This window comes from Aquitalea pelogenes (genome assembly GCF_001515305.1).
In the GTDB taxonomy this organism is placed as follows: Bacteria; Pseudomonadota; Gammaproteobacteria; order Burkholderiales; family Chromobacteriaceae; genus Aquitalea; species Aquitalea pelogenes.
Window position 1 is genome coordinate 57,383 of record NZ_LNQV01000010.1, and the last position, 48,580, is coordinate 105,962.

Here is a 48,580-nt window from a genome sequence, read left to right on the forward strand (position 1 = left end):
CAGGGCCTGCGGGTCGGAATATTCGTTGGCCATCACCGACACATAAGCTTCCAGCGCATGCGTCACCGCGTCGATGCCGCCAAAGGCAGTGAGCGACTTGGGCATGTCCATCACCAGATTGGCATCCACAATGGCCATGTGCGGGGTCAGCTCATAATCGGCAATCGGGTATTTCACCCCGGTTACTTCGTCGGTCACCACGGCAAACGGCGTGACTTCCGAGCCGGTGCCGGATGTGGTGGGCACCGCCACCAGCATGGCCTTGCCACCCAGCTTGGGGAACTGGTAAATGCGTTTGCGGATGTCCATGAAGCGCAGCGCCAGATCGGCAAAATGCACTTCTGGGTGTTCGTACATCACCCAGATGATCTTGGCCGCATCCATCGGCGAGCCGCCGCCCAGCGCCATGATCACGTCCGGCTGGAAGGCATGGGCCAGTTCGGCACCCTTGCGCACCACGGCCAGCGTGGGGTCGGCAGGCACATCGAAGAATACTTCCACTTCCAGGCCCATTTTTTTCAGCAGCCGCACCGGCTCATCCACAAAGCCGTGCTCCAGCAGGTAATGCCCGGTCACGATCAGGCAACGCTTTTTGTCCGCCAGGTCTTCCAATGCCACCGGCAGGCAGCCACGGCGGAAGTAAATGGACTTGGGCAGTTTGTGCCACAGCATGTTTTCCGCCCTCTTGGCCACGGTTTTCTTGTTGATCAGGTGTTTCGGGCCGACGTTTTCCGAGATGGAATTACCGCCCCAGGAACCGCAACCCAGCGTCAGCGACGGGGCCAGGCTGAAGTTGTACAAGTCGCCGATGCCGCCATGCGAGGACGGGGTGTTGATCAGGATGCGCGCGGTTTTCATCTTGTCGCCAAAATAGCGGATGCGCTCGCCTTGCAAGTCCTGATCGGTATACAGCGCCGAGGTGTGGCCGATACCACCCAGTGCCACCAGTGCAGCAGCCTTGTCGCAGGCATCGGCAAAATCGCGGGCGCGGTACATGGCCAGCGTGGGCGACAGCTTTTCGTGGGCGAAGGCTTCGTCATTGCTCAGATCACTCACTTCGCCAATCAGCACCTTGGTGTCCGCCGGTACGGTAATGCCGGCCATGGCGGCAATCTTCACGGCGCTCTGGCCGACAATCGCAGCATTCAGACTGCCACGGTTGAGGATGACACCCGCCACGGCGGCGGTTTGCTCTGCGCTGAGAATGTAACCGCCATGGCGCGAAAAACGTTCGCGCACGGCCTCGTAAATGCTGTCCACCACGATGACTGACTGCTCGGACGCACATACCACGCCGTTGTCGAAAGTCTTGGACATCAGGATGGAGGCCACGGCGCGCTTGATGTCGGCGGTTTCGTCGATTACCGCCGGGGTATTGCCTGCGCCCACGCCAATGGCGGGTTTGCCGGAGGAATACGCGGCCTTCACCATGCCGGGGCACCGGTGGCCAGGATCAGGTTGATGTCCGGGTGCTGCATCAGTGCGTTGGACAACTCGACGCTAGGCTCGTCTATCCAGCCGATGATGTCCTGCGGTGCACCAGCAGCCACGGCGGCTTCCAGTACCAGCCGTGCCGCTTCGCAAGTGGAACGCCGCGCCCGCGGATGGGGCGAGAAGATGATGGCATTGCGGGTTTTCAGCGCGATCAGCGCCTTGAAAATGGCCGTGGAGGTGGGGTTGGTGGTGGGCACGATGCCGCACAGGATGCCGATGGGTTCGGCAATGGTGATGGTGCCGAAGCTGTCGTCTTCCGACAGCACGCCGCAGGTCTTTTCATCCTTGTATTTGTTGTAGATGTACTCGGAGGCAAAGTGATTCTTGATCACCTTGTCTTCCATCACCCCCATGCCGGTTTCTTCCACCGCCATGCGTGCCAGCGGAATGCGCGCATCCGCCGCAGCCAGCGCCGCGCTGCGGAAAATCACATCCACCTGCTGTTGGGAGAATTCGGCAAAAACCGCCTGGGCCTGTTTGACACGCGCTACCAGCGCATCGAGTTGTTCCAATGAAGATACCGACATGACATGACTCCAATGACAAAAAAGAAATCTGCCCGGGCTGCATGACATTCAGTTGATCGCCGTATTTATCCGGCAGGCTTTGCCAAATAAAAACTGAATATACAGCCCTGCATGCTGTAATTAATCCACTACAACCATGCAAATAAAATTGTTAGACAAACAAGGCCAGTGCCTTTGTTTTACTGGAAAAATCATTATTAAAGGCAGATTACTCTTTTTATCTGTTCATCGTTTTGCGCCAGGCCAAGTAAACAAGTCGTCAGCAACAGAAAACAGGATGTCCAGGTAAATCATTCAAAGTCCGGTTCAGTCAGCCTGTAGTCTGTCACTTACAAAAACAGACTGAACAAAAAGAAAAACCGCCAGCGCGGATCGACGCGGTGGCGGTTCTGGTACAGGAAAAGTGCTGCGTTCAGCGCATGAAGCTGTATTTGAAATACTGGCCCTGCTTCATCAGTTCGCGGATCTTGCCCGGTTCGGTCTCGCCGTTCAGATTGGTGATGATCAGCTTGCCAGCCCCCTGGCGCAGATCGTTACGGAAATCGTAGAACGCCCCCAGGATGGCCAGATGCCCGGCTTCCACCTCGCCGGAAAACTTCAGGATGGCGCTTTCCACCTGGTTATTCACATTCAGTAGCGCGCCATCGGTAGGATCGATGCCTTGCGGAATGTTGATGGTGGCCAATTCCTTGCGGATGGCCGGTTCCAGCTTGCTGTAATCGGCCGAGGCTGCCTTGATGGCACCGCAGGCGGCATGGCCGACAAAAATCAGCAGCGGGGTATGCAGATGGCGCACCCCGTACTCCACCGAGCCCTCTGCCGTGGCCAGCTGGTTGCCGATGTCGCGCACCATGAACAGGTCGTTGACGGCGCTCTTGTCCATCACCTCGCTTTGCACCCGGGAATCGGAGCAGGTGACTACCGTGGCGCGCGGCGTCTGCTTGTCGGCAAAGGTCTTGAAATAGGCGGCATTGTGGTGCGCCATGTAGTCACTGTTGTCGTGCAGGATGGTCGTTACCGCGGCACGCACTTGCTGCACCTCGGAGCCATGGCCGTGTTCGTCATGGCTGCTCTCCTCCGGCTTGCGTTCCACCGCCTTGGGTTTGGCTTTGGCACGGCGCGGCTTGGCCGCACGCCTGGCCTCATGCACTACAGCGCCCGGGGCATGTACCTCGGGGCTCGGGCCCACTGGCGCTTTCAGCAGAGGTGCCGCCCCTTGCTTTACTTCAGGCTGCAGGGTTTCCGGCTCCTTGGGCTTGGCGCGCGCCGCCGCCATGGATGCAGCCAGCTTGCCCGGCAACACGATGGTCTTGGTCGGTGCTTCCGCTGCGGCCGATGCCGCCTGCTTGCCCGGCAAGACAATGGGCTTGCCGTGTTCGGCAGGTGCCGCAGCCTTTTCTTCGGCCTGCGCCACGGTTACCAGCAAACCACCCCCGAGTAGTATGACCGCCGCTTGCAGCGAACGGATCTGCCATGTCTTGTTCATCACGCCTTGCATCCTGTTATTGATATGGAGAAGCCATTCAGTCCGGAACGAGCCCCGGCCGGAGAGAACGGCTGATCGGCACGCTTCGCCGACAAACCTAGAGTTATTTATAGTGTCAGGCTGCTGGCAACGCCGCTTTTCCCTTGCGCAGGTGATGGCTGGCGATGGTACAGCACTTGTTATCTGTCATATCGACCGGTTTTTACCAAACTTAACATTCAGACTGCCTGGCCGAAGACCTTCCCTCGCCCAGCAACACCCCACCCAGCACCAGCAGGCAGGCCAGCCATTGCGCCGGAACCAGGGTTTCATCCAGCAGCCACCACGCCAGCAGGACGGTAAACAGCGGAATCAGATTGATAAAGGGCGATGCCCTCGACACCGGCATCTTGCTGACGGCCCAGGTATACAGGCCATATGCCCCCAGGGTGACGAACACCCCCAGGTACACCACCATCAGGCTGGGCCAGAGCGGAAAATGACTGGGCCAATGGCCCCAGGGGCTAAGCAGGGCCAGACCAAACCAGACGCTGCCCAGCACCGTCTGCATGCCGGTAATGGCCAGTGCCGAATAACGACGCGACAGGCGCTTGGCAATCAGCACATAGCCGGTGGCGCACAACATGGCGCAAAACTCCAGCGCATTGCCCAATACCGGGTTGGGTGCCTGGGCAGATACCTGGTTGTCCAGCGTCAGCCACAGCACCCCGGCAAAGGAAATGACCAGCCCCAGCCAGCCACGCGGGCTCATTTTTTCATGCAGGAACAACATGGCGCCCACCCCAGTGAGCAAGGGCAGCGTGGCAGTAATGACCGATGCCTGTGCCGCACTGGTATTCACCAGCGCCTGGGCTTCAAACAGAAAATACAGACAGGGCTCGGCCAGGCCCATGGCCAGCATCCAGCGCCAGTCGCCACGCTGGTAACGCCAGCGCTCTGCCCGCTGCCACAACAAGGGCAGAATGCAGCAACTGGCCAGCACCATGCGGGCGAACAGCACCGCCAGCGGGTCGAACACGACAAAGACGATTTTCAGCGCGATAAAGGCACTGGCCCAGAGCAGCATGGCGGCGCTGAGCGCAAAAGTGGGCAACATGAGCAATCCATTGCAAAAGGAAAACCACCGGTGCTGATCACCGGCGGCGCTCATTTTCCCACATCCGGCCTTAGCGCGTGACTTCGGGAAAGACTTCCAGCACCTTGCCAGTCAGGGGCTGGGTCAGGGCGCGCAGATAACTCCGGGCAATCTGCTCACGGCTCACCGGCATGAAACCGGCAAAGGCCCCGGCACCGCGCTCATCCCCCGCCACCACGCCAGGGCTGACCAGATTCACCCGCGCCTGTCCCCACAACTCCTGTGCCGCCGAGCGCACAAAGGCAGCCAGACCGGCATTGACCACACTGGCGCAACTACCTCCCAGAATATGCTCGCGCTCCAACAGGCCGGAAGTGAGCACGAATACCGCCCCCGCGTGCAGGTGGCGCGCACCGATCTGCACCAGACGCACCTGCCCCATCAGCTTGTCATGCAGGCCCGACTGCCAATCGTCCTCGCTCAGCTGTTGCAAGGGCTTGAACGGCACATGGCCGGCGGTCACCACCACGGCGTCCAGGTCCGGATGCGCCTGATACATGGCCTCGATGCTGGCCGGGTCGGTCATGTCCACCCGCACCTCAGCATCATGACGCCCGCCCACCAGCACCTCATGTTCTGTTGACAACAATGCCACCACGGCACTACCGATAACACCACGTCCACCAATAACCAGTACTTTCATTGCCTTGCCTTTCTTGATTGAGCATCGTTCTGAAAATCACGCCAATCAATCATACACAGGACAATTTCACAGATTAATCCCAATAAAACGACTTCAATGTTCAAAATTTGAAACAATACAGAATAAGCCTCTCTGACCGACGGTCTGTTAAGAAAATTCCTGGCACTGTTCAGGAAACTGGGCAGCCTTATGCTAATATCGTGAAAAACGCCGTCAAATACATCGCCCTTACCACGCACTGTTCTGCCATGAAAACAAATCCCACTCCATCGCCCGATGCCCTGCTGGCTTTTGATGCACTGGCGCGCAAAGGCAGTTTCACCGCCGCCGCCGATGACATCGGCTGCGCCAAAAGCCGCATCAGCCAGCTGGTGAAAGAGCTGGAACAGCAGCTTGGCACCGTGCTGGTGCTGCGCAACACCCGCCGCGTGGCACTGACCGAAACCGGCCGCCGTCTGGCCGAACACGCCCGCCAGTTGCGCGAGATGCTGGAAAAAGTGGGGCCGGATATCGAAGAAGCGCAGGGCCTGATCGAAGGCCCGCTGCGCATCAGCGCCACCGCCTCGTTTGCCCAGTACCTGCTGGCTCCCATGCTGTCCGAGCTGGCTGCCTGCCATCCGGATCTGGAACTGGAGCTGCGTGCGGAAAACCGCCTGCAAGACCCGATCAACGACGGCGTCGACTTCTGCATCCGCTCGCGCAATGTGCACGACGACCGCCTGGTGGCCAAGCCGCTGGGCTTTGTCTGGGAAGCGCCCTACGCCTCGCCCGAGTATCTGGCCAAGGCCCCGCCGCTGAACAGCCCGGACGACCTGTGCCGTCACCGCATCCTGCTCAACAGCCATCATGTCTATGGCCGGGAATGGCGGCTGGAAAAAGACGGCGAACTCAAATCCATCACCACCCGTCCCATGCTGGTGTGCGACCAGTACGCCTCGCTGATTTCCGGCCTGATTGCCGGCCACGGCGTGGCCCTGCTGCCGCACTATGTGGCCAGCCATTATCTGGAAAGCGGCCATCTGGTACGGGTACTGCCCGGCTGGCAAGGCGGCAGCTGGCCGGTGTACCTGGTATTCCCGTATCGCCAGCCACTGCCGAAAAAATACGAAGCCTTCATCCAGCATGTCACCCCGCGCCTGCGCGCCGTGCTGGAAGAGCGCCCGCTATACTCCGGCGACTGAAGCCGCGCACCTGCCCGGCGCTTGATCCAGACCAAAGCCAATGGCAGCCGCCTTTGGCACAATCGCGCGCAATACTGCAACGAGAATCAGGCGCAATGCGCCGCATGAGGGCCGTAATGGAACATCTGGATATCTTGATCGTCGGCGGGGGCATGGTGGGCAGCGCCCTGGCCTCTGCACTCAGTGGCAAGGGCCTGAAGCTGGCCGTACTGGAACAGACCGCGCCCACGGCGTTTGACCCGGCTCAGGCACCGGACCTGCGTGTATCAGCCATCAGCCCTGCATCAGCACAGTTGCTGGAACGCCTGGGCGCCTGGCCACGCATTCTCGCAATGCGCGCCGCTCCTTACCGCCGCATGCAGGTATGGGAAGACCAGGAACAGAACGGCACCCTGTTTGATGCCGCCGAAGCCGGTGTGGACGCACTGGGGCACATCGTGGAAAACCGCATCGTACAGCTGGCCACCACCGCCTGCCTGCAAGAAAAAGACGACATCCGCTATATTTGCCCGGCGCGCATTGCCAGCATTGTCTACTCGCCCAAGGCATCGCGCGTCACGCTGGAAGACGGCACCGTACTGGTCGCCCGCCTGCTGGTGGCCGCCGACGGTGCACGCTCCCAGGTGCGCGATGCAGCAGGCATCGGCATCACCAGTTGGGACTACCCCATGCATGCGCTGGTAGCCAGCTGCGAAATGGAATACGGCCAGCAGGACATCACCTGGCAACGCTTTACCGCCACCGGCCCGCAAGCCTTCCTGCCGCTCACCGGCCCGCATGCCTCTCTGGTGTGGTACAACACGCCCACCGAAGTGAAGCGCCTGCTGGCACTGAGCGACGAAGAACTGGTTTCCGCCTTCAGCGCCACCTTCCCGCAAAAGCTGGGCGGCATCCGCCAGCTGCTGGCACGCGGCTCCTTCGCCCTCACCCGTCGCCATGCGGCAACGTACGCCAAGGATGGCGTGGTGCTGGCCGGTGACGCCGCCCACACCATTCACCCGCTGGCCGGGCAAGGGGTCAACCTCGGTTTTCAGGATGTGGCCGAGCTGGCCGACATCATCAGCCGCGCCGTCAGCGAAGGCCGCGACTTTGCCGATATCAGCGTGCTCAAAGCCTACGAACGACGCCGCAAACCAGCCAATCTGGCCATGCAGACCGGCATGGACGCCTTCTGCTTCGGCTTTAGCAACAACATCCCGCCACTCAAGGCTGCCCGCAAGCTGGGGCTGAAACTGGCCGACAAGGCCGGCCCGCTCAAACGCGAAGTCATCCGCTACGCGCTGGGCTTGCCGCGCTAAGGCAGCAAGCTGCCAGCCAGACAAAAAGCCGGTGCAATACCGGCTTTTTGTTTGCAGCCCTCCCAGCACTGCCAATAAAAAACGGCCCTCGATAGGGCGTTTTTGCTTAACCGGCAGATGCAGGTTTAGGCGTTCAGTTCGCGAGCCAGGTACAGCCAGGTTTCCACCACGGTGTCCGGGTTGAGGGACACGGTTTCGATACCCTCTTCCACCAGCCACTTGGCAAAGTCCGGATGGTCGGACGGGCCCTGACCGCAGATGCCGACATACTTGCCAGCCTTGCGGCAAGCCTGGATGGCCATGTGCAGCATGGCTTTCACGGCTTCGTTACGCTCGTCGAAGGTGGCGGCAATCGGGCCACCGGAGTCGCGGTCCACGCCCAGGGTAAGCTGGGTCATGTCGTTGGAGCCGATGGAGAAGCCGTCGAAGAACTGCAGGAACTTGTCGGCCAGCACAGCGTTGGTCGGCAGTTCGCACATCATGATCAGACGCAGGCCGTTTTCGCCACGCTTCAGACCATTGGCAGCCAGGATTTCGACAACCTTCTCGGCTTCAGCCAGGGTACGGACGAACGGGATCATCACTTCCACGTTGACCAGACCCATCTCGTCGCGCACCTTCTTGATGGCGCGGCATTCCAGGTCGAAACAGTCACGGAAGGATTCAGCCACGTAGCGTGCAGCACCACGGAAACCGATCATCGGGTTTTCTTCGTGCGGTTCGTACAGCTGACCGCCGATCAGGTTGGCGTACTCGTTCGACTTGAAGTCGGACATGCGCACGATGACCTTTTTCGGGGTGAAGGCTGCGGCCAGGGTAGCAACACCCTCGGCAATCTTGTCCACGTAGAAGTCAACCGGGCTGGCATAACCGGAAATGCGATCGCTGATGGTCGCCTTCAGGTCGGCCGGCAGGGTGTCGAATTCCAGCAGGGCTTTGGGGTGAATACCGATCTGACGGTTGATCACGAATTCCATGCGGGCCAGACCCACACCTTCGTTCGGCAGCTGCGCGAAGTCGAAGGCCAGTTCCGGGTTACCCACGTTCATCATGATCTTGACCGGAGCAGCGGGCATCTTGTCCAGCTCGAGGTCGATGATTTCAACGTCCAGCAGGCCATCGTAGATGTTGCCGGTATCGCCTTCGGCGCAGGAAACAGTCACCTGCATGCCTTCGGACAGTACGTCGGTGGCATCGCCACAGCCCACAACAGCCGGAATACCCAGTTCACGCGCGATAATGGCAGCGTGACAGGTACGGCCACCGCGGTTGGTGACAATGGCAGCGGCACGCTTCATCACCGGTTCCCAGTCCGGGTCGGTCATGTCGGTTACCAGCACGTCGCCCGGCTTCACGCGGTCCATTTCGGACGCATCCTTGATGGTGCGCACGGTGCCCTGGCCAATCTTCTGACCAATGGCGCGGCCTTCGCACAGCACGGCGGACTTGCTGTTCAGACGGTAGCGGCGCAGGGTGTCCTTGCGGTCTTCCTGCGACTTCACGGTTTCCGGACGGGCTTGCAGGATGTACAGCTTGCCATCGCCACCATCACGGCCCCACTCGATGTCCATCGGGCGGCCATAATGTTTTTCGATGATCAGCGCGTATTCAGCCAGCTCGGCTACTTCAGCGTCGGTGATGGAGAATTGCTTGCGCAGTTCTGCCGGCACATCCACGGTCTTGACCGAGCGGCCAGCCTGGGAAGCATCGGTGAATTCCATCTTGATCAGCTTGGAACCCATGTTCTTGCGGAGCACAGCCGGACGACCTGCCTTCAGGGTCGGCTTGTGAACGTAGAATTCGTCAGGGTTGACGGCACCTTGCACCACGGTTTCGCCCAAGCCATAGGAAGCGGTGATGAACACCACGTCTTCAAAGCCGGATTCGGTGTCGATGGTGAACATCACACCAGCAGCGCCCGTGTCGGAACGCACCATGCGCTGTACACCGGCGGACAGGGCCACAACGTCGTGGGCAAAGCCTTTGTGTACGCGGTAGGAAATGGCGCGGTCGTTGTACAGGGAAGCAAAAACATGCTTCATGGCATCCTTGACGTTTTCAAGGCCACGAATGTTCAGGAAGGTTTCTTGCTGGCCTGCGAACGAGGCATCGGGAAGGTCTTCTGCGGTTGCGGAAGAACGGACTGCTACGGAAATATCTGCACCACCGGAATCGGCGACCATCTTGTCCCAGGCAGTCTTGATATCTTCATCAAGCTTGGCCGGGAAAGGAGTATCGATGATCCACTGGCGGATTTCCTTGCCAACGCGGGCCAACTCGGTCACGTCGTCGATGTCCAGTTTGGACAGCGCGGCGCTGATCTTGTCAGCCAGGCCATTGTGCTGGAGGAAATCACGGTAGGCATCCGCAGTAGTCGCAAAACCACCGGGGACTCGGACGCCCGAGCCTGCCAATTGACTGATCATTTCGCCCAGGGAGGCATTCTTGCCGCCTACCTGTTCAACGTCAGTCATGCGCAGTTTCTCGAACCAGATGACGTAGTTCTCTGCCATCACTTCACTTCCTGTATTGGATTGGACGGATAGAAAACCCGCATTCTAGCCGAATACCACCGCGTTTGCGTAGCCCATTTTGCGGCGCACAACACAAGGGTTTGCCCCATATCAATGCAAACAAGGCTGATGAATGGTCAATCCGGGGGTGTTTCTTTGCAGATTTGTGACTGCGATGTAGTGTGGCGACTACAACAAAAACCATGATGGTGGCGGATCAGGGCCAGATCATGGCAAAAACAGCATCAACACCGACCCGCTGCCTTGGCAGGGGCGTCGAGGGGTATAATCTGTCACAACTTTTTTCCCATTGCTTCCGAAACAGGTGCATCCATGCCACACCGTCGCTCCGCCTTTTTCATTTCTGACCGCACCGGCATCACCGCCGAATCGCTGGGCAACACCCTGCTGACCCAGTTTGATACGCTGGATTTCAAGCGCGAAGCCATCCCCTTCATCGATACGGTGGAAAAGGCCCAGGTCGTGGCCCACCACATTCGCGCCGTAGCTGAAGCGGACGACCTCAAGCCTCTGGTGTTCACCAGCATCGTCAACCCGGAAGTGCGCGAAGTGCTGCACATCGACAATGCGCTGGTGGTGGATTTCTTCGACACCTTCATTGGCGAACTGGAAGCCGAGCTGGGCCAGAAGGCCTCGCTCACCCTGGGCAAGGCGCATGGCGTGGGCAGCGAAGAGAAATACGACCACCGTATCGAGGCGGTGAACTTCTCGCTCAATCACGACGACGGCGTGAAGCTGAAAGACCTGGCCGAGGCCGATGTGATTCTGGTGGGCGTGTCCCGCTCCGGCAAAACCCCGACCTGCCTGTACCTGGCGCTGCAATACGGCATCAAGGCGGCCAACTACCCGCTCACCCCGGAAGACCTGGACAGCCCCACCCTGCCCAAGATGTTGCTGCCCTATCGCAACAAGATGTTCGGCCTCACCATCGACCCGGCCGCCTGCACCACATCCGTCAGGAACGTCGCCCGGATTCGCGCTACGCCAGCCTGGACAACTGCCATTTCGAGGTAAACGAGGCCGAGTCCATGTTCCGCTTCCACGGTGTGCCCTTCATCAGCACCACGCACAAGTCGATCGAGGAGATCGCCACCACCATCATGCACAAGGCCACGCTGACCCGTCGCTTCTAAGACACAAGCGGCCCACAAAACCCCTGTTGCTGCACGCCCAGCCCCGCAACACTGCTTTGTGCGCCGCCCGGAAAACCGTGGATAGCAAGCGGCTGCGGCCTTGTGGCAACACACGGCGTATTGCGCTTGACGCCTGCTGCTGCGCCGTGGTGTGATAGAAAACATGAACTCCCGCATCGCATTCGCATCCTTCAACTGGTGGTGGCGCCTCTCCTGAGGTGGCACCGGCGACTGCGCACGCATACAACCCGGAGGCTGCCGACAAGGCGGATCCGGGTTTTGTTTTGTCTACGTTCCGCCTTGTCGATGGTTTCCGTTACTTGATCAGCAACAGGAACACGACATGAAACCGAGCGACATCACTTCCCAGGACATCATTCTCACCGGCGACCGCACCACCGGGTCGCTGCACCTTGGCCATTACGTTGGCTCCTTGCGCAACCGCGTGTTGCTGCAAGACCGCTGCCAGCAATTCCTGCTGCTGGCCGACGCCCAGGCGCTGACCGACAATATGGGCAATTACCTGAAAGTGCGTGACAACGTGCTGCAAGTGGCGCTGGATTATCTGGCGGTGGGCATCGACCCGGCCAAGAGCACCATCTTCATCCAGAGCCTGGTGCCGGAGCTGACCGAGCTGGCGTCCTACTATCTCAACCTGGTGACGGTATCGCGGCTGGAACGCAACCCCACCATCAAGGATGAAATAAAACAACGCGGCTACGAGCGCGACATCCCCGCCGGTTTCCTCACCTACCCTGCCGCCCAGGCCGCCGACATCACCGCCTTCAAGGCCACCATCGTGCCGGTGGGCGAAGACCAGATTCCGATGATCGAACAGACCAATGAAATCGTGCGTCGCTTCAATGCCAGTGTGGAAAACCCGGTACTGGTGGAAGCCAAGGCGATGGTTCCGGAAGTAGGCGCCCGCCTGCCCGGCATCGACGGCAAGGCCAAGATGTCCAAATCGCTGGGCAACACCCTCACGCTGTCCGCCAGCGCCGATGAAATCCGCCAGGCAGTGAAGATGATGTACACCGACCCCAACCATCTGCGCGTATCCGACCCGGGCCAGGTGGAAGGCAATGTGGTGTTCAGCTATCTGGATGCCTTCCATCCCAATATCGAACTGGTAAAACGCCTGAAGGACCACTACCGTCTGGGCGGGCTGGGTGACAGCGTGATCAAGCAGCATCTGGAAGAATGCCTGCAGGAACTGCTGGCCCCCATCCGCCAGCGCCGCGAGGAATACGCCCGCGACCCGGCCGCCGTACTGGCCATGCTGAAGGAAGGCACGGCGCGCGCCCGTCAGGTGGCGGCTGTCACCCTGAGTGAGGTGAAGGCAGCCATGGGGCTGAACTACTACTGATCCGCCACCATCCACCATGGCAACACGCCACCCCGCTGCGGGTGGCCGCCAACAGGAGAAGCACCCATGGAATTTGTCTATCAATGCCAGAATCTGGATGAAGTGCGCACGCAAATCGACCGTATCGACCGTGCGCTGGTATCGCTGCTGGCCGAACGCGGCCTGTATGTGAAACAGGCCGCCCGCTTCAAGCACAGCAACGAGGAAGTGGAAGGCGGCAAGCGGGTGGATCAGGTGATGCGCCGGGTGGAAAAACTGGCGGGCGAACTGGGAGCAGACCCCAGACTGACTGCCGAGGTGTACCGCACCATGATCAGCCACTTCATTGCCAGCGAGCTGCAGGAATTCGCCAGCATGGGCAAACCGCTGCCCACGGCTTAGACTGTCAGCCTGTACTTATCCTTCAGGAAACGACCATGACGCTGCTGCGCCCCCTGCTGCTGGCTGCCAGCCTGTCCAGCCTGCTTCCCCTGGCCCATGCCGAAGAAGTCGGCAAGGTATCCACCACCTTCCGCCTGCTCAGCCCCAACGACAAGGTGGTGGTGGAGGCCTTCGACGACCCCTCGGTGGCCGGTGTGGCCTGTTATGTATCGCGTGCCCAGACCGGCGGCTACAGCGGTGCGGTAGGCCTGGCCAAGGACCCGTCGCGCTTTTCCGTCGCCTGCCGCCAGATTGGCAACATCAGCTTTGCCAAACCGCTGCCGAAACAGGAAGAAGTGTTCAAGGAAAGCGCGTCCTTCATCTTCAAGCATGTGCGGGTGGTGCGCATTGTCGATGCCAAACGCAATACCCTGGTGTATCTGACCTACTCCGACAAGCTGGTGGACGGCAGCCCGGACAATGCCGTCACCGCCGTACCGGTGAGCGGCCAGAACATTCCGCAGAAGTAAGCGGCGGTGTCGATGAACCACACACTGGACCGCCCCACCCTCACCCTGCAACTGGCTGGGCAGCTGTGGGACTTCCTGTCAGCAGGCCGCAGCCATCAACCCTGCGATGTGCTGGTGGTATGCGGTTCTTACGACCTGAGAGTGGCAGAGCATGCTGCGGCCCTGCTGCAACAGGGCATTGCCCCGTACATGCTGATCAGCGGCAATACCGGCAACTGGACCCGCGATTTGTGGAACAGGCCGGAGGCCGACGTGTTTGCCGAGCGCGTGCTATCCCTCGGCATCAAGCCACAGCAAATAGTGCTGGAGCCGCAGGCACGCAGCTTTGCCGAGAACCTGTCCTTTGCCCGCGCCCTCTGCCCGGATGCACGGCGCGTTACCTTTGTCACCAAGCCCAACTCCATCCGCCGCGTCACCCAGACCCAGCCGATACACTGGCCGGATATCGACTTCTCCGTCGATGCGCCGGACTTCGCCTTTCCCTGGGGCGTGTCCAATATGGTGGGGGTATTTGGCCTGATCGAAGAAATGGTGGGCGATGTACACCGCCTGCTGCGCTATCCGCGGCTGGGTTTTCAGCAGGCGCTGCCCATTCCGGACGCGGTGCTGGATGCCTGGCAACAACTGATTGCGCTGGGTTACAACCGCCATCTGCTGCGCGGCAGCGCGCTGGATGACCTGCCCGCACCACGCGGCCAGACAGCAGGATGATGCGTTACAGCTGCACACGCAGCCCGTCGTAGCCGACTTCCACCCCCGGTGGACACAGTGCCGACAAGGCATGGTATTCCAGCCGGTGAATCATGTGGATCAACACCGTGCGGCGGGCGCCGATACGCGCCGCCCACTCCAGCGACTGATGGAAACCCAGGTGCGAGGGGTAGCCGTCCATGTTCAGGCAATCCAGAAACAGCACATCCAGCCCTTGCAGCAGCGCCAGGCTCTCATCCGGGATATGCGACAGGTCGGTCAGCCAGGCAGCATTGCCAATGCGCCAGCCCAGGCAGGGCCAGCTGCCGTGTTGCAAGGGAATGGGGGTAATGGACAGGCCATCATGTTCGAACGGACCATCCACCACTTCCGGCAGCAACACCGGCTTGTCCCACACTTTTGAAGGTGGTTGCAACGCATAGCCAAAGCGGCTGGTGATGTTGTCCATGGTAAAGGCATTGCCGTACAGCACTACCGCGCCTTGCTTGACGTAGCAGAAGGCGCGCAGATCGTCGATGCCGTTGAGATGGTCGGCGTGCGGATGGGTGTACAACACGGCATCCACCTGACGGACGCCCTCGCGCAGCGCTGCTGGCGCAGGTCCGGCCCGGTGTCGATCAGCAGGCCGTGCTCGCCACAACGGATGTAAGCCGAGCAGCGTGTGCGGTGATTGCGCGGGTCGGTGGAGCTGCAGGTGGCACACTGGCAGCCAATGGCCGGGGTGCCGGAGCTGGAACCGCAACCCAGGATGGTGATTTCCATTTCGCCAACACGTGGGGCCGTCATCGTGTCAGGCCGCCTGCCCGGCTTGCGGGCGCTGGATCTTGCTGAACAGGCGATAGAAGTTGTCGCTGGTGGCGGCGGCAACTTCTTCGAAACTGATGCCGCGCAGTTCGGCGACATGCTCGGCCACATGCCGCACATAAGCCGGCTCGTTCAGTTTGCCACGGTAAGGCACCGGAGCCAGATAGGGCGAGTCGGTTTCCACCAGCATGCGCTCCAGCGGCATTTTCTGTGCCACTTCCTTGATTTGTGCAGCGTTCTTGAAGGTCACGATGCCGGAGAAGGAAATGTAAAAACCGATCTCCAGCGCAGCCTGCGCCACTTCCCAGTTTTCGGTGAAGCAGTGCATCACCCCGCCACATTGCTCGGCACCTTCTTCACGCAGGATGCGGATGGTGTCGGCAGCGGATTCACGGGTATGGATGATCAGCGGCAAACCTGCACGCTTTGCCGCGCGGATGTGGGTACGGAAACGCTGGTGCTGCCATTCCAGATCGCCCTTGCACCAGTGGTAGTCCAGCCCGGTTTCGCCAATGCCCACCACGCGCGGGTGAGCCGCATGGGCCAGCAGTTCTTCTTCACTGAATTCTTCTGCCTCCGGGTCATCCGGATGAATGCCGACAGTGGCGTACAGATTGTTATGGTTTTCCGCCAGTGCCAGCACTTCGGGATATTTGGGCCGCGACACACCGATTACCAGTGCCAGCTCGACACCGTTGTGCTGCATATTGCCCAGCACCTCGGGCAGACGGCTGGAGAGATCGGGAAAATTGATATGGCAGTGCGAATCGACAAGCATGGTGTGTGTTCTGGCTGGCAGTGCCGCCGGCGCTAGCCGGACGGCAGGGTTTACATGGTATGGGTGGGGCGGCTGGAATTGAGCACACCGCCCAGCAGGGTTTCAATCTTGGCCTTGGCCTGGTTGCCGGCATCGCCGTAGGCAAACTCCACACCAATGCCCTGCACACGGCTGTTGTTGGCCCCGGCCGGGGTAATCCACACCACCTTGGCCTGCACGGCAATTTTCTGCGGCTCATCCATCAGCGTCAGCAACAGGAAGACTTCTTCACCCAGTTTCATTTCCTTGTTGGTAGGAATGAAAATCCCCCCGGTTTTCAGGAAAGGCATGTAGGCCGCAAACAGGGCACTGCGCTCCTTGATGTGCAGCGACAGCACGCCGGGGCGTGCGGAATCGGGGCGAGGCGTATTGTCCATTGCGCATATCCGCTATTGATGATTGAAGCGCCGAGTTGTTCGGCAGCCTGTTGCATGGCAAGTACTTCCGGGGCAGACCATGTCAGCCTTGGCGGCCACCGGCAAAAATCTTCAGGTAATCCATCAGCAAGGCTTCCAGCTGCAGCCGGGTATTGAGCGTGTGCTGACCAAATGGAGCCAGCTGCTGCAAGGCATCCTGGCAGCGCATCAGGGCCACCGGGTCACAACGCTGTACCAGTGCCTGCAACACCTGCTGCTTGTCTGGATGATAGCGGACAATCCCCGCCAGACTCAAACCAGCCAGATCATGCAGCCATTTCATCAGCCAGCCCAGCGGAATGGCCAGGGGCAGCTTTTGCTTGTCCACCAGCTCGGCCAGGCTGAGGATGCTGGCGAATGTCGGTTGCCCCAGCCCGTCAATGAACTGGCTGCGCAACTTGGCCAGAACCGGGTCGTGGTCAAACAAGGGCGCGCCACCGTTATGTGCCAGTTCGGTCGCCGCATTTTCCACCCCTTGTTGCTGCAACCAGGCCAACGCCTGGGCTGGCGTGGGCGCAGACAACGGAAACTGGCGGCAACGGCTGCGAATGGTAGGCAACAGGCGCTGGGCAGCCTGTGCCACCAGCAGGAACAGTACATCCTGCGGCGGCTCTTCCAGGATTTTCAGCAAGGCATTGGCGGCTGCCGGGTTCAGGTTTTCTGCCGGTTCCACCACGATGATGCGTCGCCCGGCACGGTGGGCAGTGAGGTGGGCAAACTCGATGACTTCACGCACCGCTTCAATCTTGATCAAGGGTAGCTTGCGGCCGGGTTTGGCTTCCTTGCCCTCTTCTTCGTCATCGGTTTGCGGGGACAGGCGACGGAAGTCCGGATGGGTGCCGTGGGCAAACCAGCGGCAGGCCTCGCACTGGCCGCAGGGCTGATGGTCGGCTTGCAGTTGTTCGCACAGCAGCGACTGGGCCAGATGCAGGGCGAACTCCAGCTTGCCGGTGCCGGCCGGGCCGATGAACAGCCAGGCATTGGGCAGGCGGGCCCGTTCTGCGTTCAGGCGTTGCCAGTCCTGCTCTTGCCAGGGAAACAGCATCAGCGTTGCTCCAGCAAGGCGGCCAGATGACCGGCAATGTCCTGTTGCAACTGGGCAATGCTGCGGGTGGCATCCAGAATGCGAAAGCGGGAATCCGCGGCGGCACGCTGCAAGTAGGCATCACGCACGCGCTGGTGGAAGTCGGCCTTTTCCTGCTCGAAACGGTCCAGCTGGCGACTGCCGGCCATGCGCTGGCTGGCCACATCCAGCGGTACATCAAACAGCAGGGTGAGGTGAGGTTGCAGGCCTTGCTGTACCCAGTCTTCCAGCGCGGCAATGCGCTCGGTCGGCACGCCGCGTCCGCCACCCTGAAAGGCAAAGGTGGAATCGGTAAAGCGGTCGGACACCACCCAGCGGCCGGCCTGCAGCGCAGGACGGATCACACTGGACACCAGTTGCTGGCGCGAGGCAAACATCAGCAGGGTTTCGGCATCCAGTGACACCTCGGTATCCACCGCCAGCAGCAAGGCGCGGATTTGCTCGCCCAGCGGCGTGCCACCGGGCTCACGGGTAAATTCGGCTGCAATGCCATGTGTACTCAACCAGTCGCGGATAAAGCCCAGGTGGGTGCTTTTGCCGGCACCGTCTATGCCTTCCAGCGTGATGAAGCAGCCAGTCCGACTAGTCATTGGAGCCTTTCTTGAGAATGTATTTGCGCACCGCCTGATTATGCTCGTCCAGCGTGGCCGAGAAATAAGAGCTGCCATCACCCTTGGCCACAAAATAAAGGGCCGAGGAGTTGGCCGGATTGGCCGCTGCTTCCAGCGCGGCCTTGCCGGGCATGGCGATGGGCGTGGGCGTCAGGCCGTTGCGGGTATAGGTATTGTAGGGCGTGTCGCGGCGCAAGTCGGCCTTGCTGATATTGCCATGATAGGCGCTGCCCATGCCGTAAATGACCGAAGGGTCGGTCTGCAGGCGCATGCCCTTGTTCAGGCGATTGACAAACACCGCGGCCACCAGCGGACGGTCTGCGTCCAGCGAGGTTTCCTTTTCCACCAGGCTGGCCATGATCAGCAATTCATACGGCGTGTGATAAGGCAGATCGGCCTTGCGTGCCGACCAGGCGGCATCCAGCTTTTGCTGCATGGTGTTGTAGGCGCGGCGATAGAGTTCCAGATCACTGCTGCCGGGGGTGAACAGATAGGTGCTGGGGAAGAACAGGCCCTCGGCCTGCACGCCATCCAGCCCCAGTTGTTGCAGCAACTGGGCATCAGTCAAATCGCGCGCTTCGTGTTTGATGTCCGGATTGCGGTCAATCGCCTGACGGAACTGGCGGAAATTCCAGCCTTCAATCAAGGTCAGGCTGGCCTCATCCGGGTGGCCGTCGGCCAGGCGCTGCAGGATGTCCCACATCGATGCACTATCGCTGAACTGGTACAAACCGGCCTTGATCTTGCGGTCCATGCCCTGCATGCGGCCCAGCAGCATCATGATGTTGCGGTTGCGGATCACTCCTTCATCCGCCAGGCTGCGCGCCACCTGACCCAGCGTGCGATTGGGGCCGATGGTCAGCTTGTAGGGGGATTGCGGCAGGTCGACCGGAATGACCACCACCCAGCCCAGCCAGGCAACAGCGGTGAGCACGGCCAGCAACAGGATGCGAGGCCACAAGGCGGGGGATTTTCGTCTGGGTTTGGCAGGCACGGCAGATATCGACGACAAGGTGATTGGGCAAGGGTGTGATGATACCAGCAAGGGCCGTCGCTGGCATGCCACATGGGACGGATCGCCGTGTGCCTGCCATGGACCGGTTTTGCATGCGAGCCAGCAACACATTGTCATGACGGCTATAGTAAGCGCTGTGCCTGGCCGCCAATTAAGAGGGAACTCCCGGCCCGCCGCCTTCTCCCATGCTGCACACCACATACCGGAGACACCCGCAATGAAACCGTTTTTCCGCCTTGCCTGCGCCATCATCGCCCTGGGCCTCAGCCACCACGCCATGGCCGGGGAAAATCCGCAGCACCTGTTTGATCTGCCGCCGGAAGCCTTTCAGCCCAACCCGAAAGTGCCCGGCCAGATGATTTATCTCAAACCCGGCACCGATCTGAAACAGTACCACGCGGTCATTCTGGAACCGCTGTCCTTCCTGGAGCGGCAGAACGACGGCAATTGGCAACTCTTGGTCTCCGCCGAAAAAAACAAGATAGACAGCTTGTACCGCATGAGCATGGAAACGGCACTGCGCAAGGAGAAAATCCGGGTGGTTACCGAGCCGGGGCCGGGTGTGGCACGCCTGCGCCTGGCGGTGACCGGCTTCCAGCAGGACAAGCCGGGCCTGGCGGTCAGCGACATCCTGCCGATCAAGGCTGCGTTCAATCTGGCACGTTTTGCCACCGGCACCGACCCCTATCTGCTGAAGGTGTCCACCATGGGCCAACTGGAAGACTCGCAGGAGCACACCTTGCTGGCCGGCGGCGTCAATCTGATCGAGAACCCGGGCAGCAAGACCAGGGATGAAGCGATTACCGCGGATTTGCTGAAGAAGATGATCAAAAACTGGACGGCCAAGAACGCCAGCCAACTGGCACAGGCGCTGTCGCCCGCCAATTGAGGCTATCAGGAACAAATTCTGACAAGCGTTGTAACAATCCGTAATGGATAAGGCAGTAAAATCGGTTTATGTTACGCTGCACAAGCAGCAGAACATTCTGCTTGTTAACCGGGATGCTTCCCACTCAACCAAAAGGAAACTGCAATGCGCAAATTCGTGATGATGGCACTGTTGACCCTGGCCACCGCCAATGTTGCTCTGGCAGCCGATGCCAGCTGTGACGCCAAGCAGCCGAGAAGAAACTGGCTGGTGCCGCCAAGGCCAGCTTCCTGAAGAAATGTGAGAAGGACAGCAAGGCTGCTGCACCGCAAGCCATGTGCGAAGGCAAGGCCGCCGACAAGAAACTGGCTGGCGCCGCCAAGAACAGTTTTGTGAAGAAGTGCGTGAAAGACGCTGCTTCCGCAGCCAAGTAAGCATGCCGGCGGGCCGGACCGGCCCGCCATCCACTCCCCACTCCCCACTCCCCAGCTCCAGCTCCAGCTCCAGCTCCAGCTCCAGCTCCAGCTCCAGCTAAAAACTTGCCTCATCCGCTTATCCACGTCAAAATACATCGGATGATTGGATGAATAGAGACAAACCATGCCGCCACTGCACCAAGCCAGACGCTCGCTGGTAGACCTTGCCGTCGAAGATATCGGCCAGCGCCTTGCCGCCGGTCAATGGCCGGTCGACAGCCGCATCCCCACCGAACCGGAACTGGCAGCCTTGCTGGGCATCAGCCGCAACACCGTACGCGAGGCCGTGCGGGTATTACTGTATGCCGGCTTGCTGGAGGTGCGGCAGGGAGACGGTACCTATGTCCGGGCCACCACCAGCCCGGCCGAGGCCATGCGCGCCATCAGCCGGGCCAGCCTGCGCGAGCAGCTGGAAGTCCGCGCCCTGCTGGAAGAACATACCGCCCGCCTGGCCGCACAACGCGCCAGTCCACAGGATGTGGCACGCATCGCCCACCTGCTGACGGTACGCGGCGAGCAACAGCAGTATCCGGACGCCGCCGACTTCATCCACCGTGACCTGGACTTTCACCTGGCCATTGCCGAGGCCAGTGGCAATGCGGCACTGGCCGAGCTGTACCGCTATTTCACCCTGACGGTGCAGGACAGCATTCTGCGCACCATGCATGACGAAGCCCTGCCCGACCCCGACCTGGCCTCGCATCAGGCCATTGTCGATGCCATTGCCAATGGTGATGGCAAGGCCGCCGGTGCTGCCGCCGCCGCAGTCACCCGCCCCCTGCTACAGATACTGGACAGCCTGTTGCCGGTCAGCCCGGCCAGCACCACCCCACCGACAACTGCACGAGATTGAGCATGCCCCCTCCATTACCCAGCAACAGCAAGCTGTTGGCAGAAGAACTACTGATCGATGCCGAAATCGACGACGAGGGCGTGCAGCAACAAGCCCCTCCCGCCCGCACACGCGCCATGCTGGTGCTGGGCATGGTGCTGATCGGCATCAATCTGCGCCCTGCTCTTTCCAGCCTGGCTCCGGTGCTGGACCAGGTAAAGCACGACCTTGGCCTGACAGCCACCATGGCCAGCCTGCTCACCACCCTGCCGGTGCTGTGTCTGGGCCTGTTCGGCCCGCTGGCACCGCAACTGGCGCGCCGCTTTGGCAGTGAACGCAGCATTGCCGGCGCGCTGTTGCTGCTGAGCATCGGCATCCTGCTGCGCAGCCAGCTGGGTTATGTCGGCCTGCTGCTGGGTGCCTTGTTGTCCGGCGCGGCCATCGGTATTTGCGGTGTGCTGCTGCCTGGCATTGTCAAACGGGATTTTGCCGACCGGGCCGGGCTGATGACCGGGGTGTATACCATGGCCCTGTGTCTGGGTGCCGCGCTCGCAGCCGGTGCCACCGTGCCGCTGGATCAGCTGTTTGGCCACAGCTGGCAAGCGGCACTGGCGTTCTGGGCCACACCGGCCTTGCTGGCGTTGATTGCCTGGTGGCCACAGCTGTCAGGCCGGCAAGCACAGCATGCCGGCCACTGGCAGGTCAGCGGCTTGTGGCGCGATCCACTGGCCTGGCAAGTCACCGCCTATATGGGCTTGCAGTCTTCGCTGTCTTACATCGTGTTTGGCTGGATGCCGTCCATGCTGATCGAACGGGGCCTCTCGCCCTTGCAAGCCGGGCTGCTGATGTCACTGTCCATCATGACGCAGGTGCTTTCCTCGCTGGGCGTTCCCTTGCTGGCACAGCGCGGAGTCGACCAGCGCCTGCCGATTGCCTGCGTGATGAGTTTCACCCTGGCCGGGCTGCTGGGCATGCTGTATGCGCCGGTTGGCCAGCTTTGGGCGTGGGCGGTATTGCTGGGCATCGGTCAGGGCGGTGCCTTCAGCATGGCCCTGAGCCTGCTGGTATTGCGTGCGCCGGATGCACATGTGGCCGCCCATCTGTCCGGGATGGCCCAGGGCGTGGGCTATACCGTGGCCGCATGCGGCCCGCTGGCCGCCGGCATCATCCACGACATGGCAGGCAACTGGGCACCGGTGGGCTGGTTGTTTGGCGGCATTGCCGTGACAGCGCTCTGTTCCGGCGTGCTGGCAGGCAGAAAGAAAACGGTGAAGGCACAAGCCCGGCGTCTGGATTGAATCCGGACGCAGCGCTTGCCTGTCAGGCGTGCGGCCGGGCCACCACCCCATAACGCTGCCACAGCTCAGCCAGACTGTGCCGGCTCAGGGGTAAGGGGTGTTCCGCCAGTTGCAAGCTGGCCGGCAGGCGGGTAGTGTCGCCATCCCAACCGGCCAGGCCTGCAGCGGCGATGTCCGGCAGGTCGCGATCATCCACCACGGCCAGTTCTCCGGCGATTTCGATGAACAGCTGTCCGTCCTCGGTCATGAAAGCCTCGCGGGCCTGTACATCATCGTCACACGGCAGGGTTTGCCAGCGGCCATCCTGCAGACGTGCCACCAGCGGTGCGGCATCCAGGCTGACAAACACTTTTTGCGGCCCGTTCTGCACGTAGTAGCGGCCCTGGGCATCACGGCTGTAATTGCGGTTAAAAAAAGCCACCATGCCATCGTGGCTCAGCCTTTCCTCCCGTATCCACCACTGGCCGCGGGCATCCAGCCGCAACCAGCCGAATACCGCCGGGACATTGGGCCACTTGGCCATGGCAGCCAATACCTGGGAATCCATCTCCAAACTCCTTGCAGGCTTTCCTGCCTGCTTTGTCATGGCACGGCGTCGCCTGACGCCGCTCATACGGAACGCAATACCGCCAGTGGTGAAGTACGTGTCACCCGACCCACCAGGGGCCACCCTGCCAGCATGACCACCAGCATGCCACAGCCCATGCCCAAAGGCAGCAAGCCTGCATTGATGCTCCACGGCAGGTTGAACAACTTGCTGGCGGCAATTCCACCCACACCCATCGCCCCCAGTGCGGCCAGCAGGCCCGTGAAGGCCCCCAGCCAGGCCAGTTCGGCCAGAATCACCGCACGGACCTGACGGTCCGACGCGCCCAGTGCGCGCATCAGGGCAATATCGAACAGGCGCTCGTCACGGGTGGCAGCCAGTGCCGCCCACAACACCAGCACACCGGCCGCCAGCGCCAGCACAAACATGGCTTCGATGGCACGGGTCAGCTTGTCCACCATGGCCCGCACCTCATCCAGAATAGCGCTGACATCGATGATGCTGATATTGGGGAAGGCCGCAACCAGCCGGTTGGCAAAGTCTTCCTGTGCAGCATCCAGACGGAAGCTGCTGATCCAGCTGGCTGGCTGCTGTTGCAACAGGGATGGCGGGGCCAGCACGAAGAAATTCACCCGGAAACTGTCCCAGGCCACGCTGCGCAGGCTGGTGACCCTGGCGCGGTATGTCGTGCCGCCGATATCAAATGCCAGCGTGTCGCCCAGCCTGATGCCCAGTGTTCTGGCCAGACCCTGCTCCACGGAAAACTGCGGCCTGGCTTTTGCTTGCCACCACTGACCGGACAGGATTCGGTTGCCTTCCGGCAGCTCATCCCGCCAGGAAAGATTGAATTCACGCTCGGCCAGCCGCCTTGCCTGCTCGTCCTGCAGTGCCGAAGGCCGTACCGGCTTGTCATTGATGGCCAGCAGGCGGCCACGAATCATCGGCGACAAGGCCGGTGCCGGCAGGCCAGCCGTCACAAACTGCTGTTGCAGGGCGGCACGCTGGCCTTGCTGGATATTGATGACAAACTTGTTGGGCGCATCGGCAGGCACACTTTTTTGCCAGGCGGCAATCAGGTCGTCACGCACCACGGTAAGGGTGAGCAAGGCCATGATGCCCACCGCCAATGCCACGATCTGCACAATGGCCAGCCAGGGACGGCGCGCCAGGTTCGCCACCCCGTAACGCCAGCCCACCTGCCGCCCTGCGGGCAGGCGTCGCAGCAAGGACAACATGCCCCAGGCCAGCAGGCCGACACCGGCAAAAAAAGCCAGCATGCCACCCAGCAGCCAGGCAGCCAGTACCACATCGTCCATCTGCCATGCCGCCAGCAGCAACAACACCAGCACGGCCAGCAAGGGTGCCACCAGACTGCTGTGCAGCAGCGGGACGTCATTGCGCAGCACCGCCAGCGGCGATACCTGACGAATCGCCAGCAGCGGCGGCAGCGCGAGGCCAGCCAGTAACAGCAGCGATGCCGCAGGCCCCAGCAGCCAGCTTTGCCAGCCAGGGTTGGGCAGTACTTCACCAACAAAACGGCTGCTCAGCTGCATCAGGCCCAGCTGTACGGCAAAACCGGCCAGCGTGCCCAGCACACCACTGAGCAGGCCCAGTAACAGGAACAGGCAGACAAACAGGCCCAGCACCTCGGATGAGGTCAGCCCCATGCAGCGTAATACCGCGACCGGCTGCCAGTGCCGTGCCAGATAGCGCCGCACCGCCAGCGCCACGGCGGCGGCGGACAGGGCTACGGTCAGCATGGCGGTGAGGCCAAGAAAGCGTCGGGCCCGCTCCAGTGCGGTGCGGATTTCCGGGCGTGCTTCTTCCACGTTTTCCAGGCGGCTGCCAGCTGGCAAACGCGCCGCCAGCCATTGCCGCAGGTCGCTGATCTGACGGTCATCCCCGGCCAGCATCAGCCGCCAGCGCGCACGGCTGCCTTCCTGAATCAGCCCGGTGGCGGCCAGGTCGGCACTGTTGAACATCAGCCGTGGAACAAAATTGTACAAATCCATGGCGCCATCCGGCTCGCGCAGGATTTCGCCATCCAGTTGCAGCGCGATATTGCCGACATTGATGCGCTCACCCAGCTTCACCCCCAGCTTGCGCAGCAGGCGCGCATCAGCCCATACCATGCCTGCCGCCGGATGCAGCCTGCCCGTCTGCAACTGGCCGTCCACCCGGCGCACGGTCACTTCACCGCGCAGGGGATAGCTGTTGCTGACCGCCTTGTAAGTGGCCAGCGTAGCCTGGCCCTGGGCAAACACCATGGAGGGAAAGCTGATGTTATCGGCTACTTGCAGGCCGCGACGTTGTGCTTCCTGACGGATGGCAGCCGGTGCCGGCTGATTGCCATTAAGCACCAGGTCAGCCGCCAGCAGCTGGGTGGCCTGGGTGGTGAGCGCCCGCGCCACCCGGTCGGAAAAGAAGCTGACACTGGTCAGCGCAGTCACCGCCACCAACAGCGCGAGGGCCAGAATGCTCAGCTCGCCGGAGACGATTTCCCGCCGCACAAAGCGGGCAGCCAGCAACAGGCGGCTCCACCAGCTCATGCACGCGCTCCATTCAGACGGCCATCCACCAGACGGTAGATGGCATCGCAACGGCTGGCCAGCTCATTGTCGTGAGTCACCAGCACCAGCGAGGTATGCTGTTCGCTATTGAGCTGGAACAACAGGTCGATGATCTGGCGGCCGGTGGCGGCATCCAGATTCCCGGTCGGTTCGTCGGCAAACAGGATGCCCGGATGGATGGCAAAGGCACGCGCCAGCGCCACGCGCTGCTGCTCGCCACCGGACAGGTGCCTGGGGTAATGGCGCAGCCGGTGTGCCAGGCCGACATGGCCCAGCATCTGGCTGGCGGTGTCACGCGCATCCTTGTGCCCGGCCAGCTCCAGCGGCAGCATCACATTTTCCAGGGCGGTCAGTTGCGGCATCAGCTGGAAATTCTGGAACACGAACCCCACCTTGTCCCTGCGCAGCAAAGCGCGGCCATCCTCGCTCAGGCCGGACAGTGACTGGCCAAACAGGGAGACATCGCCCTGACTGGGCTGGTCCAGTCCGGCCAGCAAGGACAGCAAGGTGGATTTGCCAGAACCGGAAGCCCCGACAATGGCCACGCTCTCCCCCGCTTGTACGCTCAGGCTGGCCGCGTGCAGGATGTCCAGCGGCGCGCCGTTGAAAACAACTTGTTTGGCCAGATCCCGCGCCGACAATACCGCCTTGTCATGTATTGGAGTCATATGCTTTCTGCAAAATTGAAGCTGTGGTGCACGCTGTGCATCAGCCTGCTGGCCTTGCCGGTCAGCGCCGCCACCATTCTGGTGATGGGCGACAGCCTGTCGGCCGGTTACGGCCTGACACCGGGGCAAGGCTGGGTCAGCCTGTTACAACAGGATCTGGAGCCAAAGCACCGGATTATCAATGCCAGCATCTCGGGCGAAACCAGCGACGGGGGCCTTGCGCGGCTGCCTGATGCCTTGCGCCGTCACAAACCCGACATCGTGGTGCTGGAACTGGGTGCCAACGATGGCCTGCGTGGCTTGCCGCTGAACCGCATGGAAAACAACCTGCAGCAGATGGTAGACCTGTCGCGCAAGGCGGCGGCCCGGGTGGTGCTGGTGGGCATGGCCTTGCCAAGCAACTATGGCCCGCAATACACCGCAGAGTTCCGCGCGGTGTACGACCGTGTTGCCAAGCGCAATCAGCTGGCCTACGTTCCGCTGCTGGTAGCCGGCTTTGCCACCGACATCAGCAAATTCCAGCCGGATGGGCTGCACCCGGTAGCCAGCGTACAAGCTACCATGATGCACACCGTCAAGGCCAAGCTGCCCTTGAAATAAAACTTCAGGAAGAGTGGGAGAAACCCTGCAGCACAGGGGTGGCCAGCTCGCTGGCCATGCAGATGCGATTGCGGCCGCGATGCTTGGCGGCATAGAGCGCCATGTCGGCCTGTTGCAGGCTGTGGTTAACCGGGTCGCCAGGCTGACAGGCCACCACGCCGGCTGAAACGGTTTGCTGCCAGGAGGCCGGCAGCGCTTCCCAGCGCGAGGTCGACAGTTGCTGGCGAATGGCATCCAGCACGGTGGCCAGTTCCGCCGCCGGCTGCTGCGGTGCCAGCACGACAAACTCCTCTCCCCCGTAACGGTACAGCTGCATTCCGTCCGGCAGCAATTCACACACCTTGTGTACCAGTTGCTCCAGCACGGCATCGCCAGCCTGATGACCAAAAGTGTCATTCACCTGCTTGAAGTGGTCCAGGTCCAGAATGGACAACGACCAGCCCTGTCCGTTTTCCGCACTCTGGGCGGCATACAGGTCCAGTTGACGACGCAATGCCCGCTGATTGAAACAGCCGGTCAGCGCATCACACTCCAGCAAGCGCTCGCCCTCGGCCAGTGCGGTTTGCAATGCCAGGCGATTCTGTTCCAGGCTTTCGCGCTTCATGCTGGCCTGCACATGCATTTCCACCAGCTGCTCCATCATGCTTTGATTGGCATGTTTGAGTTGTACCGTCTCGAACAGGGTCTGGCGGAAGCCGCGCACAAAACGCCATTGCGACAACAGGTACAACACCACACCCAGCAGGGCGACCATCTCCAGCCGCTGTCCGTCATTGAGCAAGGAAAACACCGGGAAAGCCCAGAACGCGGCAAAAAACAGCACATGGATATCGCGACAGGCGGACATCATGATGCACAGCAAGGCAAAAATGCCGGACACCCACAGCAGCAGCAGCATTTCATAAGGCCGGTCCGGCTCGATGGGTGCCATGAACCAGATACAACTGCCCCACAACAGGCTGCTGGCCAGCAGGCAATCCCGGATGGCCGGATAGTACTGATACACCACCAGCGGATGGGTATCGTGCTGGCGGAAGCTGCGTACCACCAGAATCAGCCGCCATTCCACCAGCCAGAACAGCGCCATCCAGCACAGCATGCGCCACAGTGAGGCGTGTTCGTAGGCAATCCAGGCAAGCACGGGCGTGCTGCACACCGCAGGGCCGATGGAATGGTAGGCCGCATCGACAAAATAACGGGTCAGATCGGCCTCTTCACGCCAGTGCGGGCTTTCCTGTTGCAGATACGCCAGCCGCTTCATGCCAGCCCCCTGACCAGTTGCCGGGCCAGCGCCTCGGTCAGTACCTGATTGCGTCCTGCCCGCTTGGCGGCATACAGCAAGTCATCCGCCCGCTTGATCATCTGCGGCAAGTCCAGGCCCACCTGCCAGTGCATCAGTCCCATCGACACCGTCACCCCGCGCGAACCCAGCAAGCCGGACCAATCATGCCGGGCGATGTCCTCCCGGATGCTCTCCAGCCGCAACATGGCCGCCTCGAGGTTCATTCCTTCCAGCAGCAGCATGAATTCCTCGCCACCATAGCGGCCTAGGCTGTCGTTGCAGCGCATTTGCGCGCCAACCAGGCGACAAACCTGGCGCAGGACTTCATCCCCCACCAGATGCCCGTAACCATCATTGATGGATTTGAAATGATCCAGGTCCAGCATGGCCAAACAGAAGGGTTTGCCCGCTGCCGCCTCCACCAGGCGGTGCTCTGCCTGAATCATGATGGCGCGCCGGCTCAACACCCCGGTCAGCGGGTCATGCGCCACCAGGGTTTCCACGCGCGCCAGCGCAATATCCAGCTCGCGACCACGCTGCTCCAGCTGCTGGTTGTACTGGTCCAGCGTTTCCTGCTGGGCCGTCATGTCTTGCAGCAAACGGTTGTTCTCTTCGCGAACCGCATAGTTCTCGCGCAAATAACGATGCAAGGGCCAGGTCATGGTAATCAGCACGACGGTAAACAACAGCACAGACAAACCAGCCAGGTGCAGCACCGGGGAATCAGCCATCCACAAGCGCGGAAGCACGGTCAGCAACATCAGGCCGAGCACCATCAAGGGCAGGTAACGGATACCTGTCAGATAAGCGGCATATGACGCGGCAACTGCTGCCAGCCACAGCATGACCACGATCAGGTAGAGCGGATCCCCATCCGGCACCAGCCACCAGACGGCACTGCCCCACCAGATGCCGGCCAGGGTGGTCATCAGGACAAAACCGTGAAACTGACGAAGTGTCAGCCCAGCGCCAGTGGCAGCGTTCAAGTAATGCCTGATGGATTGGAGATAGAGACACTGCCAGCTGATCAGCACGCCCCACCAGAGCAGGATATTACGCAGGGGCGCATGCCAGGACAGGGCAAGTGCCAGCAAAGCTCCGCCCACCATGGAATAAGGCAGCGCAGCGCGAAAGCGCTTGATGATGTGCAACTGGACTGCTGCATCCTCTCCGGATGGAGACGTGCTCAAATTGGCCTCCGCTGTCTGTGCGATCTGTTAATAAGATATAGCAGATCACATGAAAAACCCCGCGCAATGGCGGGGTTCAGACAACAGGGCAGACCGGTCATGCCGGTCAGCAAGGCTGCTTACAGCTGGGCGGCGTTTTCAGCCAGGTAGGAAGCAACGCCTTCGGCGCTCGGCTTCATGCCCTTCTTGCCCTTGTTCCAGCCAGCCGGGCACACTTCGCCGTGTTCTTCGGTGAATTGCAGCGCGTCTACCATGCGGATCATTTCATCCACATTGCGGCCCAGCGGCAGGTTGTTGACAACCTGATGCTGTACCACGCCAGCCTTGTCGATCAGGAAGGAACCACGGAAGGCAACGCCACCGTCGGCTTCCACATCAAAGGCCTTGCACAGGTCGTGCTGGATGTCGGCCACCAGGGTGTAGCCAACTTCGCCGATGCCACCCTTTTCCACCGGGGTGTTGCGCCATGCAGCGTGGGTGAACTGGCTGTCGATGGACACGCCGATCACTTCCACATTGCGGGCCTTGAATTCAGCCAGACGGTGATCGAAAGCGATCAGCTCGGACGGGCAGACGAAGGTGAAGTCCAGCGGGTAGAAAAACACCACGGCGTATTTGCCGGCAGTGGCTTCCTGGAAGGAGTAGTTGTCAACGATCTGACCATCGCCCAGAACGGCGGAGAAGGTTTTTTCACCAGCGAAGAACGGTGCTTGCTTACCAACGAGTACGGCCATGCGGATCTCCTTGCGTTGTTGATATGACAGCGTCTGCGGTATCGGGCAATACGCAAACGCTGCGGAATGCGGGGGCTTTATAAATCAGGCGGCAGAGGACGAGCAAATTGTAAATCCATATCGTGTCGATAAAGTTTCACAATGAATACCGCCGAAAATGACTACCCATGACAGATGAGGTCAGCCATTGCCGGTTTCAAGCCTTGCTTTCCGGACAGCTTCTGCCTGACTGCTTGCAGCATGAAAAAACGACACCTGGGTGTCCGTTCTTGTGTGCTGCCATTGCCATCAGGCTCAGGCTGCCGGTTCGGCTTTCTGACGCAGACGCAGGTTCAGTTCGCGCAGCTGCTTGTCGTCCACCGCATTCGGTGCGTTGGTCAGCAGGCACTGGGCGCGCTGGGTCTTGGGGAAGGCAATCACGTCGCGGATGGACTCGGCTCCGGCCATCAGGGTAACCAGTCGGTCCAGACCAAAGGCCAGACCACCATGCGGCGGTGCGCCGAACTTCAGGTTGTCCAGCAGGAAGCCGAACTTGTTCTGCTGCTCTTCCGGGGTGATCTTCAGCGCAGCGAATACCTTTTCCTGCACATCGGCACGGTGAATACGCACCGAACCACCACCGATTTCCCAACCGTTCAGCACCATGTCATAGGCACGTGCCAGGCAAGCACCCGGATCGGTGTCCATCAGGTCTTCGTGACCCGGTTTCGGGCTGGTGAACGGATGGTGGCAGGCAGTCCAGCGGTCGGCTTCTTCGTCGTGTTCGAACATCGGGAAGTCCACCACCCACAGCGGACGCCATTCGCGTACGAAGTAACCACCCTTCTCGCCATGCTCGTGGCCAATCTTGATACGCAGCGCGCCAATGGCTTCGTTCACCACCTTGGCCTTGTCGGCACCAAAGAAGATGATGTCGCCGTTATCAGCACCGGTACGGGCGATGATTTCTTCCAGCGCAGCCACCGACAGGAACTTGACGATCGGGGATTGCAGGCCGCTGGTTTCGTCGTTGGTGATCTTGCTCTTGTCGTTGACCTTGATGTAAGCCAGGCCCTTGGCACCATAGATGCCGACAAACTGGGTGTATTCGTCGATTTCCTTGCGCGACAGGGCAGCACCACCCGGTACACGCAGGGCCACCACGCGGCCGTTCGGCAGATCAGCGGCACCGCGGAATACCTTGAATTCCTCGGTCTTCATCAGGTCGGTCAGCTCGGTGAACTTGAGCGACACGCGCAGGTCCGGCTTGTCCGAGCCGTAGTAGAACATGGCATCGTTGTAAGTCATGCGCGGGAACTTGCCCAGCTCGACATTCATCACGTCGCGGAAGATTTCCTGCGCCATGTTTTCGGTGATGTCCATGATCTCGTCCTCGTTCAGGAACGAGGTTTCGATATCGATCTGGGTGAATTCGGGCTGACGGTCAGCACGCAGGTCTTCGTCGCGGAAGCACTTGGTGATCTGGTAGTAGCGGTCGAAGCCGGCCACCATCAGCAGCTGCTTGAACAGCTGCGGCGATTGCGGCAGGGCAAAGAACTCGCCCGGATGCACGCGGGACGGCACCAGGTAGTCACGCGCACCTTCCGGTGTGGAGCGGGTCAGCATCGGCGTTTCGATATCGATGAAGCCCTGCTTGTCCAGGTGATTACGCACGCCCATGGCCACGCGGTAGCGCAGGCGCAGGTTCTTTTGCATCGGGGCGCGACGCAGGTCGATCACGCGGTTCAAGAGACGCACGTTTTCCGAGATGTTCTCGTCGTCGATCTGGAACGGCGGGGTGGCGGCGCTGTTGAGGATTTCGATTTCCTTGGCCAGGATTTCGATTTCGCCGGAAATCATCTTGCTGTTGGCAGTACCGGCCGGGCGCTCGCGCACGATGCCGGTGATGGCCAGCACGTACTCGTTACGGCTGCTGTCGGCCAGCTTGAAGGCTTCCGGGGTATCCGGGTCAATCACCACCTGTACCAGGCCTTCGCGGTCGCGCAGGTCGATGAAGATCACACCACCGTGGTCACGGCGACGATGCGCCCAACCTTTCACGGTGACGGTCTGGCCGAGGTATTTCTTGTCAATAAGTCCGCAGTAGTCGGTACGCATCGGGTAACCCTTAGTATTGAATTCTGTATTGGTCATTCTGAATGAAACGAGCGTCTGCCGGACCATGCCGGCAGAACGCTTAAGCTTGCTGGTTCTTGTTGCCACCCTGGGCATCAGGTGCCGGGGCGGGAACCACCACACCCATGGAAATCACGTACTTGAGGGCATCATCCACACTCATGGCCAATTCGCGTGTATCGCGCTTGGGCACCATGATGAAATAGCCGGAAGTCGGGTTCGGTGTGGTCGGCACATACACACTGACGTGTTCTTCCTCGCCCATTTGCGCCACCACCTGCGGTGCCGGCGAACCGGTCTGGAAGGCTACCGTCCAGCTGTCCTGGTGTGGCCAGCGCACCAGCAGGGCCTTTTTGAAGGCCTGGCCGGAATCCGACAGCAGCGTGTCGCTCACCTGCTTGACGCTGCTGTAGATGGACTTGACGAAGGGCGTACGCGACATCAGGCCATGCCAGAAATCCACCAGCCTTTGCCCCAGCACGTTGGCGGCCAGCATGCCGGTGCCCAGCAGCATCAGGAAGGCAAACACCACGCCCAGGCCCGGAATGCTGAAACCGAACAGCTGTTCGGGCTGCCATTCATGCGGCAGCAGGTTCAGCGTCTGGTCCAGGGAGCCAATGATCAGGCTCAGCACCCACAGGGTGATACCCAGCGGCAGCCAGATCAGCAGGCCGGCAACCAGGTAGCCCCGTACGGTCATTTTGATGTGTGTCATGGGGGTTTAAGCGCACCCGCCGCCGCAAGAGCCGTTGCCACAGCTGTGACCGCCGCCGCCGGAGCTGCCGTTCTTGAAGTCGGTTTCATACCAGCCGGAACCCTTCAGCTGGAAACCGGCAGCAGACAGCTGCTTGTGATAGTCGGCACTGCCACAAGCCGGGCACTGGGCGATCGGATCGTCGCTCATCTTCTGCAAATGTTCCTTTGCTGCGCCACAGGCGGTGCAGCGGTATTCGTAGATCGGCATATTCCTTGCTCCAACCACTATCTAAATGGCATAAATGGCGTATTCTTGCTACAGTGCAACATGAATTTTTGCTACGGTGCAACATAGATTTTGCTACGGTGCACAATAACTCCGGTCATGTGACCTATGATGCAAAATGCGGTCAGGACAGGCAAATGCAAGTCGCCAGCCCGCAAACGGACGATTATATCCGACTGACGCCGCAATACAAAAATGCTGTTTTTCACGCACTCGCAATATCGCGCTGCCAGGATGCATCAAACCCGTCATCGACCCGCTAAACCCAAGAGGATTCCATGGACAGCATTCGCAACATCATCAGTGGCAAAAAAGGCCTGATTGTCGGTATTGCCAACGAAAACAGCATCGCCTATGGCTGCGCCAGCGTGCTGCGCGAGCTGGGTGCCGAAGTGGCCGTCACCTACCTGAACGCCAAGGCGGAAAAATACGTCCGCCCGCTGGCGGAAAAACTGGAAGCCCCGCTGGTACTGCCGCTGGACGTGGAACAGCCGGGCCAGATGCAGGAGGTATTCGCCAATATCGAACAACTGTGGGGCAAGCTGGATTTTGTCATCCACTCCATTGCCTTTTGCCCGATGGAAGACCTGCACGGCCGCGTGGTGGACTGCTCGCGCGAGGGCTTCCAGCAAGCCATGCATGTCTCGTGCTACTCCTTTGTGGAAATGGCCCGTCATGCCGAACCGCTGATGAAGGATGGCGGCTCGCTGATTACCATGAGCTACTACGGCGCGGACAAAGTGGTGGAAAACTACAACATGATGGGCCCGGTAAAGGCCGCACTGGAGAGCGTGTCGCGTTACATGGCCAGCGAACTGGGCCACAAGGGCATTCGCGTGCATGCCGTCTCGCCCGGCCCGCTCAAGACCCGTGCCGCCTCCGGCATTGCCCATTTCGACCAGTTGATCGACGACGCCATTACCCGTGCACCGCAGAACAAGCTGGTGGATATCGAAGACGTGGGCATGACCTGCGCCTTCCTCATTTCCAACGCCGCCCGCAGCCTGACCGGCCAGACCATCTATGTCGATGGCGGCCACCACATCATGGCCTGATGACACCACGGCCAGCAGCCTGATGCCGCTGGCCTCCTCCTGCCTGCGCTCCGGAGACCCTGAATGACCCGCGATGACAAAGCATTTGACGACATCCTGCAACAGGCCACCGCACAAGGCCCGCTTCCCATGGCGGTGGCTCATCCCTGCAGCCGTGAAGCCCTGCTGGGTGCGGTAGAGGCTGCCGATCACGGCATTGCCACCCCCATCCTGATTGGCCCGCGCAGCAAACTGCTGAAGCTGGCCGAAGAGCTGGATGTGGACATCAGTCGCTTCGAGCTGATCGACACCCCGCACAGCCATGCATCGGCCGAACAGGCGGTCAAACTGGTGCGTGACGGCTATGCCGACATCCTGATGAAGGGCAGCCTGCATACCGACGAATTCATGACTGAAGTACTGGCGCGCGACACCGGCATCCGCACTGACCGCCGCATCAGCCACGTGTTCATCATGAAAGTGGAAAGTTATCCGCGTTATCTGTTCATCACCGACGCCGCCATCAGCATCGAACCGGACCTGATGACCAAGCGCGACATCTGCCAGAACGCCATCGACCTCACCCACGCGCTGGGCATTGCCCGCCCCAAGGTGGCCATTCTGGCGGCGGTGGAAACCATCAACCCGGCCATGCGCGCCACGCTGGATGCCGCAGCGCTGTGCAAGATGGCTGATCGCGGCCAGATTACCGGTGCCGTGCTGGATGGCCCGCTGGCTTTTGACAATGCCATCTCCCATGAAGCCGCCGACACCAAGGGCATTGTGTCCCCGGTGGCCGGCGATCCGGACATCCTGCTGGTGCCGGACCTGGAGTCCGGCAATATGCTGGCCAAGCAACTCACCTACCTGGCAGCCGCCTCGTCGGCCGGCATCGTGATGGGTGCACGCGTGCCCATTGTGCTGACCAGCCGCGCCGAAGACGCCACCGGCCGTCTGGCCTCTGCCGCCGTCGCCAATGTCCTGGCGCACCGCCGCCGCGGAGCCAGCCAGTGATCAAGGCCCTGATTGCCGTCAATGCCGGCTCCTCCACGCTCAAGTTCCGCGCCTATGCCATGGAGGGCGGTGCGCTGCTGATGCGCGGCCTGATCGACCATTTCGGCCAGCCGCACACCAGCCTCAGCCTGCACGATACCCTGCATCAGCAACTGGAAGAGCGCGAGCTGGGTGATGACAGCCGCGAAGCTGCCGTGGCCGCCATGATCAACACCCTGGCCGATCACGGCATTGCCGTCACCGCCGTGGTGCACCGCGTGGTACACGGCGGCAGTCGCTTCCATCAGATCACCCGGCTGGATGAGTCTGTCTGTCAGGCACTGGATGACTATGTGCCGCTGGCCCCGCTGCACCAGCCGGTCAGCCTGCAAGTGATCGAAGCTTTCCGCACTGTGGATGCCGGGCTGCTGCAACTGGCCTGCTTTGATACCGCCTTCCATGCCAGCCAGCCGGAAGTCGCCACCCGCTTTGGCATTGCCCGGCACTGGCATGAAGAAGGCGTGCGGCGTTACGGCTTTCACGGTCTGTCTTATGCCTCCATCAGCCGTCGCCTGCCGGAGCTGAAGCTGGCCGAACGCAAGGTGGTGGTGTGCCATCTGGGCAGCGGCAGCAGTGCCTGCGCCATCGAACATGGGCAAAGCGTGGCATCCAGCATGGGGTTTTCTGCGGTGGACGGGCTGATGATGGGCACGCGCCCCGGCTATCTGGACCCGGAAGTGGTGCTGTACTGGATGGAACATGAAGGAATGGGGGTGCGCGAGGTACGGCGCGAGCTGTACAAGAACTCCGGCCTGCTGGGCGTCTCCGGCGGCCTGTCGGCCGACATGCGCGAGCTGCTGGCAAGCCCCCTGCCTGCAGCACGTGAAGCGGTAGAGCTGTACTGCTACCGCATCGTGCGGGAAATTGCCTCGCTGGCCGCCGCCATGAAGGGGCTGGATGCCATCATCTTTACCGCCGGCATTGGCGAACATTCGGCAGAAGTACGTGGCCGGGTGCTGAGCCAGCTGGGCTGGCTGGGCTTTGCTATCGACCATGCAGCCAATCTGGCACATGCCCGCAAGCTGACCACTGCCGACAGCCAGCACCACGCTTATGTGCTGGATACCGATGAAGAAGGCGAAATGGCCAGACAGGCATTTGACCTGCTAAAGCAATAGGCAATATGGCGTGGCAAATGCACAACACTGCATGCCAGGCAGACAAACAAAAAGCCCCGCCAATGCGGGGCTTTTATGTATTTCTTGCAGCGCTGGGCTGGGATCAGGCCATGGCCTTGATCTGAGCGGACAGACGGCTCTTATGACGAGCTGCCTTGTTCTTGTGGAACACGCCCTTGTCAGCGATACGGTCGATTACTTTGGTGGAAGCGTGGAACACAACCTTGGCCGCAGCCTTGTCACCACCTTCAATTGCCTTAAGCACTTTCTTTACTGCAGTACGGAACGCAGTACGCAGGCTGGCGTTGTGCGCGCGCTGCTTAAGGGCTGTGCGTGCACGCTTGCGAGCTTGTGCGCTGTTAGCCATGAATCTTTCTCCTGATGAGCGGAATCTGAAACCCGCGATTCTAAGCCTTAACAGCAGGTTTTGCAACAATAAACCCGCCAGCGTAAACTAGCCGGCTTGCTCAACCCTCCCACCCATCATCAATGAACCTGCTCAAGGCGCTGGCTGCAGTCAGCAGCATGACCATGGTGTCGCGCATTCTCGGCCTGGTCCGCGACACGCTTATCGCCCGCGTATTTGGTGCCGGCATGTCGGCAGATGCCTTCAATGCCGCCTTCAAGATTCCCAACATGTTGCGCCGCCTGTTTGCCGAGGGCGCATTCTCGCAAGCCTTCGTCCCCATCCTGGGCGAATACAAGAACCAGAAAACCGAAGAAGAAACCCGCGAATTCGTGGCCAAGGTAACCGGCGTGCTGGGTTCGGTGCTGTTGCTGGTCACCGCCATCGGCATGCTGGCCGCCCCGGCCATCATGTGGATTTCCGCCCCCGGTTTTTATCGCGAACCAGCCAAGGCCGCGCTGTTTGCCGACATCCTGCGCATATCCTTTCCTTATATCTTTTTCATTTCGCTGTCCTCGATGACCGGCAGCATTCTCAATAGCTGGGGCAAGTTCTCGATTCCGGCCTTCACGCCCACATTCCTTAACCTCAGCTTCATCGTGTTTGCGCTGTTTTTCACCCACAGCTTTCACCCGCCCATCATGGCCATGGCCTGGGCAGTGTTTGTTGGCGGGCTGATCCAGCTGGTTTGGCAACTGCCCTTTCTCAAACAGATCGGCATGCTTACCATGCCCATCTTCGACTTCAAGGATGCCGCGGTATGGCGGGTGATCCGCCAGATGGGCCCCGCCATTTTCGGCGTATCAGTGGCGCAGATCTCGCTGTTGATCAACTCCACCTTTGCCTCCTTCCTGCCCACCGGCAGCGTGTCGTGGATGTATTACGCCGACCGGCTGATGGAATTCCCTTCCGGCGTGCTGGGCGTGGCACTGGGGACCATCCTGCTGCCCTCGCTGTCCAAGCACGCAGCCAGCAAGTCCGATAGCGAATTCAGCGTATTGCTGGACTGGGGCATCCGTCTGTCCTTGCTGCTGGCAGTACCGGCCACCGTAGGCCTGGGCCTGTTGTCCGGCCCCTTGCTGTCCACCCTGTTCATGTATGGCCGCTTTACCGCCCACGACGCGCTGATGTCGCAGCAGGCGGTGATTGCCTACTCCTTCGGCCTCCTGGGGCTGATTCTGGTCAAGGTACTGGCACCGGGCTTTTATGCGCGGCAGGACATCAAGACGCCGGTGCGCATTGCGCTGATTACCCTGTGCTGCACCCAGCTGATGAATCTGGCCTTTGTCTTCCCGCTCAAGCATGCCGGACTGGCGCTGTCGATCGGCCTCGCCTCCTGCCTGAATGCCGGTCTGCTGCTCTCCACCCTGCTCAAGCGCAAGATCTACCAGCCGCAAGCGGGCTGGAGCAGCTTCCTTGGCAAGATGGCACTGGCCATCCTGGCCATGGCCGCCGTACTGCTGCTGCTGCAAGCCGTGCTGCCCATCCACTGGGATGGTCACGCCTGGCAACGGGTGCTCTGGCTGACGCTGCTGGTGGTCGCCGGTGCCATTACCTACTTCGCCATGCTGTTTGCGCTGGGCTTCCGCCCGCGCCAGTTCATGCGCCGTGAACATTGATACCGTTTTGCAAGGAGTCGCCATGAAACCCCAAGCCATGTCACCGGAGCAGTCCCCGCTGGGCAAGACCGTCAGCTATCAGGACCAGTACGACGCCAGCCTGCTGTTTCCCATTCCGCGCAAGATGAAACGCGATGAAATCGGCGTGGACGAACAGGCGCTGCCCTTTGCCGGCGTGGATATCTGGACCGGTTTCGAACTGTCCTGGCTGAATGCGCGCGGCAAGCCGCAGGTGGGCATTGCCACCTTCCGCATTCCGGCGGACAGCCCCAACCTGATCGAATCCAAGTCGTTCAAGCTCTACCTGAACAGCTATAACCAGACCCGCATCGCCAGCCTGGCCGAATTGCAGGCCCAACTGGCTCTCGATCTGTCCAACGCGGCCGGCGGCAGCGTCACGGTCAGCGTGCAGCTGCCACAGGACTTTGCCACAGAACGTATTGCCGAGCTGGACGGCGACTACATCGACGAGCAGGACATCGCCGTGGACAACTACGCGCCCTGCCCGGACATCCTGCGTGCCGATACCGGCAATATCGTGAGCGAAACCCTGTGCAGCAATCTGCTGAAGTCCAACTGCCTGGTGACCGGCCAGCCGGACTGGGGCAGCGTGCAGATCCGCTACACCGGCCCCAAGCTGGACCGTGAAGCACTGCTGCGCTACCTGATCGGCTTCCGTCAGCACAACGAATTCCACGAGCAATGTGTGGAGCGCATCTTCACCGACATCCTGCGCGCCTGCGCGCCGGAGCAGCTGACGGTATACGCCCGCTACACCCGCCGCGGCGGCCTGGACATCAACCCCTGGCGCAGCAATGCCGAACAGGCACCGACGGACAATATCCGGACGGCACGGCAATAAAACACTTCTCCGCGCCAAACAAAAAAGGATGCCACCAGGCATCCTTTTTCATTTGCTTGCCACACCACACTTAAAACGGCGTCGGGGCGTCGAATTCCATTTCTTCCTGCGTCACCGGGTGACGCAACACCAGCCGCGATGCATGCAGCAGCAGGCGGTCGGCCTTGGCCAGTGCTTCGGGCGGCGCATAGATATCATCACCCAGAATCGGGTGGCCGCTTTCCAGATGCAGCATGTGCATGCGCAACTGGTGGGCACGCCCGGTTTGCGGGTCCAGCTCCATGCGCGAGGTCTGGCGTGTGGTATCGCGCGACACCACGCGGTAATGGGTGATGGCCTCTTTGCCTTCCACGTGGTCGATCTTCTGGCGCGGGCGATTGGGCCAGTCGATGATCAGCGGCAGGTCGATGGTGCCGCTATTGCTCTGGACGATGCCATCCACCACCGCGATATAGCGCTTCTTGACCTTGCGGTCCATGAAGGCGATGGACAGCGCCCGCTGCATGGCCGCACCACGGCCAAAGATCACCAGGCCTGATGTGGCCATGTCCAGCCGGTGTACGGTCAGCGCATCCGGATACACTTTTTGCACCCGGCTGATCAGGCAGTCGTCCTTGCCCTCGCCACGGCCAGGCACCGACAGCAGGCCGGAGGGCTTGTCCACCACCAGCAGGCAGTCATCCACGTAAATGACTGACAGGCCGGTATCCGGCGGCGGCGTGTAGTTTTCCAGATTATGGGCTTGGCTCATGGCCGCAACAGGGGAACAGAATAAGTAAAGAGCGGCGATTATCTTACCCCCGGCCCAGCTTCACAAGCTGTCACCCTGCATTTGCCGGGGAATTGCCACTTGAAATGGCAGCACAACGCCATCACCCTGTCATGATCAGACCATTCCCCATGCAAGGAGCTGTCATGCCGGAGCGTTTTTACCTCGACCCTTACCAAACCACCCTGGAAACCACGGTCATCCGTCATGACGATGCCGGCCTGGTACTGGCAGACACCCTGTGTTACCCGCTGGGCGGCGGCCAGCCCGGTGACACCGCCACGCTCACCCTGGCAGACGGCAGCACGCTGGCCATCAGCGATACCCGCCGCAACCGCGAAACGCGCGAGATCCTGCACATCACCGCTGCCGATGCCCCGCGACTGACCGCAGGCAGCGCCGTCACCCTGACGCTCGACTGGGTGCGCCGTCATCGTCACATGCGGGTGCATACCGGCCTGCATCTGCTGTCGGTGGTGATCAAGGCCGGGGTGACCGGCGGCAATCTGACCGCAGAAGGCGGTCGACTGGATTTTGATTTGCCGGAAGGCATGGAGCTGGACAAGGACGAGATAGAGGCCGGCCTGAATGCACTGGTGGCACAGGACCTGGCGGTGAGCATCCAGATGACCAGCGGCGAAGCGCTGAAAGCCCGTCCGGAGCTGATCAAGACCATGTCGGTCACCCCGCCGCTGGAGCTGCCGGAAATCCGCCTGATCGAAATCGACGGCGTCGACCTGCAACCCTGTGGCGGCACCCATGTGCGCCGCACCGGCGAAATCGGCCGCCTGCTGGTGAAAAAGATTGAAAGCAAGGGCGCGCGCAACAAGCGGGTGGTGGTGACGCTGGCCGACTGAGGCCTGTTTGCCATCCAGCACAAAGGGGACCCGCAGGTCCCCTTTTGCATTGCCCATCAACGCCACACAGCAGCTGGCTCAGATATCGGCTTCCACCTCGTTACCCTTGGCTTCCATCCAGCTACGGCGGCTGGAAGCCTCGCCCTTGCCCATCAGCATGACAAAGGTGGACAGGGTTTGCGCCATTTCACCCGGACGCACCTGCACCCGCGACAGGCGGCGGGTATCCGGATTCATGGTGGTGTCCTTCAGCTGTTCCGGGTTCATCTCGCCCAGACCTTTGAAGCGGGAAATACCCCAGCTGCCTTCGCGCACATTCTCACTGCGCAGACGGTCCAGAATGGCATTGAGCTCGCCCTCGTCCAGCGCGTAAATCTTGCGTGGCGGACGGTTCTTGCCCGAACCCGGCACATCCACGCGGAACAGCGGCGGCTGCGCGATGTAGATATTGCCGTTTTCGATCAGGCGCGGGAAATGGCGGAAGAACAAGGTGAGCAACAGCACCTGGATGTGCGAGCCGTCCACGTCGGCATCGGACAGGATGGCAATCTTGCCGTAACGCTGGCTGGACAGGTCCGGGTGATCATCCGGCCCGTGCGGGTCCACCCCGATGGCAACGGAAATATCGTGGATTTCCGCATTGGAAAACAGCTGATCCTTGTCGGTTTCCCAGCTGTTGAGCACCTTGCCGCGCAAAGGCAGGATGGCCTGGTATTCCTTGTCGCGCGCCAGCTTGGCCGAGCCACCGGCCGAGTCCCCCTCTACCAGGAACAGCTCGTTGCGTTCGATGTCTTCGCTTTCGCAATCAGTCAGCTTGCCCGGCAACACGGCTACGCCGGAGCCTTTTTTCTTCTCCACCTTCTTGACTGACTTCAGACGCGACTGCGCCTGGCGAATGGCCAGTTCGGCAATCTTCTTGCCCGCTTCCACATTCTGGTTCAGCCATAGCTCCACCGGGTCGCGCGACAGGCTGGAAATCAGTTTCAGCGCATCACGACTAGTGAGCTTGTCCTTGGTCTGGCCCTGGAATTGCGGGTCCAGCACGCGGGCCGACAACACAAAGCGCACCCGGCTCCACACGTCCTCCGCCATCAGCTTGACGCCACGCGGCAGCAGGTTGTGGTGGTCGATGAAGCTCTTCACCGCATCAAACACGCCTGCGCGCAAACCTGCTTCGTGGGTGCCGCCGGACGGGGTGGGAATCAGGTTGACATAGCTCTCGCCGCTGGCACCGTCTTCAAACCAGGCCATCGCCCACTGCACGCCTTCGCCCTTGGCAAATTGCTCGTGGTCGTCACCGATATAGGCCTCGGCGGCAAACAGCGGCGCAATCGGCTCATCGCCGTTGCACAGCTCGGCCAGATAGCTCTTCAGGCCCTGCGGGTACTGCCATACCTTGACCTCGTCGCCACTGGGCTTCTCAACGGTCAGCGATACCGCCACGCCGGGCAGCAACACCGCCTTGGCGCGCAGCAGGCGCTCCAGTTCCGGCAAGGAATAACGCGGGCTTTCAAAATACTTGCCATCCGGCCATACCCGCACCCGGGTGCCGCTGGTGCGCGGGCCGCAGTCGCCAACGCGGGCCAGGGGTTCAATCACGTCACCGCCGGAAAACACCAGGCGGTGCACGCCGCCCTCACGCTTGACCTCGACTTCCAGCCGGGTGGACAAGGCATTGGTCACCGACACACCTACGCCATGCAGGCCACCGGAGAAGGCATAGGCACCGCCATCCTTCTTGTTGAACTTGCCGCCAGCATGCAGCCGGGTGAATACCAGCTCCACCACCGGCACGCCTTCCTGTGGATGCAGGCCCACCGGAATACCGCGGCCATCGTCTTCCACCGACAAGGAACCATCCTGGTGCACGGTAACGGCAATCTTGCGGGCATAGCCGCCCAGCGCCTCGTCAGCCGCGTTATCAATCACTTCCTGACAGATATGGGTGGGGTCGGTGGTGCGGGTGTACATGCCCGGCCTTTCCTTGACCGGCTCCAGCCCCTTGAGCACTCGTACCGAAGATTCGTCGTACTGTTGAGTCATAAATATATCGTCGCCTGTAGCGGCCCTGTGCGCAGGGCCTGCCTGGTGATGTCACCATCCCCGCAGGGATGGCCATGATGCTCAAACGGCAGCCCAGGGCCGCCGCTTGCTAGATGGGTGAAGCAAACCGCCAGGCGGTTCAGTGATCCTGCTGCGGGCCCGGCAGGCCTTCGGCCAGCGGCGCCGCCTTGGCCGGCTGGCGCATGCGCCTGCAGGAAGGCGTCGTAGCTTTCCATTCCCTTGAGGAAACGGGACAGCTCGGTCAGCGCGCGGATATACACATCACGCTTGAACTCGATGACGGCATCCACCGGTGCCCAGTAATCATTCCAGCGCCAGCCATCGAACTCCGGATGGCTGCTGGCACGCAGGCAGACGTCGCAGTCGCGCCCGGTCAGCCGCAACAGGAACCAGATCTGCTTCTGCCCCTTGTAGCTGCCACGCCATTCGCGGCGCACCCAGTTGCTGGGCACTTCGTAACGCAGCCAGTCGCGGGTTCGCCCCACAATCTTGACATGTTGCGGCAACAGCCCGACTTCCTCCAGAAGCTCGCGGTACATTGCCGCTTCCGGACTTTCGCCCGGCTTGATGCCTCCTTGCGGAAATTGCCAGGAATGTTCGCGTACCCGCTTGCCCCAGAACACCTCATTTTTTCCGTTGATGAGGATGATTCCGACATTGGGGCGATATCCGTCCCGGTCCAGCATGAAAAAAACCTGCAATTCGTCTAGTTGACCGAATTTTTGCACATTTCGACAGCTCTTGCCATGCGCCTGACGCGAGGCACAAGCTGCGATTCCACCACACTGGCTTTACCCGGGCATGAAATAAATTGACGCTGCAGGGCAAAGGCGTTTAAAAATCCAGCACAACAACTGTTTCACTCCACACGGAAAACCAAGCGACCATGCCCGTCCATTCACCCATCGCCATGCGCCATGCACTGCCTGCTGCAGTGTCGGTGCCGTGCGCCTGGGTCAATCCGACCGCCCTGTCGCTGGGCTTTTTCATCCAGCCATTCACTGCAGTCGGTCACCGCTAGCGTCTTGCCGTTTTACCCGCCCAAAGGGCGGCTCTCGACAAATCAACGCACAAGGACCCCTTCATGCACACTTCTGCAGAATGGCTGCATCAGCACGGCATTCGTCATGTCGAATGCCTGTTTTCCGACATCACCGGTAGCGCGCGCGGCAAGATTCTCCCCGTTAGCAGCGTGGCCAGCGGCAGCGAATTGCGCTTCTCCCAGGTAGGCCTGATGCAAAGCATCACCGGCGACTGCCTGCAAGAGCTGGTTCCCGAACTGGACCCGGACATGGTGCTGTACCCCGACTACAGCACACTGCGCCGCCTGCCCTGGTGTCGCGAACCCACGGCCATGCTGATTCACGACTGCCATCACGAGGACGGCAGCCTGGTGGAATTTGCACCGCGCAATGTGCTGCGCCGCGTACTCGAGCGCTACCGTGCACAGGGGCTGACGCCGGTAGTTGCACCGGAGATGGAGTTTTACCTGTTCGCACGGCGCCAGGGGCTGGATGAGGCACCTCAAGCCCCGGCCTGCTACGGCAAGGCCAGCGACAGCCTGCGCCAACCCTATGCACTGGACCGGCTGCACGACCTGGAAGCCGTGCTGGAAGACATCCGCCATGGCTGCGAGCTGCTGGGCATCGGCGCCGACACCCTGCTGCAGGAAGTCGGTTGCGGGCAGCTGGAAATCAATCTGCAACACGGCGATGCACTGGCTCTGGCCGACCAGGCCTTCCTGTTCAAGCGCATGGTCCGGCAAGCTGCATCACGCCATGGCCTGGAAGCCTGCTTCATGGCCAAGCCGCTGGCCAACGATGCCGGTAGCGCCATGCATATCCATCAGAGCCTGATCCATGCCGACAGCCAGCGAAATGCCTTCTCGCAGGACAATGGCCAGCCTGCCGCGCGCTTTGCCCACTATATCGGCGGCCTGCAGCGCTATCTGCCCGATGCCCTGCTGCTGCTTGCCCCTTACGTGAATTCCTATCGCCGGCTGGCACCGTTCACCGCAGCGCCCATCAATGTGGAATGGGGCCATGACAATCGCACCTGCGGGCTACGTGTTCCACATAGCGGCCCGCAGGCACGCCGGGTGGAAAACCGGCTGCCGGGCGTGGATGCCAACCCCTATCTCGCTCTGGCCACCACCCTGGCCTGCGGTTTGCTTGGCATGCAACAGGAACTGGAACCAAGCGCCCCACTCGATTGCAGCGCCTATGGCCGGCCCTATGCCTTTGCCCGCACGCAGCTGGAAGCTATCGAACGACTGGCTGGCAATCAGGCACTGGCAGAATTACTGGGACCGCACTTTGTTGCAAGCTATTGTCAGCTCAAGCTGAGCGAATGGCAGGCATTCAACCAGACCGTAACAGCCTGGGAATACCGCCATCTGCTTGGTCAGGCATGAAAGAGGCCAGATGAAACGCGAACATGCACCCCATCTCAGTCAGTTTGACGGACATCACGTCAACTCCTGGTACGCCGCCAGTGCTCCCCAGCGCGAACGCTACCCGGTGCTGGGTGAAGTGGTGCGCTGCGATGTTTGCGTGGTGGGGGCGGGACTGACCGGATTGTCAGCCGCCCTTACCCTGGTGGAAAAGGGCTTGTCGGTAGCCGTACTGGAAGGTGCTCTGGTGGGCTTTGGTGCATCCGGACGCAATGGCGGGCAAATCCTGCATGGTTTTGCTGCCCCGTTCCGGGCCTTCGAGCAGCAATTGGGTACCCGTGCCGCCCGCCAATGCTGGGAAGCCTCGCTGGACGGACTGGCGCTGATTGCCAATCGCATTCACCAGCACCACATCGACTGTGATTTGCGCTGGGGTTTTCTCACCACCGCCAGCAATCGCCACCAGCATCAGCAGTTACGCAAACAACTGTCGACACTGCACAGCTGTGGCTACCACGATGCACAATGGCTGGAAGGCAAGGAACTGGCAGAGCAGATCAACTCACCCGTCTATACCGCTGCGCTGCACGACAGCGGTTGCGGCCACCTGCATCCACTGAAATATGCACAAGGGCTGGCACGAGCGGCATCCCGCGCCGGTGTCAGGCTGTTCGAACACAGTCCGGTCACGTCCATTGACGAGGACAGGCTGGGGCTGCAAATCGGCACACCCGGCGGCTGGATCCGGGCGGACAAGATGGTACTGGCCTGCAATGTCGATATCGGAGCACTGCAACCGCAGCTGCGTCGCAGCATCCTGCCGGTTGAGTCGCACATCCTCGCCACCGCCCCGCTTACAGCCGAACACGCCGCCAGCTTGCTACCCGAAGGCGCAGCCGTTTGCAGCAGTGACAAACTGCTCGACTACTTCCGCCTGACGCCAGACCACCGCCTGCTGTTTGGCGGGCGCACCAGCCGGCCTTATGCGCAACGACAAGCGCTGATTGCGGATCGGAAGGCCCGCATGGTCAGCATTTTCCCCAGCCTCAACAACAGCCCGATCGACTACGCCTGGAGTGGGCACGTGGATATTGGCCCGGCCCGTCTGCCCCAGATTGGCCGTCAGGGACAGCGCGTCTACCATGCGCAGGGCTTTGCCGGACATGGGCTGGCCTTCACCGGCGTGGCCGGACAGATGATTGCCGAAGCCATTGCCGGAGACCTGGGCCGCTTTGACATCTTCAACAAGCTGTATGCCCACCCGCTACCGCTGCCGGCCTCCATGGAGGAAAGCCTGATCCGGCTGGGCAGCCTGTATTACCGCCTGCGCGATGCGCTAGGTTTCTAGACATCATGCAGCCAGGACTTGCGCCACAACAGACCTCAGGCAGCTGCATCCCCCAAAACAGGCAAACGATGCTAGGATGCCCCGATCAACTGTTTTACGCGTAATTCACATGGCATTTCTACTTTCCCGTCCTTCCCTGGAGCGTCTGCCACGCTTTGCGCTGACGGCCAGCGATTTTGCTTCCCTGCCATCTGCCGCCGACTTCCGCCAGACGCTGCTGAGCAAACTGGATTGCGCGCAACAGCGCATTTATATAGCGGCACTCTATCTGGAACAGGACGAAGCCGGACAGGAAATACTGGCCGCCATCTTTGCGGCCAAACAGCGCAATCCAGCACTGGATGTACGCATTCTGGTGGACTGGCATCGTGCGCAGCGTGGCCGCATTGGTGAGAGCAATGCCAGCTGCAATGCCGCCTGGTATCGGAAAGAGGCCAGCCTGCATGCGGTAGAAGTACCGATCTATGGCGTCCCGACCCAAACGCGGGAACTGTTCGGCGTTCTGCACCTGAAAGGCTTCATCATTGATGACCTGGTGATTTACAGCGGTGCCAGCCTCAACAATGTCTACCTGCACAAGCAGGACAAATACCGCTTCGACCGTTACCACCTGATTCAGAACATGGCACTGGCAGACTGCATGGCCAGTTTCATGCTGCAACACATCTGCAATGACGAAGCGGTATTCCGGCTCGACAAACCGGTCCCGGCCACGCGCAGCATTCGCAAGGAAATCCGTGCCTTTCGTGGCCGTCTGGAACAGGCTCACTACCACCTGCCGCGACAACAGGTCAGCCAGCAAGGCATGGGGGTCACACCGATTGTCGGCCTGGGCAAGGGCAATGCGCTGAACCGGCTCATCCTGCAGCTGATTGCTCATGCCCAGCACCGCCTGGTGATCTGCACGCCTTACTTCAACTTCCCCATGGCAGTGCTACGCGCCATCAACCGTGCACTACGGCGTGGCGTTGAAGTCACCATCATCGTGGGCGACAAGACCGCGAATGATTTTTTCATTCCCGAGTCCGAGCCATTCAAGCTGATTGGTGCCCTGCCCTATCTGTACGAAATGAATCTGCGCCGCTTCGCCAAGCGCCGTCAGGCCCAGATCGAAAACGGCAAGCTCAATCTGTGCCTGTGGAAAGATGGTGACAACAGCTATCACCTCAAAGGCATGTGGTGTGATACACAGCACATCCTGCTGACCGGCAACAACATGAACCCGCGAGCCTTCCGACTGGATCTGGAAAACGCCTTGCTGATCCACGATCCGGAACAACAGCTGCAAGCCCAAAGCCATGCAGAGCAGCAACATATCCTGCAGCACACCACCCGCATCCATCACTACCGCCAACTGGAAAGCGTGCGCAGCTACCCGCTCAAGGTCCGCACCATCCTCACCAGGCTGAGTCGGGTACGTATCGACCGCATGCTCAACCTGATGCTGTAAGACAAAAAATTGCCGGCACCAATGCAAAAAGCCACCCCAGGGTGGCTTTTTGTTTGACTCTGCACGCTATCGGGGCCGCAAGTTACCCGCAATTTTCCTCATGATCAGTACCAATCTACCGGCATGACGCATGGCCGTTACCGCCGCCCCAAAGCACAAAGCCCAGCTCGGTTGAGCTGGGCTTCGAAGGGGGAGTCTGGCAGTGTCCTACTTTCACATGGCGAATGCCACACTATCATCGGCGCTAAGGCGTTTCACGGTCCTGTTCGGGATGGGAAGGCGTGGGACCACCTCGCTATGG

Annotated in this window: 46 protein-coding genes, 1 rRNA gene and 2 pseudogenes (1 of these 49 only partly in view); 21 read left to right on the top strand and 28 right to left on the bottom strand. The window is 60.8% G+C overall.

What is annotated here, in order from left to right; translation table 11 throughout:
• The 5 genes from adhE to AWT75_RS06180 all read right to left on the bottom strand — a co-directional run.
• A protein-coding gene (gene adhE / locus AWT75_RS06165; RefSeq protein WP_275575692.1) for a bifunctional acetaldehyde-CoA/alcohol dehydrogenase crosses the window boundary here: on the bottom strand, positions 1–1,431 show its 5' portion. 645 nt of this gene lie to the left of the window's left edge; 1,431 of the gene's 2,076 nt are visible here — the first part of the coding sequence; the start codon lies at positions 1,429–1,431; the stop codon falls past the left edge of the window.
• The gene (locus AWT75_RS23415; protein WP_275575693.1) at positions 1,425–2,021 is read right to left on the bottom strand and encodes an aldehyde dehydrogenase family protein; all 597 of its coding nucleotides are present in this window, start codon (positions 2,019–2,021) and stop codon (positions 1,425–1,427) included. Before AWT75_RS23415 ends, adhE begins: the two co-directional genes overlap by 7 nt.
• 412 nt (positions 2,022–2,433) lie before the next feature.
• Positions 2,434–3,507 (bottom strand): carbonic anhydrase, encoded by a 1,074-nt coding sequence (locus AWT75_RS06170; RefSeq protein WP_239689483.1) that lies wholly within the window; start codon positions 3,505–3,507, stop codon positions 2,434–2,436.
• Positions 3,508–3,718: 211 nt separating this feature from the next.
• Entirely contained in the window at positions 3,719–4,603 is an 885-nt protein-coding gene (locus tag AWT75_RS06175) for a DMT family transporter (RefSeq protein ID WP_045847257.1), read from the bottom strand.
• Between the two features lie 70 nt (positions 4,604–4,673).
• Entirely contained in the window at positions 4,674–5,285 is a 612-nt protein-coding gene (locus AWT75_RS06180; RefSeq protein ID WP_062788256.1) for a short chain dehydrogenase, read from the bottom strand.
• A 248-nt stretch (positions 5,286–5,533) separates the two neighbouring features.
• Here AWT75_RS06180 and AWT75_RS06185 point away from each other — a divergent pair, with 248 nt between their 5' ends.
• A complete protein-coding gene (locus tag AWT75_RS06185; RefSeq protein WP_062788305.1) occupies positions 5,534–6,466 on the top strand; it encodes a LysR family transcriptional regulator in 933 nt (310 codons plus the stop codon).
• A gap of 116 nt (positions 6,467–6,582) precedes the next feature.
• The gene (locus AWT75_RS06190; RefSeq protein ID WP_082695980.1) at positions 6,583–7,764 is read left to right on the top strand and encodes an FAD-dependent monooxygenase; all 1,182 of its coding nucleotides are present in this window, start codon (positions 6,583–6,585) and stop codon (positions 7,762–7,764) included.
• Between the two features lie 125 nt (positions 7,765–7,889).
• On the opposite strand, the gene ppsA is transcribed toward AWT75_RS06190, so the two are convergent.
• Positions 7,890–10,277 (bottom strand): phosphoenolpyruvate synthase, encoded by a 2,388-nt coding sequence (ppsA, locus tag AWT75_RS06195; RefSeq protein ID WP_045847252.1) that lies wholly within the window; start codon positions 10,275–10,277, stop codon positions 7,890–7,892.
• A 333-nt stretch (positions 10,278–10,610) separates the two neighbouring features.
• On the opposite strand from ppsA, the pseudogene ppsR reads away from it, so the two are divergent.
• The 5 genes and pseudogenes from ppsR to AWT75_RS06220 all read left to right on the top strand — a co-directional run bounded on the left by ppsR (position 10,611) and on the right by AWT75_RS06220 (position 14,398).
• Positions 10,611–11,431: pseudogene (gene ppsR, locus AWT75_RS06200) on the top strand (posphoenolpyruvate synthetase regulatory kinase/phosphorylase PpsR).
• Positions 11,432–11,774: 343 nt separating this feature from the next.
• Positions 11,775–12,797, top strand: coding sequence for a tryptophan--tRNA ligase (trpS, locus tag AWT75_RS06205; protein WP_062788259.1), 1,023 nt, complete (start codon positions 11,775–11,777; stop codon positions 12,795–12,797).
• Between the two features lie 66 nt (positions 12,798–12,863).
• A complete protein-coding gene (locus tag AWT75_RS06210) occupies positions 12,864–13,178 on the top strand; it encodes a chorismate mutase (protein WP_045847249.1) in 315 nt (104 codons plus the stop codon).
• Between the two features lie 35 nt (positions 13,179–13,213).
• The gene (locus AWT75_RS06215; RefSeq protein ID WP_062788261.1) at positions 13,214–13,687 is read left to right on the top strand and encodes a CreA family protein; all 474 of its coding nucleotides are present in this window, start codon (positions 13,214–13,216) and stop codon (positions 13,685–13,687) included.
• 12 nt (positions 13,688–13,699) lie between these two features.
• Positions 13,700–14,398, top strand: a complete 699-nt coding sequence (locus tag AWT75_RS06220; protein WP_062788264.1) for a YdcF family protein — start codon at positions 13,700–13,702, stop codon at positions 14,396–14,398.
• Positions 14,399–14,402: 4 nt separating this feature from the next.
• Here AWT75_RS06220 and AWT75_RS06225 read toward each other — a convergent pair whose 3' ends face one another.
• From AWT75_RS06225 to mltG, 7 genes are all read right to left on the bottom strand, one after another.
• The gene (locus AWT75_RS06225) at positions 14,403–14,954 is read right to left on the bottom strand and encodes an MBL fold metallo-hydrolase (RefSeq protein ID WP_239689484.1); all 552 of its coding nucleotides are present in this window, start codon (positions 14,952–14,954) and stop codon (positions 14,403–14,405) included.
• Complete coding sequence (locus tag AWT75_RS22675; protein ID WP_239689485.1) at positions 14,870–15,184, bottom strand: MBL fold metallo-hydrolase; 315 nt, start codon at positions 15,182–15,184, stop codon at positions 14,870–14,872. The genes AWT75_RS06225 and AWT75_RS22675 overlap by 85 nt, the downstream gene beginning before the upstream one ends.
• 4 nt (positions 15,185–15,188) lie before the next feature.
• Positions 15,189–15,980, bottom strand: a complete 792-nt coding sequence (locus AWT75_RS06230; protein WP_062788267.1) for a TatD family hydrolase — start codon at positions 15,978–15,980, stop codon at positions 15,189–15,191.
• Between the two features lie 50 nt (positions 15,981–16,030).
• Positions 16,031–16,396, bottom strand: coding sequence for a PilZ domain-containing protein (locus AWT75_RS06235; RefSeq protein ID WP_045847245.1), 366 nt, complete (start codon positions 16,394–16,396; stop codon positions 16,031–16,033).
• An 82-nt stretch (positions 16,397–16,478) separates the two neighbouring features.
• Positions 16,479–17,480 carry a DNA polymerase III subunit delta' gene (locus AWT75_RS06240; protein WP_045847244.1) on the bottom strand — a complete coding sequence of 334 codons (1,002 nt, stop codon included), beginning with the start codon at positions 17,478–17,480 and terminating at the stop codon, positions 16,479–16,481.
• The gene (gene tmk, locus AWT75_RS06245) at positions 17,480–18,109 is read right to left on the bottom strand and encodes a dTMP kinase (protein ID WP_045847243.1); all 630 of its coding nucleotides are present in this window, start codon (positions 18,107–18,109) and stop codon (positions 17,480–17,482) included. Before tmk ends, AWT75_RS06240 begins: the two co-directional genes overlap by 1 nt.
• Entirely contained in the window at positions 18,102–19,091 is a 990-nt protein-coding gene (mltG, locus tag AWT75_RS06250) for an endolytic transglycosylase MltG (RefSeq protein ID WP_052694089.1), read from the bottom strand. The genes tmk and mltG overlap by 8 nt, the downstream gene beginning before the upstream one ends.
• A gap of 271 nt (positions 19,092–19,362) precedes the next feature.
• On the opposite strand from mltG, the gene AWT75_RS06255 reads away from it, so the two are divergent.
• From AWT75_RS06255 to AWT75_RS06270, 4 genes are all read left to right on the top strand, one after another.
• Complete coding sequence (locus tag AWT75_RS06255) at positions 19,363–20,034, top strand: DUF3313 domain-containing protein (protein ID WP_062788269.1); 672 nt, start codon at positions 19,363–19,365, stop codon at positions 20,032–20,034.
• 144 nt (positions 20,035–20,178) lie between these two features.
• Positions 20,179–20,307: a hypothetical protein gene (locus tag AWT75_RS23420; protein WP_275575694.1), complete on the top strand. Its 129-nt coding sequence runs from the start codon at positions 20,179–20,181 to the stop codon at positions 20,305–20,307.
• A gap of 306 nt (positions 20,308–20,613) precedes the next feature.
• On the top strand, positions 20,614–21,342 hold the full coding sequence (locus AWT75_RS06265) for a FadR/GntR family transcriptional regulator (protein ID WP_062788272.1): 729 nt from the start codon (positions 20,614–20,616) through the stop codon (positions 21,340–21,342).
• A gap of 2 nt (positions 21,343–21,344) precedes the next feature.
• The gene (locus AWT75_RS06270) at positions 21,345–22,619 is read left to right on the top strand and encodes a CynX/NimT family MFS transporter (RefSeq protein ID WP_062788275.1); all 1,275 of its coding nucleotides are present in this window, start codon (positions 21,345–21,347) and stop codon (positions 22,617–22,619) included.
• A 22-nt stretch (positions 22,620–22,641) separates the two neighbouring features.
• Here the strand turns inward: AWT75_RS06270 and AWT75_RS06275 are convergent, their stop codons facing one another.
• The 3 genes from AWT75_RS06275 to AWT75_RS06285 form a co-directional block, all read right to left on the bottom strand.
• Positions 22,642–23,166 (bottom strand): DUF2946 family protein, encoded by a 525-nt coding sequence (locus AWT75_RS06275; protein WP_045847238.1) that lies wholly within the window; start codon positions 23,164–23,166, stop codon positions 22,642–22,644.
• 62 nt (positions 23,167–23,228) lie between these two features.
• Positions 23,229–25,715 carry an ABC transporter permease gene (locus AWT75_RS06280; protein WP_062788277.1) on the bottom strand — a complete coding sequence of 829 codons (2,487 nt, stop codon included), beginning with the start codon at positions 25,713–25,715 and terminating at the stop codon, positions 23,229–23,231.
• Positions 25,712–26,404, bottom strand: coding sequence for an ABC transporter ATP-binding protein (locus tag AWT75_RS06285; protein ID WP_045847236.1), 693 nt, complete (start codon positions 26,402–26,404; stop codon positions 25,712–25,714). The genes AWT75_RS06280 and AWT75_RS06285 overlap by 4 nt, the downstream gene beginning before the upstream one ends.
• On the opposite strand from AWT75_RS06285, the gene AWT75_RS06290 reads away from it, so the two are divergent.
• Complete coding sequence (locus tag AWT75_RS06290; RefSeq protein ID WP_062788279.1) at positions 26,405–27,004, top strand: arylesterase; 600 nt, start codon at positions 26,405–26,407, stop codon at positions 27,002–27,004. It begins immediately after the preceding gene.
• Positions 27,005–27,008: 4 nt separating this feature from the next.
• Here the strand turns inward: AWT75_RS06290 and AWT75_RS06295 are convergent, their stop codons facing one another.
• The 6 genes from AWT75_RS06295 to AWT75_RS06320 all read right to left on the bottom strand — a co-directional run bounded on the left by AWT75_RS06295 (position 27,009) and on the right by AWT75_RS06320 (position 33,289).
• Positions 27,009–28,265, bottom strand: coding sequence for a GGDEF domain-containing protein (locus tag AWT75_RS06295; RefSeq protein ID WP_052694087.1), 1,257 nt, complete (start codon positions 28,263–28,265; stop codon positions 27,009–27,011).
• Positions 28,262–29,476 (bottom strand): GGDEF domain-containing protein, encoded by a 1,215-nt coding sequence (locus AWT75_RS06300; protein ID WP_153013255.1) that lies wholly within the window; start codon positions 29,474–29,476, stop codon positions 28,262–28,264. Before AWT75_RS06300 ends, AWT75_RS06295 begins: the two co-directional genes overlap by 4 nt.
• A gap of 119 nt (positions 29,477–29,595) precedes the next feature.
• Positions 29,596–30,210: a peroxiredoxin gene (locus AWT75_RS06305; RefSeq protein WP_045847234.1), complete on the bottom strand. Its 615-nt coding sequence runs from the start codon at positions 30,208–30,210 to the stop codon at positions 29,596–29,598.
• A 294-nt stretch (positions 30,211–30,504) separates the two neighbouring features.
• Entirely contained in the window at positions 30,505–32,307 is a 1,803-nt protein-coding gene (gene aspS, locus AWT75_RS06310; protein WP_045847295.1) for an aspartate--tRNA ligase, read from the bottom strand.
• Between the two features lie 79 nt (positions 32,308–32,386).
• The gene (locus AWT75_RS06315; RefSeq protein ID WP_062788281.1) at positions 32,387–33,040 is read right to left on the bottom strand and encodes a DUF502 domain-containing protein; all 654 of its coding nucleotides are present in this window, start codon (positions 33,038–33,040) and stop codon (positions 32,387–32,389) included.
• Positions 33,041–33,046: 6 nt separating this feature from the next.
• Positions 33,047–33,289 carry an FmdB family zinc ribbon protein gene (locus AWT75_RS06320; protein ID WP_045847232.1) on the bottom strand — a complete coding sequence of 81 codons (243 nt, stop codon included), beginning with the start codon at positions 33,287–33,289 and terminating at the stop codon, positions 33,047–33,049.
• 296 nt (positions 33,290–33,585) lie between these two features.
• Between AWT75_RS06320 and fabI the strand changes: the two genes are divergently transcribed.
• The 3 genes from fabI (at position 33,586) to AWT75_RS06335 (ending at position 36,512) form a co-directional block, all read left to right on the top strand.
• Positions 33,586–34,362 (top strand): enoyl-ACP reductase FabI, encoded by a 777-nt coding sequence (gene fabI, locus AWT75_RS06325; protein WP_062788283.1) that lies wholly within the window; start codon positions 33,586–33,588, stop codon positions 34,360–34,362.
• A gap of 63 nt (positions 34,363–34,425) precedes the next feature.
• Positions 34,426–35,355, top strand: a complete 930-nt coding sequence (locus tag AWT75_RS06330) for a phosphate acetyltransferase (protein WP_062788285.1) — start codon at positions 34,426–34,428, stop codon at positions 35,353–35,355.
• Positions 35,352–36,512 carry an acetate/propionate family kinase gene (locus AWT75_RS06335; protein WP_062788287.1) on the top strand — a complete coding sequence of 387 codons (1,161 nt, stop codon included), beginning with the start codon at positions 35,352–35,354 and terminating at the stop codon, positions 36,510–36,512. The genes AWT75_RS06330 and AWT75_RS06335 overlap by 4 nt, the downstream gene beginning before the upstream one ends.
• A gap of 103 nt (positions 36,513–36,615) precedes the next feature.
• Here AWT75_RS06335 and rpsT read toward each other — a convergent pair whose 3' ends face one another.
• Entirely contained in the window at positions 36,616–36,879 is a 264-nt protein-coding gene (gene rpsT, locus AWT75_RS06340) for a 30S ribosomal protein S20 (RefSeq protein ID WP_045847229.1), read from the bottom strand.
• Between the two features lie 122 nt (positions 36,880–37,001).
• Between rpsT and murJ the strand changes: the two genes are divergently transcribed.
• Positions 37,002–38,537, top strand: a complete 1,536-nt coding sequence (gene murJ, locus AWT75_RS06345; RefSeq protein ID WP_062788289.1) for a murein biosynthesis integral membrane protein MurJ — start codon at positions 37,002–37,004, stop codon at positions 38,535–38,537.
• A 22-nt stretch (positions 38,538–38,559) separates the two neighbouring features.
• Entirely contained in the window at positions 38,560–39,399 is an 840-nt protein-coding gene (queF, locus tag AWT75_RS06350; RefSeq protein WP_062788291.1) for an NADPH-dependent 7-cyano-7-deazaguanine reductase QueF, read from the top strand.
• Between the two features lie 70 nt (positions 39,400–39,469).
• Here the strand turns inward: queF and AWT75_RS06355 are convergent, their stop codons facing one another.
• Positions 39,470–40,150: a pseudouridine synthase gene (locus tag AWT75_RS06355; protein WP_045848707.1), complete on the bottom strand. Its 681-nt coding sequence runs from the start codon at positions 40,148–40,150 to the stop codon at positions 39,470–39,472.
• Between the two features lie 164 nt (positions 40,151–40,314).
• On the opposite strand from AWT75_RS06355, the gene AWT75_RS06360 reads away from it, so the two are divergent.
• Positions 40,315–41,025, top strand: coding sequence for an alanyl-tRNA editing protein (locus AWT75_RS06360; RefSeq protein ID WP_045848706.1), 711 nt, complete (start codon positions 40,315–40,317; stop codon positions 41,023–41,025).
• Positions 41,026–41,103: 78 nt separating this feature from the next.
• On the opposite strand, the gene parE is transcribed toward AWT75_RS06360, so the two are convergent.
• The 3 genes and pseudogenes from parE to AWT75_RS21655 all read right to left on the bottom strand — a co-directional run bounded on the left by parE (position 41,104) and on the right by AWT75_RS21655 (position 44,079).
• The gene (gene parE / locus AWT75_RS06365) at positions 41,104–43,074 is read right to left on the bottom strand and encodes a DNA topoisomerase IV subunit B (protein WP_370303002.1); all 1,971 of its coding nucleotides are present in this window, start codon (positions 43,072–43,074) and stop codon (positions 41,104–41,106) included.
• A gap of 209 nt (positions 43,075–43,283) precedes the next feature.
• Positions 43,284–43,775 (bottom strand): annotated as a pseudogene (locus AWT75_RS06370) (RNA pyrophosphohydrolase); the annotation flags it as partial.
• Positions 43,776–43,923: 148 nt separating this feature from the next.
• On the bottom strand, positions 43,924–44,079 hold the full coding sequence (locus AWT75_RS21655) for a hypothetical protein (RefSeq protein WP_161937728.1): 156 nt from the start codon (positions 44,077–44,079) through the stop codon (positions 43,924–43,926).
• Positions 44,080–44,173: 94 nt separating this feature from the next.
• On the opposite strand from AWT75_RS21655, the gene AWT75_RS06375 reads away from it, so the two are divergent.
• The 3 genes from AWT75_RS06375 to pssA all read left to right on the top strand — a co-directional run bounded on the left by AWT75_RS06375 (position 44,174) and on the right by pssA (position 48,279).
• Positions 44,174–45,502, top strand: coding sequence for a glutamine synthetase family protein (locus AWT75_RS06375; RefSeq protein ID WP_045848704.1), 1,329 nt, complete (start codon positions 44,174–44,176; stop codon positions 45,500–45,502).
• A 10-nt stretch (positions 45,503–45,512) separates the two neighbouring features.
• Positions 45,513–46,829, top strand: coding sequence for an NAD(P)/FAD-dependent oxidoreductase (locus AWT75_RS06380; RefSeq protein ID WP_045848703.1), 1,317 nt, complete (start codon positions 45,513–45,515; stop codon positions 46,827–46,829).
• A gap of 109 nt (positions 46,830–46,938) precedes the next feature.
• Positions 46,939–48,279, top strand: a complete 1,341-nt coding sequence (gene pssA, locus AWT75_RS06385; protein WP_062788294.1) for a CDP-diacylglycerol--serine O-phosphatidyltransferase — start codon at positions 46,939–46,941, stop codon at positions 48,277–48,279.
• Between the two features lie 194 nt (positions 48,280–48,473).
• Here the strand turns inward: pssA and rrf are convergent.
• Positions 48,474–48,580: ribosomal RNA gene (gene rrf, locus AWT75_RS06390) — 5S ribosomal RNA — on the bottom strand; the annotation flags it as partial.

Bases quoted from the DNA above. Each gene is read 5' to 3' on its own strand.
- AWT75_RS23415 (WP_275575693.1), bottom strand. From the start codon at position 2,021: ATGTCGGTATCTTCATTGGAACAACTCGATGCGCTGGTAGCGCGTGTC.
- AWT75_RS06170 (WP_239689483.1), bottom strand. From the start codon at position 3,507: ATGAACAAGACATGGCAGATCCGTTCGCTGCAAGCGGCGGTCATACTA.
- AWT75_RS06175 (WP_045847257.1), bottom strand. From the start codon at position 4,603: ATGTTGCCCACTTTTGCGCTCAGCGCCGCCATGCTGCTCTGGGCCAGT.
- AWT75_RS06180 (WP_062788256.1), bottom strand. From the start codon at position 5,285: ATGAAAGTACTGGTTATTGGTGGACGTGGTGTTATCGGTAGTGCCGTG.
- AWT75_RS06185 (WP_062788305.1), top strand. From the start codon at position 5,534: ATGAAAACAAATCCCACTCCATCGCCCGATGCCCTGCTGGCTTTTGAT.
- AWT75_RS06190 (WP_082695980.1), top strand. From the start codon at position 6,583: ATGGAACATCTGGATATCTTGATCGTCGGCGGGGGCATGGTGGGCAGC.
- ppsA (WP_045847252.1), bottom strand. From the start codon at position 10,277: ATGGCAGAGAACTACGTCATCTGGTTCGAGAAACTGCGCATGACTGAC.
- trpS (WP_062788259.1), top strand. From the start codon at position 11,775: ATGAAACCGAGCGACATCACTTCCCAGGACATCATTCTCACCGGCGAC.
- AWT75_RS06210 (WP_045847249.1), top strand. From the start codon at position 12,864: ATGGAATTTGTCTATCAATGCCAGAATCTGGATGAAGTGCGCACGCAA.
- AWT75_RS06215 (WP_062788261.1), top strand. From the start codon at position 13,214: ATGACGCTGCTGCGCCCCCTGCTGCTGGCTGCCAGCCTGTCCAGCCTG.
- AWT75_RS06220 (WP_062788264.1), top strand. From the start codon at position 13,700: ATGAACCACACACTGGACCGCCCCACCCTCACCCTGCAACTGGCTGGG.
- AWT75_RS22675 (WP_239689485.1), bottom strand. From the start codon at position 15,184: ATGACGGCCCCACGTGTTGGCGAAATGGAAATCACCATCCTGGGTTGC.
- AWT75_RS06230 (WP_062788267.1), bottom strand. From the start codon at position 15,980: ATGCTTGTCGATTCGCACTGCCATATCAATTTTCCCGATCTCTCCAGC.
- AWT75_RS06235 (WP_045847245.1), bottom strand. From the start codon at position 16,396: ATGGACAATACGCCTCGCCCCGATTCCGCACGCCCCGGCGTGCTGTCG.
- AWT75_RS06240 (WP_045847244.1), bottom strand. From the start codon at position 17,480: ATGCTGTTTCCCTGGCAAGAGCAGGACTGGCAACGCCTGAACGCAGAA.
- tmk (WP_045847243.1), bottom strand. From the start codon at position 18,109: ATGACTAGTCGGACTGGCTGCTTCATCACGCTGGAAGGCATAGACGGT.
- AWT75_RS06255 (WP_062788269.1), top strand. From the start codon at position 19,363: ATGAAACCGTTTTTCCGCCTTGCCTGCGCCATCATCGCCCTGGGCCTC.
- AWT75_RS23420 (WP_275575694.1), top strand. From the start codon at position 20,179: ATGCGCAAATTCGTGATGATGGCACTGTTGACCCTGGCCACCGCCAAT.
- AWT75_RS06265 (WP_062788272.1), top strand. From the start codon at position 20,614: ATGCCGCCACTGCACCAAGCCAGACGCTCGCTGGTAGACCTTGCCGTC.
- AWT75_RS06270 (WP_062788275.1), top strand. From the start codon at position 21,345: ATGCCCCCTCCATTACCCAGCAACAGCAAGCTGTTGGCAGAAGAACTA.
- AWT75_RS06275 (WP_045847238.1), bottom strand. From the start codon at position 23,166: ATGGATTCCCAGGTATTGGCTGCCATGGCCAAGTGGCCCAATGTCCCG.
- AWT75_RS06280 (WP_062788277.1), bottom strand. From the start codon at position 25,715: ATGAGCTGGTGGAGCCGCCTGTTGCTGGCTGCCCGCTTTGTGCGGCGG.
- AWT75_RS06285 (WP_045847236.1), bottom strand. From the start codon at position 26,404: ATGACTCCAATACATGACAAGGCGGTATTGTCGGCGCGGGATCTGGCC.
- AWT75_RS06290 (WP_062788279.1), top strand. From the start codon at position 26,405: ATGCTTTCTGCAAAATTGAAGCTGTGGTGCACGCTGTGCATCAGCCTG.
- AWT75_RS06295 (WP_052694087.1), bottom strand. From the start codon at position 28,265: ATGAAGCGGCTGGCGTATCTGCAACAGGAAAGCCCGCACTGGCGTGAA.
- AWT75_RS06305 (WP_045847234.1), bottom strand. From the start codon at position 30,210: ATGGCCGTACTCGTTGGTAAGCAAGCACCGTTCTTCGCTGGTGAAAAA.
- aspS (WP_045847295.1), bottom strand. From the start codon at position 32,307: ATGCGTACCGACTACTGCGGACTTATTGACAAGAAATACCTCGGCCAG.
- AWT75_RS06315 (WP_062788281.1), bottom strand. From the start codon at position 33,040: ATGACACACATCAAAATGACCGTACGGGGCTACCTGGTTGCCGGCCTG.
- AWT75_RS06320 (WP_045847232.1), bottom strand. From the start codon at position 33,289: ATGCCGATCTACGAATACCGCTGCACCGCCTGTGGCGCAGCAAAGGAA.
- fabI (WP_062788283.1), top strand. From the start codon at position 33,586: ATGGACAGCATTCGCAACATCATCAGTGGCAAAAAAGGCCTGATTGTC.
- AWT75_RS06330 (WP_062788285.1), top strand. From the start codon at position 34,426: ATGACCCGCGATGACAAAGCATTTGACGACATCCTGCAACAGGCCACC.
- rpsT (WP_045847229.1), bottom strand. From the start codon at position 36,879: ATGGCTAACAGCGCACAAGCTCGCAAGCGTGCACGCACAGCCCTTAAG.
- murJ (WP_062788289.1), top strand. From the start codon at position 37,002: ATGAACCTGCTCAAGGCGCTGGCTGCAGTCAGCAGCATGACCATGGTG.
- queF (WP_062788291.1), top strand. From the start codon at position 38,560: ATGAAACCCCAAGCCATGTCACCGGAGCAGTCCCCGCTGGGCAAGACC.
- AWT75_RS06355 (WP_045848707.1), bottom strand. From the start codon at position 40,150: ATGAGCCAAGCCCATAATCTGGAAAACTACACGCCGCCGCCGGATACC.
- AWT75_RS06360 (WP_045848706.1), top strand. From the start codon at position 40,315: ATGCCGGAGCGTTTTTACCTCGACCCTTACCAAACCACCCTGGAAACC.
- AWT75_RS21655 (WP_161937728.1), bottom strand. From the start codon at position 44,079: ATGAAAAAGCCCAGCGACAGGGCGGTCGGATTGACCCAGGCGCACGGC.
- AWT75_RS06375 (WP_045848704.1), top strand. From the start codon at position 44,174: ATGCACACTTCTGCAGAATGGCTGCATCAGCACGGCATTCGTCATGTC.
- AWT75_RS06380 (WP_045848703.1), top strand. From the start codon at position 45,513: ATGAAACGCGAACATGCACCCCATCTCAGTCAGTTTGACGGACATCAC.
- pssA (WP_062788294.1), top strand. From the start codon at position 46,939: ATGGCATTTCTACTTTCCCGTCCTTCCCTGGAGCGTCTGCCACGCTTT.